The sequence below is a fragment of the Chryseobacterium sp. B21-037 genome, from assembly GCF_028570785.1.
GTDB classification, from domain to species: Bacteria; Bacteroidota; Bacteroidia; order Flavobacteriales; family Weeksellaceae; genus Chryseobacterium; species Chryseobacterium proteolyticum.
In genome coordinates, this window is the sequence record NZ_JALGCB010000001.1 from 807,402 (window position 1) to 865,072 (window position 57,671).

33 protein-coding genes (2 of these 33 cut by a window edge) are annotated in these 57,671 nt (G+C 38.3%); 18 read left to right on the top strand and 15 right to left on the bottom strand.

The window, feature by feature from the left end:
* The 6 genes from MTQ00_RS03450 to MTQ00_RS03475 all read left to right on the top strand — a co-directional run.
* Window positions 1-1,124, top strand: the 3' portion of a protein-coding gene (locus MTQ00_RS03450) for an SDR family NAD(P)-dependent oxidoreductase (RefSeq protein WP_273647755.1). The gene continues 3,394 nt to the left of window position 1, outside the view; the window shows 1,124 of its 4,518 coding nt (coding positions 3,395-4,518); its start codon lies beyond the left edge, outside the window; its stop codon occupies window positions 1,122-1,124.
* A 10-nt stretch (window positions 1,125-1,134) separates the two neighbouring features.
* On the top strand, window positions 1,135-21,669 hold the full coding sequence (locus tag MTQ00_RS03455; protein WP_273647756.1) for a non-ribosomal peptide synthetase: 20,535 nt from the start codon (window positions 1,135-1,137) through the stop codon (window positions 21,667-21,669).
* Between the two features lie 117 nt (window positions 21,670-21,786).
* Entirely contained in the window at window positions 21,787-24,075 is a 2,289-nt protein-coding gene (fabD, locus tag MTQ00_RS03460; protein ID WP_273647757.1) for an ACP S-malonyltransferase, read from the top strand.
* Window positions 24,076-25,047, top strand: coding sequence for an acyltransferase domain-containing protein (locus MTQ00_RS03465; RefSeq protein WP_273647758.1), 972 nt, complete (start codon window positions 24,076-24,078; stop codon window positions 25,045-25,047).
* An 82-nt stretch (window positions 25,048-25,129) separates the two neighbouring features.
* Window positions 25,130-25,783 carry an MBL fold metallo-hydrolase gene (locus MTQ00_RS03470; protein WP_273647759.1) on the top strand — a complete coding sequence of 218 codons (654 nt, stop codon included), beginning with the start codon at window positions 25,130-25,132 and terminating at the stop codon, window positions 25,781-25,783.
* Window positions 25,784-25,825: 42 nt separating this feature from the next.
* Window positions 25,826-26,569 (top strand): 4'-phosphopantetheinyl transferase family protein, encoded by a 744-nt coding sequence (locus MTQ00_RS03475; protein WP_273647760.1) that lies wholly within the window; start codon window positions 25,826-25,828, stop codon window positions 26,567-26,569.
* 5 nt (window positions 26,570-26,574) lie between these two features.
* On the opposite strand, the gene ppk1 is transcribed toward MTQ00_RS03475, so the two are convergent.
* Window positions 26,575-28,599, bottom strand: a complete 2,025-nt coding sequence (ppk1, locus tag MTQ00_RS03480) for a polyphosphate kinase 1 (RefSeq protein ID WP_273647761.1) — start codon at window positions 28,597-28,599, stop codon at window positions 26,575-26,577.
* Between the two features lie 382 nt (window positions 28,600-28,981).
* On the opposite strand from ppk1, the gene MTQ00_RS03485 reads away from it, so the two are divergent.
* Together MTQ00_RS03485 and MTQ00_RS03490 are read left to right on the top strand one after the other, a co-directional pair.
* Window positions 28,982-29,341, top strand: a complete 360-nt coding sequence (locus MTQ00_RS03485; RefSeq protein ID WP_273647762.1) for a VOC family protein — start codon at window positions 28,982-28,984, stop codon at window positions 29,339-29,341.
* Between the two features lie 141 nt (window positions 29,342-29,482).
* Entirely contained in the window at window positions 29,483-30,367 is an 885-nt protein-coding gene (locus tag MTQ00_RS03490; protein ID WP_273647763.1) for a serine hydrolase, read from the top strand.
* A gap of 64 nt (window positions 30,368-30,431) precedes the next feature.
* Here the strand turns inward: MTQ00_RS03490 and MTQ00_RS03495 are convergent, their stop codons facing one another.
* Window positions 30,432-31,271: an alpha/beta hydrolase family protein gene (locus MTQ00_RS03495; RefSeq protein ID WP_273647764.1), complete on the bottom strand. Its 840-nt coding sequence runs from the start codon at window positions 31,269-31,271 to the stop codon at window positions 30,432-30,434.
* Between the two features lie 228 nt (window positions 31,272-31,499).
* Between MTQ00_RS03495 and MTQ00_RS03500 the strand changes: the two genes are divergently transcribed.
* Window positions 31,500-33,083, top strand: coding sequence for a Na+/H+ antiporter (locus tag MTQ00_RS03500; RefSeq protein ID WP_172283436.1), 1,584 nt, complete (start codon window positions 31,500-31,502; stop codon window positions 33,081-33,083).
* A gap of 35 nt (window positions 33,084-33,118) precedes the next feature.
* Here the strand turns inward: MTQ00_RS03500 and MTQ00_RS03505 are convergent, their stop codons facing one another.
* Genes MTQ00_RS03505 through MTQ00_RS03515 form a run of 3 tightly spaced genes read right to left on the bottom strand, consistent with a single transcriptional unit; the run spans window position 33,119 to window position 36,650 of the window.
* Window positions 33,119-33,463, bottom strand: a complete 345-nt coding sequence (locus tag MTQ00_RS03505; protein WP_172283434.1) for a nuclear transport factor 2 family protein — start codon at window positions 33,461-33,463, stop codon at window positions 33,119-33,121.
* A 29-nt stretch (window positions 33,464-33,492) separates the two neighbouring features.
* Entirely contained in the window at window positions 33,493-35,817 is a 2,325-nt protein-coding gene (locus tag MTQ00_RS03510; protein ID WP_273647765.1) for a poly(ethylene terephthalate) hydrolase family protein, read from the bottom strand.
* A 50-nt stretch (window positions 35,818-35,867) separates the two neighbouring features.
* Entirely contained in the window at window positions 35,868-36,650 is a 783-nt protein-coding gene (locus MTQ00_RS03515) for a hypothetical protein (RefSeq protein WP_273647766.1), read from the bottom strand.
* 283 nt (window positions 36,651-36,933) lie between these two features.
* Between MTQ00_RS03515 and MTQ00_RS03520 the strand changes: the two genes are divergently transcribed.
* Window positions 36,934-37,908 (top strand): T9SS type A sorting domain-containing protein, encoded by a 975-nt coding sequence (locus MTQ00_RS03520; protein ID WP_273647767.1) that lies wholly within the window; start codon window positions 36,934-36,936, stop codon window positions 37,906-37,908.
* A gap of 81 nt (window positions 37,909-37,989) precedes the next feature.
* Here the strand turns inward: MTQ00_RS03520 and MTQ00_RS03525 are convergent, their stop codons facing one another.
* From MTQ00_RS03525 to MTQ00_RS03540, 4 genes are all read right to left on the bottom strand, one after another.
* Window positions 37,990-38,619 (bottom strand): response regulator transcription factor, encoded by a 630-nt coding sequence (locus tag MTQ00_RS03525; protein ID WP_273647768.1) that lies wholly within the window; start codon window positions 38,617-38,619, stop codon window positions 37,990-37,992.
* An 11-nt stretch (window positions 38,620-38,630) separates the two neighbouring features.
* Window positions 38,631-40,634 carry a sensor histidine kinase gene (locus MTQ00_RS03530; protein ID WP_273647769.1) on the bottom strand — a complete coding sequence of 668 codons (2,004 nt, stop codon included), beginning with the start codon at window positions 40,632-40,634 and terminating at the stop codon, window positions 38,631-38,633.
* A 155-nt stretch (window positions 40,635-40,789) separates the two neighbouring features.
* The gene (locus MTQ00_RS03535; protein ID WP_273647770.1) at window positions 40,790-41,401 is read right to left on the bottom strand and encodes a DUF2306 domain-containing protein; all 612 of its coding nucleotides are present in this window, start codon (window positions 41,399-41,401) and stop codon (window positions 40,790-40,792) included.
* Between the two features lie 198 nt (window positions 41,402-41,599).
* On the bottom strand, window positions 41,600-42,643 hold the full coding sequence (locus tag MTQ00_RS03540) for an AraC family transcriptional regulator (RefSeq protein ID WP_273647771.1): 1,044 nt from the start codon (window positions 42,641-42,643) through the stop codon (window positions 41,600-41,602).
* 375 nt (window positions 42,644-43,018) lie between these two features.
* Between MTQ00_RS03540 and MTQ00_RS03545 the strand changes: the two genes are divergently transcribed.
* The 5 genes from MTQ00_RS03545 to MTQ00_RS03565 are packed head-to-tail and all read left to right on the top strand — an operon-like array spanning window position 43,019 to window position 48,858.
* The gene (locus tag MTQ00_RS03545; RefSeq protein ID WP_273647772.1) at window positions 43,019-44,002 is read left to right on the top strand and encodes an L-histidine N(alpha)-methyltransferase; all 984 of its coding nucleotides are present in this window, start codon (window positions 43,019-43,021) and stop codon (window positions 44,000-44,002) included.
* A gap of 20 nt (window positions 44,003-44,022) precedes the next feature.
* A complete protein-coding gene (gene egtB, locus MTQ00_RS03550) occupies window positions 44,023-45,195 on the top strand; it encodes an ergothioneine biosynthesis protein EgtB (RefSeq protein WP_273647773.1) in 1,173 nt (390 codons plus the stop codon).
* A gap of 9 nt (window positions 45,196-45,204) precedes the next feature.
* Window positions 45,205-46,119 (top strand): ABC transporter ATP-binding protein, encoded by a 915-nt coding sequence (locus tag MTQ00_RS03555; protein ID WP_273647774.1) that lies wholly within the window; start codon window positions 45,205-45,207, stop codon window positions 46,117-46,119.
* On the top strand, window positions 46,119-47,684 hold the full coding sequence (locus MTQ00_RS03560; protein WP_273647775.1) for an ABC transporter permease/substrate-binding protein: 1,566 nt from the start codon (window positions 46,119-46,121) through the stop codon (window positions 47,682-47,684). Before MTQ00_RS03555 ends, MTQ00_RS03560 begins: the two co-directional genes overlap by 1 nt.
* Window positions 47,685-47,688: 4 nt before the next feature.
* The gene (locus MTQ00_RS03565) at window positions 47,689-48,858 is read left to right on the top strand and encodes a MalY/PatB family protein (protein WP_273647776.1); all 1,170 of its coding nucleotides are present in this window, start codon (window positions 47,689-47,691) and stop codon (window positions 48,856-48,858) included.
* A gap of 50 nt (window positions 48,859-48,908) precedes the next feature.
* Here MTQ00_RS03565 and MTQ00_RS03570 read toward each other — a convergent pair whose 3' ends face one another.
* The 4 genes from MTQ00_RS03570 to MTQ00_RS03585 form a co-directional block, all read right to left on the bottom strand.
* Entirely contained in the window at window positions 48,909-49,154 is a 246-nt protein-coding gene (locus MTQ00_RS03570; protein WP_200245706.1) for a redox-active disulfide protein 2, read from the bottom strand.
* A 61-nt stretch (window positions 49,155-49,215) separates the two neighbouring features.
* A complete protein-coding gene (locus tag MTQ00_RS03575) occupies window positions 49,216-49,902 on the bottom strand; it encodes an alpha/beta fold hydrolase (protein WP_273647777.1) in 687 nt (228 codons plus the stop codon).
* A 4-nt stretch (window positions 49,903-49,906) separates the two neighbouring features.
* Window positions 49,907-52,483: a phosphatidylglycerol lysyltransferase domain-containing protein gene (locus tag MTQ00_RS03580; protein WP_273647778.1), complete on the bottom strand. Its 2,577-nt coding sequence runs from the start codon at window positions 52,481-52,483 to the stop codon at window positions 49,907-49,909.
* 117 nt (window positions 52,484-52,600) lie between these two features.
* Complete coding sequence (locus MTQ00_RS03585) at window positions 52,601-52,987, bottom strand: Fur family transcriptional regulator (RefSeq protein ID WP_172283402.1); 387 nt, start codon at window positions 52,985-52,987, stop codon at window positions 52,601-52,603.
* A 90-nt stretch (window positions 52,988-53,077) separates the two neighbouring features.
* Here MTQ00_RS03585 and MTQ00_RS03590 point away from each other — a divergent pair, with 90 nt between their 5' ends.
* The 3 genes from MTQ00_RS03590 (at window position 53,078) to MTQ00_RS03600 (ending at window position 56,138) form a co-directional block, all read left to right on the top strand.
* A complete protein-coding gene (locus tag MTQ00_RS03590; RefSeq protein WP_273647779.1) occupies window positions 53,078-53,416 on the top strand; it encodes a MerC domain-containing protein in 339 nt (112 codons plus the stop codon).
* A gap of 6 nt (window positions 53,417-53,422) precedes the next feature.
* Complete coding sequence (locus MTQ00_RS03595; RefSeq protein WP_273647780.1) at window positions 53,423-54,625, top strand: GTP-binding protein; 1,203 nt, start codon at window positions 53,423-53,425, stop codon at window positions 54,623-54,625.
* A gap of 97 nt (window positions 54,626-54,722) precedes the next feature.
* A complete protein-coding gene (locus MTQ00_RS03600) occupies window positions 54,723-56,138 on the top strand; it encodes an alkaline phosphatase (protein WP_273647781.1) in 1,416 nt (471 codons plus the stop codon).
* A 173-nt stretch (window positions 56,139-56,311) separates the two neighbouring features.
* Here MTQ00_RS03600 and MTQ00_RS03605 read toward each other — a convergent pair whose 3' ends face one another.
* Window positions 56,312-57,307 carry a phytase gene (locus tag MTQ00_RS03605; RefSeq protein WP_306612903.1) on the bottom strand — a complete coding sequence of 332 codons (996 nt, stop codon included), beginning with the start codon at window positions 57,305-57,307 and terminating at the stop codon, window positions 56,312-56,314.
* Window positions 57,308-57,351: 44 nt separating this feature from the next.
* Window positions 57,352-57,671, bottom strand: the 3' end of a protein-coding gene (locus MTQ00_RS03610) for a TonB-dependent receptor (RefSeq protein ID WP_273647783.1). The gene runs 2,491 nt beyond the window's last position; only the last 320 of its 2,811 coding nucleotides appear in the window; its start codon lies beyond the right edge, outside the window; its stop codon occupies window positions 57,352-57,354.

Genomic DNA, 57,671 nt, shown 5'->3' on the forward strand with positions numbered 1-57,671 from the left:
GCCGTGCTGTTGCTGACGGTGATCGTATTTACGGAGTGATTAAAGGAACAGCTGTCAACCATGGCGGCAAAACCAATGGTTACACCGTCCCGAATCCAAAAGCTCAGACTGCGGTCATTAAAGCGGCCATGAAAAAAGCAGGAATTCAGCCGGAAGATTTCAGCTATATAGAAGCACACGGAACAGGAACAAGTTTAGGAGATCCTATAGAATTGACCGGATTAAAGAATGCATTCGAATCTGATGCTAAACAATTTTGCAGCGTAGGTTCCGTAAAATCGAACATTGGGCATTGTGAATCAGCAGCGGGAATATCAGGATTAACAAAGGTGTTGCTTCAAATGAAACATCGTCAATTGGTTCCTTCTCTGCATTCTGAAGTACTCAACCCGAACATAGATTTTGAAAACAGTCCATTCAGAGTACAACAGTCTCTGGAAGAATGGTCAACACAAGGTAATAAGGCACGGATCGCTGGAATCAGTAGTTTCGGTGCAGGAGGAAGTAATGCCCATATCATTATTCAGGAATATGTTAGCCCGCAGCCTGAGAATCGAAACGTTTCCGGACCAGCAATTATTGTATTGTCAGCTAAAAATATAAACAGACTCCGGGAGAAGGTTTCAGATCTGAAGGATTTTGTTGAAAAGAATGCAGAAATCAATCTTTATGATCTTGCATATACCTTACAGACAGGACGAGACGCACTGGAAGAGCGTTTAGCATTTTTAGCAGAAAGCAAAGCTGATCTGATCTTACAACTGAACAATTATCTGAAACATCATCTTGAAGAATTGCTTACAGGAAATGTCCGTAAGGATGATTCAGGATTCATGCTGGAAGGAAAAGCAGGAAAAGCTTATCTGGAAAGTGCTCTCCAGGAAAAGGAAAGCGAGTCTCTAATCAAATTATGGATCAAAGGAGCGGTTATCGATTGGGATCTGTTATATCAGGATGATAAACCATCCATCATCGGTTTGCCATCTTATCCTTTTGCAAAGGAAAGCTACTGGTTTGCCAAAAAGGAGGAAGATCCTGTAAAACATACGATTCAGGTACAGCCTATAAAACAAGTTCGGGATGAACAAAAACTACATCCTCTTTTACATGCTTATAAAAATTAATTGACCAATTATGACTAAACAACACCAATTCAACAGTATATATAACGGAAAAGAATTTTTTTTAACGGACCATAAAGTGCTTGGAACAAAGGTACTGCCTGGGGTCACTTATCTTGAGATGGCCCGCGCAGCAGGAGAATATGTTGCCGGAAAGGACGTTACTCAACTCAGGGACATTAGTTGGCTACAACCCGTTAAGATAAGTGACGCACCCGTTCAGCTTTATATGAACGTCGTGGAGCAGGGAGATGGATTAACCTATGAAATCTTTAGCGGTGAAGCCGATACTCAATTGCACACCAAAGGTATTTTAGGGACAGCTGACCAGCAGTCTCCGGAAATAAGAGATATCAACCATCTTCGTGATCTTTTTAAAGATTCCGGAAGCCATAAAGAAGGTGCAGATTATTATAAAATAATGAATTCCATTGGGCTTGAATATGGGAAAACCTTTCAGGGGATCCAGGAAATTTTTTACAATGGAAAAGCAGCTTTATCAAGAATAGCTTTATCAGCGGCAGAAGGCTTTGTATGGACTCCGGGAATGATGGATAGTGCGCTGCAAACCTGTATGGGAATTAGCCTTGCGGATCAGAATCAACAATTGATGCTGCCCTTCAGTGTCCGAGAAATGAATATTTACCAGGCGCTTCCGGAAGAGATCTGGTGTTATGTCACCAAAAACAGATCCGGTAAACTGGCTAATAGCTATGATATTGAATTATTGAACAATTTCGGAGAACTGGTAATTCGTTTTTCTGAATTTGTTGTAGTACCTATGGAAAAGAATGCTAAAACAAATGATAGCGTTAATGTAATTCCAGAACTCCACTTATACAATTATAATTGGAAAGCTGAAGCTTTAGATGAGGTCAATGCAGGATTATCAAAAACTGAAACAGGTGATGCTCCATTGGTACTATTGGCAGGTGGATCTGCTGTATTGGCTGAGAAATTAAGCGAAAGATTGGAATGTGAAGTAAAAACAATTAACGAAGGAACACCAGAGTCTGTTTTTATCCAGGTTTTAGAAGAAATACAAAATAAAAAGTCTGCTCAACTGCAGATTCATTTTGTTTATCCTGTTGCAGACGAGCTTGAATATGGTTTCATTTCAGCGATGTTGAAAACAGCCGTACAGGAAAATCAAATTTTACAAGGGAAAACAATCGGTGTAGAAGGCCTTTCGATCAATGAACTGGATGAATTGACAGAGATTTTACAGGAAGAACAAAGAAACCATGAACCGGAAGTACGTTATCAATCCGGGCAAAGAGAAGTTAGAAGCTTAACAGGAATTTCTGATAAAAATCCGGGATTAAAAACAGAGATCAAAGAAAATGGAGTGTACCTGATCACAGGTGGAGCTGGCGGACTGGGATTGATCTTCGCAGATTATTTGAATACAATACCGGGAACACAATTAATTCTGACAGGCAGAAGCGAATTAAACCCTACACAACAGGAAAAAATTAAAGGATTTAGAAATGCACAGTACGAGCGTTGTAATGTTACGGATTTAAAGTCTGTTACAGATTTAATTAAAAAGATAAAAAATAACTATGGTCATCTGGATGGAGTGATTCACAGTGCAGGAACTACCCGGGATAGCTTAATTACCAAAAAAACTACATCAGAAATTCATGATGTCTTCTCTGCTAAAATTACCGGAGCTCAGCATATAGATCAGGCAACAAAAGATGAGCAACTTGATTTTATGATGTTTTGTTCATCATTAGCAGGTGTATTTGGAAATACAGGACAGGCAGATTACGCCGCTGCTAATGCCTGGTTGGATTATTTTGCCAACCACAGACAGAAAGAATGTAACCAAGGAAAAAGAACAGGCAAAACCTTAAGTATCAACTGGCCTTTATGGAAAGGAGGCGGAATGCAGATCGATGCAGACCAGGAAAAATATATGGCCAGCCATTTTGGATTGTGGTCAATGCCTACTTCTGATGGGATTTCCGCTTTTGAAACTTTGTTGAACAACATTTCATCGCAAGGCGTTGTGGTATATGGTGAAGAAGATAAGTTGAACTCATGGATGAATGGGTCTTCAGCTTCTAAGACCAGCCAAAAGAAAACGGGTGGAAATGATAAAGCATTGTATGCCGCGTCCATGATCTATTTAGGAGATGTAATGACGAAAGAACTCAGAATGAAGAATCATAAGCTGGAACCGGATACATCTTTTGAACAGTACGGAATCGATTCTATCATGATCACAAAACTGACCAATCGTCTGGAAAGCATCTTCTACAATATCCCACGGACCTTATTTTTTGAATGCCAAACATTAGCTGAAGTCACCGAGTTTTTCGTTGATGCTTACCCTGAAAAACTGATCGAGCTTACTGGTGTAAAAACAGTATTGCCAGAAGAAACTACTGTTATTTCCAAATCTATCAATGAGGGCGTTAAAAGCGATATAAGATCTGCTTTTCACGTTGTGGAAAAATCTACAAGCAGAAATTCATCGGTTGTTAATGAGCCTATTGCCATTATCGGACTTTCAGGGAAATATCCTCAGGCTAAAAATCTTTCAGAATTTTGGGATAACCTGAAATCAGGAAAAGACAGTATTACAGAAATCCCTGCAAACCGCTGGGATCTTACAGATTTTTATGACGAAGAAAAAGGAAAGGCAGGAAAAAGCTATAGCAAATGGGGCGGATTTATTGATGAAATAGATCATTTTGATCCCTTGTTTTTTAATATCTCTGTTCGTGAAGCAGAATTAATGGATCCACAGGCACGTCTTTTTCTTCAAACAGCCTGGGAAACATTTGAAGATGCAGGATATCCTAAAAAGAAACTGGAAGGAAGAAGAGATAAAGATGCTACCCAGCCGCAGGTAGGTGTGTATGTAGGGGTGATGTATGAAGAATATCCTTTATTTGGAGCTGAAGAAAATGCGAAAGGTAATTTCGTAAATCCTGGTGGAAGCATCAGCAGCATTGCGAACCGGGTATCTTACTTTTTCAATCTGAATGGGCCCAGTATGGCAGTAGATACCATGTGTTCTTCTTCTTTAACAGCAATACATCTTGCTTGCGAAAGCATCCAGAATGGTAATTGTACAATGGCTTTAGCCGGAGGAGTAAATATCAGTGTACATCCGAATAAATATCTGATGCTGAGCCAAGGGATGTTTGTCTCCAGTAAAGGCAGATGTGAAAGCTTTGGAGAAGGAGGAGAAGGTTATGTTCCAGGTGAAGGAGTGGGTGCTGTATTGCTAAAATCTTACAGTCAGGCATTAGCAGATGGAGATCGTATTTATGGTTTAATTAAAGGGACGGCTCTTAATCACGGAGGTAAAACCAACGGATATACTGTACCGAACCCAAAAGCACAGGCTTCCGTAATCAAAGCTGCCATGAAAAAGGCGGGTGTAAAGGCTGAAGATTTCAGCTATATCGAGGCGCACGGTACCGGAACAAGTCTTGGAGATCCTATTGAAATAGCAGGATTAAATAAAGCTTTTGAATCTAAAAACAAACAATTCTGCAGCATTGGCTCCGTAAAATCCAATATTGGGCATTGCGAATCAGCAGCAGGAATATCGGGATTAACCAAGGTTCTGTTACAAATGCAGCACCGCCAACTGGTACCTTCTCTGCACTCTACGATATTAAATCCTAACATAAAATTTGAAAATACACCATTTAAAGTTCAACAAGAACTTGAAGAATGGCCTGTTGTAAATAATAAACCAAGGCTTGCCGGAATCAGTGGATTTGGTGCAGGAGGAAGCAACGCACATCTGATCGTAGAGGAATATGTAAGTGAAAATGTTGCTTACAGACAGCAAATGCCATTGGTAATTGTATTATCAGCCAAAGACGAAGAGAGATTAAAAGTAATTGTTGAGAACCTCAAAAAGCATATTGAAAATCATTCCGAAATCAATCTTGATGATCTTGCCTACACGCTTCAAACGGGAAGAGAAGCAATGGAAGAAAGACTGGCTTTTATTGCAGAAGGTAGAGAAGACGTGCTTTCTCAGCTGTCTTGTTATCTGGAAAAGAATACACAGAATTTATACATTGGGAATATCCACAATGATCAACTGGGAATTTCTCTGGAAGGAAAGTCTGGGATGGCTTATCTGGAAAGCATCATCAGAGAAAAAGAGAGTCATTCTTTAGCTCAGTTATGGGTAAAAGGTGTGAATATTGACTGGAATCTGATTTACAATGATGCCAAACCATCTGTTATTAGTTTACCATCTTATCCTTTCGCGAATGAACGTTACTGGTTTCCAAAAGGAGACGGAGAATTAGTATTAAAAGCAGGTTCAAAACTTCACCCTTTATTGCATACTAATACTTCTAACCTTAGAGAACAGCAGTTTACCAGCATTTTTACAGGGAAAGAATTGTTTTTAACGGATCATCTGGTACATGATGTTAAGACATTACCGGGAGTTGCTTATCTGGAGTTGGCAAGAGAAGCAGGCGAGCAATCTTTACAGGCAAAAATTACAAAATTAAAAGAGGTTAGCTGGTTACATCCAATTCAGATCAACGATAAGGAGCAAACTGTTTTTACCAGTGTGTTTACTTCAGAGAATGAAATAGAATTTGAAGTCTATACCCAGGACGATGCCGAAGAGGTACATTGCAGAGGGATTTTATCTACTGATGAATTGTTCATTCCTGAACAGAAAAATATAAAAACAATCAAAGCAGGATTAGCCCATACAATAAGTGGAAGTGACTGTTATACTTTATTCCAGAAATCTGGATTAGGTTATGGTAAAAGTTTCCGTGGCATCCGGGAGATGTATTATGATGAAGACGAAGTTTTATCAAGAGTTTCCTTACCAAAGGATCGAGCTTTGGTTTTAACTCCGGGAGTTCTGGACAGTGCATTACAATCATGCATAGGAATGCAGCTGGCAAAAAGCACCAAAGAGATTTTATTGCCCTTTAGCGTAGCTGAAATAGAGTTGTATCAGGATTTAACAGATGAATTGTGGTGTCACATTAAGAAAAATAAAGCAGGGAAGAGAATTAGCAGCTATGACATTGATCTTTTGAATAATCAAGGACAGGTTGTTCTTCGTTTCAAAGAATTGGTATTGTTACCTGTGAATGGTTTTGTAGCCAATGATAGTGTTAATGATACCGAAATGGCTCCGAAAGGACTTAGCTTATTAGCTGATCATTGGAAGTATCAGCCAGAACCTGTACAATCTCTTAGAGATACAATGCCGATCATCATATTGGCAGGAGGATCCGGGACCATGGCCGATGATCTTTACAATCATTTCTCATTAACGGTTACGGCCATTAATACAGTAAAAGAGGAAGATTTCTTTATGGATATGCTTTCTCTGGCAAAAACAGTAATGCCTCATAAAAAGGCAACTCATATTGTCGTTGCTTGTAGTCAGGATCAGTATTATCAGTATGGTTTTATTACTGGTTTACTAAAAACGTTAACCCAGGAAAATCCTAGAATTACGGGAAAACTGATCAGCATAGAAGATCAGGCATTTCAAAATCTTGAAGAATTGGGTGGTATTTTGATGAATGAAAAACAGAATCCAGACCATGAAGTGCGTTATTCAGCAGGAAAACGCGAGGTAAGATCAATGGAAAATAGGTTGATTGATTCATCCACAGCTCCCGTTCACATCAAGTCAGACGGAGTATATCTGATTACTGGCGGGGCTGGTGGATTAGGGTTGATCTTTGCGCAATATCTTAATAAAACAGAAGGAGCAACAATAATTTTAACGGGCAGAAGTCCACAGTTGAATCCTTCTCAACAAAAAGCTGTTGATCAATTAGATAATGCATTGTATTATCCTTGTGACATCAGTGATGAGTCAGCAGTCAATGATCTTATTCAAAATATCATTGAAAAACATACGAAACTTGACGGTGTTATTCATAGTGCGGGAGTGATCCGTGACAGTATGATCCTTCAGAAAACAAAAAAGGAAGTAAAAGAAGTCTTTGCGGCTAAAATAAAAGGAACCAGAAATCTGGATATGGCAACGAAAGACCTTCCGTTAGAGTTTATGATCACTTGCTCTTCCGTAGCGGGGGTCAATGGAAACGCCGGACAGTCTGATTATGCTTCAGCGAACACCTGGATGGATAATTATGCCCATTACAGGGAAAGCGAACGTATGAATGGCAGACGTTATGGAAAGACTTTAAGCATTAACTGGCCACTCTGGAAAGAAGGCGGAATGCAAATCAGTGCTGAAGCTGAAATCTATATGATGCAACACTTTGGTTTGGCACCGATGCCAACTGATGTGGGTATTAAGGCATTTGAAAGCTTAATGAATAGTGGAATTACCCAGGGAATGGTACTGTTTGGAGATACTAAAGAGGAGAAGGTTTTGGTGGAGAAACCAGAAGAAATATCCTATTCACCAACAGAAACTTCTGTCAATAATGATAGTCTTTACAATGCGTCCATAATCTATCTGCGTGGCCTTCTGGCAAAAGAGTTGAGAATGCCTGAAGAAAAATTAAAGGCTGAAGTTCCTTTTGAGCAGTACGGAATTGATTCCGTATTGGTGATCAGGCTTTCTAATTGCCTGCAGGACGTATTTGGTAAGTTACCCCGTACCTTATTCTTTGAATACCTGACCCTGAAAGAGCTTTGTGGCTACTTTATGGAAGCTCATCGTTCATTACTTTTAGAATTAACAGGATTGGCTGTAGTAAAAGCTTCGGCACCTTTGACAAAAGAAGTTATAAAAACTGAGAGACCTGTTGATGTTCAAAACAGACGCCAGCGTTTTTCAATGGTACAACAACAATCTGGGAATAAAAACATCAACGAAGATATTGCCATTATCGGTATCAGCGGACGTTATCCGGATGCCAATAACCTGGAAGAATTCTGGGAGAATCTTAAAATCGGAAAAGACTGTATCACACAGGTTCCGGCGGACCGTTGGAATGCAGATGAAATGTATCATGAAGAAAAAGGTCGCCCTGGAAAAAGCTACAGCAAATGGGGTGGGTTTATGAATGACATTGATAAGTTTGATCCCTTATTTTTCAGTATCTCACCAAGAGAAGCAGAATTGATGGATCCTCAGGAACGTCTTTTCCTGCAGACCGTATGGGAAACGATAGAAGATGCGGGATACACCCGTGACAGTATACGTTCAGAAGATGCCAAAACCGGAATTGCTAAGAAAATCGGAGTCTATGCCGGAGTAATGTATGAAGAATACCAGTTATTTGGTGCTGAGGAAAGAATGAAAGGGAATTTTGTAACGCCGGCCGGTATAGCAAGCAGTATTGCCAACAGAATTTCATACTTCTTTAATTTCAATGGTCCGAGTATGGCCGTTGATACGATGTGCTCTTCTTCCTTAACGGCTATTCATTTAGCATGTAATGATCTGATTGTTGGAAATACCGATGTGGCTGTTGCCGGAGGAGTAAACATTAGCGTACATCCAAATAAATATCTGATGCTGAGCCAGGGACGTTTTGTGTCTGGTGCAGGCCGTTGTGAAAGCTTTGGTATGGGTGGAGATGGATATGTACCTGGAGAAGGTGTTGGAGCGGTATTATTAAAGCGTGTAAGCGAAGCGATTAAAGATGGTGACCATATTTATGGTTTAATTAAAGGAACCGCATTAAATCACGGCGGTAAAACGAATGGATATACCGTTCCAAATCCAAAAGCTCAGGCTGCAGTAATTAAAGCTGCGATCGAGAAAAGTGGAGTTAAGGCAAGTGATTTAAGCTATGTAGAAGCCCATGGGACAGGAACTAGTCTTGGAGATCCGATCGAAATAGCAGGACTGAACAGAGCATTTGAAACTACAGAAAAACAGTTTTGCAGCATCGGTTCTGTCAAATCCAATATCGGACATTGTGAATCGGCAGCAGGAATTTCAGGATTAACCAAAGTGATCTTACAGCTTAAGCATCAGCAGTTGGTACCTTCATTACATTCCGCTGTTCTAAATCCGGATATTGATTTTGAAAACAGTCCTTTTAAAGTACAGCAACAACTTGAAGAATGGCCAACAAATGAAGGGAAACCTCGTATCGCCGGGATCAGTGGATTTGGCGCAGGAGGAAGCAATGCTCATATCATCATTGAAGAATATGCAGCTTTATCAGCCAGGAAATTGGACTATAAAATGCCTGTGATCATTGCATTGTCTGCAAAACATGCCAGCAGAATTGCCATCCAGGTGGAGAATCTGAAAAATTTCTTAGAAAAAAACAGTCAGGCAGATTTATATGATGTTGCCTATACCTTACAGATAGGTAGAGAGGAAATGGAGGAAAGGCTGGCATTCATTGCGACTGATAAAGAAGATCTGATGGTTCAGTTAAGCGATTATCTGGATCAAAAAACAATGAATCCAATCAGAGGAAATATTCGTAAAAAAGATGAAAACTACATCCAGCACACAAAAGATTTGCTTTCTATAGCAATGGCTTGGGTGAATGGAGTGGATACAGACTGGAATTCTCTTTATCCTAAAGGATTTCCTTCAAGAATCAGTTTGCCGGCTTATCCATTTATAAAAGATCGATACTGGATTCCTATCGTTAACGACGGAATTGTACAATATGGTCAGAATAATCTGCACCCATTATTGCACAGCAATGATTCTGACCTGAATGAGCAGAAATTTATCAGCACCTATACGGGAGAAGAAGATTTCTTAACACAGTGTGAGATCACCAATTATAAAGAACTGCCATCTTCTGCCTTATTAGAACTCGCAAGAGAAGCGGGAGAAAGAAGTTTACGTCAGCGTATTACCCAATTGAAGAATGTGTCATGGGTTGATCCGATAAGAGTAAACGGAGTTCCTGCCAATGTTCAGATCAACCTCTTTAACGCAGGAAATGAAATCGGGTATGAAATCTACACAAAACATAAAGAAAATAAGCCACAGCTTAATGGTCAGGGCTTACTGAATACGGAATTTCAACAGCCCCATGATCAAAAGAATATTGAAGATTTAATACAATACTATCAGTATTCTCTTGAAAAAGAGGCACTTTACAGCTTGTTTGCAAAAGCAGGTAAGACTTATGCAGCTGACTTTCAGGGAGTGGAAATATTGTATTTCGATAAACTTGATGCACTGGCAAAAATCGTATTACCGGTTACTGATGAATTTATTCTTTCTCCGGGAGTATTGGATAATATCGTACAAACCAGTACGGGTTGGCTGTTAAGTCAGGGAGAACAATCTCTTTATCAGCCTTCAGATGCTGCTGAAATAACCATTTTTGGAACATTACCTTCAGTGATCTGGTGCCATGCAACATTTGAGAAAAAGCAAAGTGGAACTTTCTGTTGCCAAATGGATATTATGGATGAAGAGGGAACTGTTTTACTGCATTTCAGGGATTTGGTATTGTCACCTCAGGTTACCTTTCAAAGCACTTCGGGTAAAGCTTCATCCATTGCTCACAAACCTATGTGGGACAGGATAATTACCCAGCCGGAAGCTTCAGTTTTAATTGAAGGAAAACAGATCCTTGTTACCGGAGGTTCAGATCCGGTATTTGGTGAAGAACTTGGAAAATGGCTAATGAATCAAGGTGCGGAGGTGACCACTACAGAAACTTTAGATGCAATTCCTGATGATGTAGCAGGTGTTTATCTTTTACAGGGATTAACTGAAATAGGTGATGATGCATTAATGGATGATCATTCTGCAAGAGAATTGGCCGTATTTACTAGCATAAAACAATTATTAGATGCGGGAATCAAAGACTTGAAACTTACCGTATTCACTTCTAATACACAGAAAGTTTTGCCGGATAGTAAGATAACTTCTGCAGGAAGTGGTATGATAGGAATGACAGGAGCCTTGATAAAAGAACAGCCTCAATGGTCAGTTAACCGGATTGATCTGGATGTATCTGCATTGAAAAATCCTGCGGAAATTAATTGGACAGATCTATTTACAATCAGTCTTGATAATAAAGAAAATGCAGTTACTGCTTTGAGAAACGGGCATTATTACAGACAACATTTGTATCCTATTGTATTACCTGAAGTAAATTCTTCAACGTTTAGAAACGGAGGAACTTATGTATTGCTAGGGGGTGCAGGAGGATTAGGAAAAGCAACTACAGAATACCTGGTAAAGAACTATCAGGCGAAGATCATCTGGTTGGGAAGAAGAGTCGCTGATGAAGCAATTATGATGGCTCAGGAAGAAATTGCCAAACTGGGACAAAAACCTGAATACTACTCATGTGATGCTACTGATCCAAAACAGGTTGAAAAAGCTTATAAATTAATTAAAGAAAATCACAGCGAGGTTCACGGTCTGTTTCACTCAGCAATTGTTTTGCATGATATGCTTTTGAAAAATATGACTGAAGATGATTTTAAAAAAGCGTTCATGCCTAAATCTCTGTCCAGCCAGAATTTAGTATATATATTCAAAAACGAACCTCTTGATTTTATCTGTTTCTATTCCTCAGCACAATCTTTGGTACATGCTCCGGGACAAGCTAATTATGCGTCAGGGTGTTCTTTTAAAGATAGTTATGCGCTTAATGTAAACCACCTGTTGAATATCCCTGTTAGGATCATCAATTGGGGATATTGGGGCGAGATCGGTATTGTAGCGGCAGATGGTTATAAAGAAAAAATGAAGCAGGCAGGTATTGAAAGCATAGAGACGGAAGAGGGAATGCACTTGCTTGAAACCGTGTTAAACAACAATGAACAACAGATCGTTGCTTTGAAACTCTCTGCTGCAACGGCTGCTGCTATGCCTACCATGCATCATGAGAAGGAGATTTCACAAGTCAGATCCAGTTCCGTATTACAAATGGAAGAAGCGGATGCTCTTATTTATCCAAAAGCAGATGAGCAGGATCAGATATTTGAAATGCTTTGCTGTAAAGGAATCTTGAAAGTATTACTTCAACTTGGACTGGAAGAAAAGCAGACTACGGGTCAAACAATCAGTAGTTTAAGATCTCAACTTTCCATTAATGATAAATATGAACAGTTATTTTTTGTTTTGATTCATTTATTGGAGACAAAAGGATATGTAACCGTAAAAGACACTCAGATTTTTGTGGCTGAAGAAACAAAAGACGCTCTTAATGATTTTGATTTCGAACAGCAGATGAGTGAGCTTGTGATGAAGGGACAGGAATACCGTCCTCATGGAACACTGCTTAAGATTTGTCTGGAGTCCTTCATAGAAATCATAACAGGAAAGATACAGGCTACTTCAGTGATGTTTCCCGGAGGAAGCATGGACTATGTAAGCGGTATTTATAAAGGAAATGCGCAATCCGATTATTTCAACGATTTGTTGACCGGGATCATCAAAAATAGTGTTGCTGCCAGTATTCCTTATTTGAAACCGGGTGAAAAGATCAGAATATTAGAAGTAGGAGCAGGAACAGGAGGAACAAGCCAATTTGTTTTCAGAGCATTGGAACCTTATAAAGACCATCTTTTCTACTTATACACGGACCTTTCACACAGTTTCCTTCATTATGCAGAGCAACAGTTTAAAACAATGGCACCGTATCTGGAAACAGCTATTTTGAATATAGAATCGGATCCTTCCGATCAGCAGATAGAACTAGGCAGTTATGATATCGTGATTGGTGCTAACGTAGTGCATGCCACTAAAAACATGGCCGTAACCCTGAATAATATCAAAGCTTTATTAAAACAGGATGGCCTACTGATCATGAATGAAATAGCACGCACAGAAATATTTACCACATTAACTTTCGGATTATTAGACGGATGGTGGCTGTATGAAGACCGCGGAATACGATTAAACGGAAGTCCTGGACTATCATCAGAAAGCTGGCAAAATGTGTTGAAAGAAACGGGTTATCTTCAAGCAATAAGCTATCCTCAGGGAGAAGTCCTTTCACAACAGATCATTTGTGCTACCAGCGATGGAAAGATCATTTCCGAAATAAAACAACCAGAAAAAAAACATGAAATCAAAATGGTGCCTCCTGTTATACAACAGACTACAGCAGCACCAAAACAGAAAATGCCTGTTATGAAAAAAACAATAGATAATAATAGCCTGATCCAACAGCTGACCAAAATAGCTGCCGATTTAATCAAACTTCCACCAGGCGATTTTGATATAGAATGCCAGTTTATGGATTATGGTTTTGATTCCATCCTGAGTATGGAACTCATCAAAAATATCAATGAAAAACTGAAGGTGGATCTGAAATCTACAGATATTTTCAGCTATGGAACCATCCAGCAGCTTGCTGAGCATTTAATGCAGAACTTTAGCGAAGCATTACAAGTTGAAGTGGCTGTTGAAACTTCAGTTCAAGCTTCAGTTCGTGAAGTGGAAACACCTTTGAAAACAAGATTTACTGCCCCTGTTAAAGCTCAGGAACCAGTATATCGCCATGAAAATGATATCGCCATCATTGGGATGAGCGGACAGTTTGGAGCTGCCAACGATCTGGATGCATTTTGGGAAGTTTTGAAAAATGGAAAAAGTCTGATCGGTGATGTACCTGCAGACAGATGGCAGGGATATACTCACAATGAAGGACCAAAATGGACAGGCAGTTTTTTACGGGATATTGATAAATTCGACCCTGTTTTCTTTAAGATTTCAGGAAATGAGGCCGAAATGATGGATCCGCAACAGCGTTTGTTCCTGGAGCATTGCTGGAAAGCCATTGAAGATGCAGCGATTAATCCGAAAAGTTTAAAAGGCAGCAAGTGTGGAGTATATGCAGGAGTGGCTCCAAGTGATTACAATATCCGGGAATGTGAGGAAGCTTCAGTAATGTGGGGGAATTCCAGCGCCGTATTAGCAGCAAGAATATCTTACTTCTTAGATCTGAAGGGACCTGCAATTTCTGTGGATACAGCGTGCTCAAGTTCTCTTTTGGCGATGGATATGGGGTGCAGCAGCTTACAAAAAGGAGAAACCGACCTGATTATTGCGGGTGGAATCAATATCATGACAACGCCTGGTTTTTATTCTCTGGCCAGCAGAGCCGGAATGATGTCTTCCACAGGACAATGCCATACTTTTGATAAAAAAGCGGATGGATTTGTTCCGGGTGAAGGGGTAGGAGTTGTGATCATGAAACGTCTTGCGGACGCAGAACGAGATGGAGACAGAATTTATGGAGTGATCAAAGCCAGCTTAACCAATCAGGATGGAGCTTCCAATGGAATTACAGCACCAAGTGTTCTGGCACAACAGGAACTTGAAAAGGAAGTCTATAAAAAGTTCAATATCAATCCTGAGACCATCAGCTATGTAGAAGCACATGGTACAGGAACCAGTCTGGGAGATCCTATTGAGTTGGATGCCTTGACGAATGCTTTCAGAAAGTATACAGAAAAAACACAGTATTGCAGAATCGGAAGCGTTAAAACCAATATTGGTCATACATTAGTTGCTGCAGGAGTAGCAGGTGTTCTGAAGATCATGCTTTCTTTAAAACATAAACAATTGGTACCCACCTTGAATTTTGAAGAATGCAATCCTTTAATTGATCTTGTCAATAGCCCTTTCCAGGTAGGAAGTGAATTAACTGATTGGAAAACAGAAAATCAGGCACCAAGAAGAGCGGCCATCAGCAGTTTTGGTTTTAGTGGAACGAACGTACATATGGTCATTGAAGAGTATCCGGAAAATAAAGTGTCATCAATTTCTACCGAACCGGCATTGATCATTATTTCTGCAAAAAATGCAGAAAGACTTAAAAATCAGGTTAGTAAATTGCTGTCTTGGTTAGAAAGAAATCCACGAACTAATATTCAGGATATAGCTTATACCCTGCAAGTCGGAAGAGAACCGATGGAAGAACGTTTTGCTCTACTTGCTGCAGACCAGGCCGATCTGATGCTTCAGTTGGATGGATTCCTGAAAGGGAATACTGAAAACCTGATGATCGGAAACATCAAAAAGGATAAAGCAGACTTTTTACTGGAAGGCGGAGCTGGTAAGGCATATATTGACTATGCTATTGCCCATGGTGAGATCAAATCGTTAGCAGTGTTATGGACAAAAGGAATAACCATCAACTGGGATTTATTGTACCAGGAACAACGTCCGAATAAAATCAGTCTTCCTACATATGCTTTTGCCCGTCAGAGTTACTGGATTCCGGAGGTTAAATCTACTGTCAACCGTCAGCAAACAAGTTATCTGCATCCACTGATCCACCGTAATACCTCAACAGTTAAATCTTTCCAGTTCTCCAGTACTTTTACAGGAAACGAAGAATTTTTAAGTGATCATAAAATACAGAATGAGATTATATTACCGGGTGTAGCTTACCTTGAAATGGCAAGAATTTCAGGAACCGAGCTTTTATCAGAAAAGATAACCGTTCTTAAAAATATCGCATGGATGAGTCCTGTACGTGTCAATGGAAAGGCAGAAGAGGTGCATATTCGTTTGAAAAGCATTAATGAAGAACTTAGTTATGAAATCTATTCATTGAATGGACAAGAGCAGCTTCATAGCCAGGGTCGTATTTCAACGCAATCTTTGCCAGTGAAGAGTTCATTTGATCTTACATCTATTCAAAACAGAATGTCAGAGAGTGTGGACCGAGCAACATGTTATGATATTTTCAGACAGATGGGACTTCAATACGGAAATAGTTTCATGGGAATTGAGCATATGTATTACTCATCCTCAGAAGCATTGTCGAAGATTACATTACCAAAATTACAAGGATTCAGTGTTTCTCCGGGTCTTTTGGATAGTGCATTGCAAACCTGTATGGGAATGGGCTTTATCGATAAAAAACCGGTTACTCAGCTTCCATTTAGTGTTAAAGAAGTTGTATTCTATGAAGAACTGCCTCTTAATATCTGGAGTTATGCCAGAAAAAGCAAAGCCAATCAGGGAAATGGAGCTGTAATTACCTATGATGTAGATATTCTGGATGATCATGGAAAAGTATTGATGAGTTTCCATGATTTTGTTACCCTTCCGGTAGATGGAACTGAGAAAACAGAATGGTCGGATGCTGCAACAGATGCCTGCATATTTACGATGAATTGGGAAGAATGTGCTGCAGAAAGCTTTGCCGGACATGATAACGAAGCGATTCCAATGGTCTTGTTGGTAGACAGCCCGGCACAACTTGCGGAAAATCTTAAAACAGAATTGGGAATTGAAACCACAACGATCGATGGGGCAGTTGCCGAAGATTACCTGATTGATGTGATGTCTGTAATTAAAAAAAGAGCATTAGAGAAAAATACGTCCCATTTACTGATCGTTTGCTGTATTGCAGATTATCTGGATTACGGCTTTATATCGGGGCTGCTTAAAACAGCAAGTCTTGAAAATCCGGGAATCACAGGGAAGATCATCAGTGTGGAGCGACTTTCTGTAAAAGATGCACCGGAACTGACCTCAATTTTACAGACAGAACTAGGTACTGCCGATGCAGAGATCCGTTATGAGTCCGGGCTTAGAAAAGTGAAAAAAATTAACGAAATTAATATTTCGGATAATGACGGATTAAAAATTAAAGAAAACGGAGTGTATCTGATCGTAGGGGGAGCAGGAGGAATAGGCAGATTATTCGCTACCCACATCAACAAAATACCAAAAACGAAAGTAATCTTAACAGGTAGAGGTCAGCTAGATGAAGAAAAAGAAGCTTTCATTGCGGGTCTTGCTCATGGAGATTACTTCAGTTGTGATGTGAATAATAAAGAAGAGGTTGTGAGTTTACTGGATCAGATTAAAGAAAAATACCACCGAATAGATGGAATCATCCACAGTGCAGGGGTAACCCAGGACAGTTTGATCGTCAATAAAATTCCTGATGAAGTTGAAAAAGTTTTTGCTGCTAAAGTAAATGGCGTTAAGAACATTGACGAAGCCACCAAAGATGAAGCTCTTGATTTTATGGTGCTGTTTTCCGGATTAGCCGCCATCACAGGAAATGCAGGCCAGGCAGATTATGCAGCCGCTAATGTCTATCTGGATAATTATGCCGTGTACAGGGAATCTGAGCGCAATAAAGGGAAACGACAAGGGAAAACGATCAGCATCAATTGGCCATTCTGGAAAGAAGGTGGAATGGTAATGGACGAGACCAATCAGGAATATTTAGACAAACAATATGGATTGTCTCCTTTACCTAAGTCGGTTGGAATTAACATTTTTGATCAATTATTAGGCAGTAATTACACCCAGGGAATCGTAACCTATGGAAAAGTTGATAAAATACGATCTCAATTACTGAACAGATTAGTAGTAAAACAGAAACAGGTACAAGCGCATGCTATGCCTAAAAGTGCTGAATTACAGGATAAGGTCGCATCAAAATTATTGGAGATCACGGCTCAGCTGTTGAAATTATCCGAAAGCGATATTGAAAGGGATGAAAAACTGAGTGATTACGGATTTGACTCCATTTTACTGATCAAGTATTCTAATGAACTCAATGATTTCTATGATACGGACCTGACTCCTGCTGTTTTCTATAATTATCCAACGATCAATGATCTGGCTGATTTCCTTCTCGAAGAATATCAGGAGAAAATAACAGCCGTTCATCAGCCTGAAGCATTATCGGATAGTACCATCAATGATGTAGAAGAAATTCAGGAGGAAGAATCACCAAGATATCCGCTTTCAGAAGGTCAGAAAGGACTTTGGTTTATACAGCAACTGGAACCTGAAAATACAAATTATAATGTTCCTGTATCGTTTATTATTCCGGGAACCATCGATTATAATGTCATGAAAAAAGCATTTCAGCTAACGCTTGATGAATATCCGGTTCTTAAGTCCCGTTTTCTTACTGATGAAACCGGAGAGATTTATAATCAAATTCAAAATGTATCAGAAGTTGAAGTGGATGATCAAGAGCTTGCTGAAGGTCAGAACATCAATGAAGTTTCATGGAATCTGGTAAGAAAACCATTCAATCTGGAGATAGAATTACCGGTAAGATTATATGTCAGAAGAGACCTTGCAGCCCATAATAATTATATTCTATTGGTATTTCATCATATCATTTTTGATGGAATGTCAAGCTCTGTGTTTATAGCTTCTCTTTTTGAAAAATGCCAAAAACTTTTAGACGGAGAAAAAATAGTGGCTAAAGAACCTGATTTTGCCTATTTCAGTTACGTAGAATGGGAAAAGAATTTCATTCTAAGTAAGAAAGGAGAGAAAAGTCTGGCGTATTGGAAAAAGAATTTATCTGGGACACTACCCATAATTAATTTGCCTTACGATTTGTACAAGCAGAACAGTACCAAAACAACTACGATTGGTATTGAAAGAATAAAGCTTGTGGAGGAGAAAGTAGATCAGCTCAAAGAATTAGGCAAAAAGCTGAAAGTCAATCTTTCTGTCTTATTCTCAGGGATCTATGCAATGTTACTTCATAAGTTGACCACAGAGGAAGACCTATTGATCTTGATGCCGACTGCAGGACGTCCTAAAAAGGAGTATGAAAACAGTATTGGTTATTATGTCAATATGATGATATTGCGTAACAGAGTGTCTGGAAACCAGACTTTTGCAGAGTTGGTGAAAAATATTCAAAAAGGAATGATAAATGGAATGTCTCATGCAGCTTATCCTTTGCCTAAATTATTATCAGATCTGAATTTAGACCGTTTCGGTAATAGAGAAACACCATTCAAAGTATCATTCATTTATCAGAACATCTTTGATGAAATATTAACGGGAGGTGGTTCAGGTATTGAAATTTATGATGAAGTATATCAGGAAACGGCTCACGTGTATTCTTTGGAAATACAGGATCTGAGAAAAGAAATCATTGTAAGCCTGAAATATGATCAGGATGTATTCAGTCCGGAGCTGATACAACAACATATGGGATATTTCATGGAGCTAATGAATGGTGTTCTGGAAAATACAGCAAGACAGATAAAAACGTATGAAGTTCTATCCAAAGAAGAAATCAATTACTTCCTTTACGAAAGAAATGACACAGCGGTTGAATATCCGAAACATAAAACATTATCTGATCTTTTCGAAGAGCAGGTCCTTAAAACCCCTGATCAAATTGCAGTAGTGCACGATGGGAGACGAATTACGTATGCTGAATTAAATGAAATGGCGAATCGTTTAGCGGGAGAACTTGTAAAATCAGGTCTTCCGGCTAATGCTCCTGTTGCGATGGTTTCCCATAAAAGCTTAGAGCAGGTTTGGGGCGTATTGGGAATTCTGAAAGCTGGTGGACATTATATTCCTGTTAAAGGCAGCCTGCCTGAAAACAGGATGAATGAATTGATTAAACAGACGGAATCCACTATCGTTTTGGTACAACCGGATTATATGGATAAGGTAAGCTTCTCTGAGGAAGTGAAAATAATCCTTCTGGAAGAAAGGACTTTCGCCGAAGAATCAGCGGATCATGAAACTGTAAAAGTTCCGGATACAGAACTGGCTTATATCATTTTTACTTCAGGATCTACCGGAAAACCGAAAGGGGTAATGATCGATCATCGTGGGGCTGTCAATACCTTGTATGATATGAATGCAAGATTTGGCATTACTTCAGATGATAAGGTATTTGGAATATCCGATCTCAACTTTGACCTTTCTGTTTACGATATATTCGGAACATTTGCCTGTGGAGCAACATTGATCCTACCTCTGGAAACAGAAGGATTGAATCCCGATATCTGGCTTCGTTATGTGAAAGAAGAACAGGTGACTGTTTGGAATTCAGTACCTCAGATCGTGAATTTGTTGATAGAAAGACAGGAAGATACTTCTGAAATGCATCTTTCCAGCTTAAGAATGTACTGGATGAGTGGAGACTGGATTCCTTTGGATGTACCGGGCAGAATAAAAAAGATCAATCCGGACAGTGCTGTGATCAGCCTTGGTGGAGCAACAGAAGGTTCTATATGGTCTATTCATTATCCGATCGGTGAAATCAATCCGTCATGGAAGAGTATTCCTTACGGGTATCCTTTAGGTAATCAGGAAATGTATGTTTTAGATATCAACCTTTCTCCTTGCCCAGTGAATGTTCCCGGAGATATTTATATCGGCGGAATTGGGGTAGCTAAAGGCTATCACCAGGATCCAGAAAAAACAGCTGCCAGTTTTATTGAACATCCCGGAATGCAGAAACAATTATATCGTACCGGAGACATTGGCTGTCAGCATCCTGACGGATTTATTGTATTCCTTGGAAGACAGGACGGACAGGTTAAGATCAATGGATTCAGAGTTGAGTTAGGAGAGGTGGAAACCATTTTGCAGTTATCTCCGCTCGTAAAACAAGGCTTGGTTCTAACGGTAGAAGATGATAACAGAAATAAAAGACTGGTTGCATATGTCGTAGCAAATGATGTTTTTGACAAAGAAGAAATGCAAAAGCATTTAAGAGCTCATCTGCCTGAATATATGGTTCCTTCCATATTCATTGAAATAGATAAAATTCCGTTGTCTTCTAATGGTAAGGTTGATCGGAAAGCTTTGCCAAGCGTTGATCCAAATGATATTAATCAAAGTGAGTTTACAGCACCATCGGATGAAACAGAACATAAGCTGGCGGAGATATGGATCAGGCTATTAAAATTAAATAGGGTAGGTATTCATGATGATTTTTTCGATGTGGGTGGAAACTCATTAACGATGATTCAGTTAGCCCATAAGATCAATACTGCATTTGATAAAGACATTCAGCTGATCCACATCATGAAGAATCCAACGATTGCAGGAATTAAAATACTGATCAATGGTAATGAAGAGTCCTGTGAAGAATCTGTTTTAACATTAAGAGAAGGAAATATGGAAGAAGTAACTTTTGTTATTCCAGGTGCGCTTGGGTCAACAGAAGGTTACTTTACCCTGGCAGGTAATTTACCTGGGGAAGGAGCTGTTTATGGACTGCAGATGAAGGGGATCACAGCGGATGAAGCTCCTAATACAAGTATTGAAACAATGGCATCTTATAACCTGGAACAGATTAAACAGACGGGAGTCATTGGAGGTATCAATTTATTGGCACACAGTTATGGTGGTATTGTAATCTATGAGATGATCAGACAGGCGAAGGAATTGGCCATCGAAATCGACAAGGTTATCTTCCTGGATTGCTTCACAGATCCGCTTTCTTCTTTCAATTCCTTAGAGGAAGCTCAAAAATTGGGAACTTATTTCAGATCACTGATCCAATTCAGTCAGCCATGGTTGAGTGACGATGCCGTAGAAGAGCTTGTGAAACAACTGCCGCAAGAGGATTATATGCCATTTATCTGTGATACAGTCCATACACTTCCAGCTAAAACAGTAGCCAGAATGTGGGAGGTATTCCGGGCCTCTATTTCAGCGGTTTACAAGATGGAAGAAAAGCTGGATCAAACTTTAATTTTCGTAGAGGCAGATAATACGAAACTTTCAGGCGAAGATTGGGGAGATCAGGGAGCTGCTGCAGGCTGGGATCAATATTTCAGCGATGTGCAGATCATCCCTACAGAGGCCAATCACTTTACCATTGTGAATACACCATATTGTACAGAATGGTTAACTAAAATAAATACCGAAGAAAATATAAAACAGACACTTTAATAATCACAATAAACACACAATAAGACATATGAAACACCCATGCCAAAAATTATTTTAACACACAAGAAAATGATTATGGGTGTTCCATATGACCATAAAAACAATAAATATTAGCATATGAAAGCAGTAATGTTTCCGGGGCAGGGATCCCAATACAAAGGAATGGGAAAAGACCTGTTCAATCAGTTCAGAAAAGAAACAATTTTAGCATCAGAAATATTAGGGTACGACCTTGAAGAATTATGCATCAAAGATCCTGAACGTCAGTTGGGGAAAACACAATTCACACAACCTGCATTATATACGGTAAATGCATTTACACATTATGTCAACTCATCAGGAAGTAAACCCGACTTTTTCATTGGACACAGTCTGGGAGAATATAATGCCCTGTTAGCAGCAGAAGCATTCAGCTTTGAAACCGGATTAAAGCTGGTTCAGAAAAGAGGAGCTTTGATGGCTGCGGCATCCGGAGGTGGAATGGCAGCGGTATTGGGACTTAAAGTGGATGCCGTACAAAAACTTTTAGCAGAAGGAGGATACAGCGATATAGATATCGCCAATATCAATACTCCGACTCAGATTGTAATAGCGGGACCTCAGGATTCCATTGACAGGATCGTGCAGGAATTTGAAGAACGTAAGATTAAAATATTTCCTCTTTTTGTAAGCGCTCCTTTCCATTCAAGATATATGAAACCTGCGGCTACAGAATTTAAAGATTATCTTCAAAACTTTAGTTTTTCAGCCTTAAAGACTCCTGTGATTGCAAATGTTACAGCAAAACCTTATCCTGATGGACAGATCATTGAGCTTTTGGCTCAGCAGATTGAAAGCTCTGTACAGTGGACAGATACCATCCGGACTTTAATGGGGAAGGGAGTTACCGAATATGAAGAAACAGGAAGTGTTATTTTAACTAAAATGGTCAATGAAATTACAGAAAACTGTACGCCATTGATCCATGAAGAGGAAATTGTAATCGAAACAGCAAAACCTCATGTTAACGGATCAGTGAATGGTAAGGTAAATGGGGAAGCTTCAAAAAAAGAATGCCTTTCCACCCGCTTGGGAAGCCATGAATTCCGTAAAGATTATGGTCTTAAATACGCATACGTTGCAGGATCTATGTACCGAGGAATTGCTTCACCTCAATTAGTAGTACGCTTGGGAAAAAACGGATTCATGGGATTTTTGGGAACAGGAGGAATGCCATTGACAGAAATAGAAAAGAATATTATTAAAATTCAGGAAGAACTGACCCATGGAGAACCGTATGGCGTTAACTTCCTGCATAATTTAAATGATCCGGCTTCTGAAATGAAAGCTATCGAGCTTTTACTTCTTTATGGAGTAACGAATATTGAAGCTTCGGCCTATATGCAGATGATGCCTGCTTTGGTGTATTACAGATTAAAAGGTTTACAGAAAGGACCAAACGGTGAAGTAATATGTAAGCATAACATTATTGCCAAAGTTTCCAGACCAGAGGTTGCAGAAGTGTTTATGCGTCCCGCCCCTGAAAAAATTGTGAGACATCTTCTGGAAGAAGAGTTGATCACTCCCGAACAGGCAGCACTTTCCAAAAAGGTACCGATGAGTTATGATATTTGTGTGGAAGCAGATTCAGGTGGGCATACCGATCGTGGAATTGCTATGGTTTTGTTACCGTCTATCCAACGTTTAAGAGCAGATATTATGGCGGAATATGCTTATGATAAAGGAATACGAGTTGGATTGGCAGGAGGAATAGGTACCCCTCAGGCAGCAACATGTGCGTACATCATGGGAGCCGACTTTATAGTAACAGGCTCTGTGAATCAATGTACGGTAGAAGCAGGAACCAGCGATGCTGTAAAAGACCTTTTACAGGACATCAATGTACAGGATACCGATTATGCGCCGGCAGGAGATATGTTTGAAATTGGTGCTAAAGTACAAGTGCTTAGAAGGGGAGTGTTGTTTGCTGCAAGGGCAAATAAACTATACGCATTATACAATCAGTACAACAGTTTAGACGAGATCCCTGAAAAGACCTTAACACAATTGGAAAAAACGTATTTTGAAAAAAACATTAGTGAAATATGGAACGAAGTACGCGAATATTGTAGAAATGTGGGAGCTGAGGCAGAGATTACCAAAGCGGAACAGAATCCTAAAAATAAAATGGCTTTGGTCTTCCGTTGGTATTTTGGGTATACCAATAGACTGGCTTTTGAAGGAAATATTGAGAATAAAGCCAATTTCCAGATCCATACAGGTTCTGCACTTGGAGCATTTAATCAGTGGGTCAAAGGTACTCCGATGGAAAGCTGGAAAAAACGCCATGTTGACGAGATTGGAGTCAATATTATGGTAGGAGCAGCAAAATTATTAGAAAACACAGCATTAATGGTAAATAATTAGATGACAGAAAACGAGTTTAAAAAACATATTGTATTCTTATTTTCCGGACAAGGAAGCCATTATCGCGGGATGGGACGGGAATTGTACGAACAGCACCCGAAATTTAAAAGCTGTCTTGAAAGACTGGATCAAATGGTACAAAAGCAGCTCAACTACTCATTGATTGATGAACTGTATACCAACACAGAAGAATCGTTCGATGAGTTGTTGATCACCCATCCTGCAATTGTTGCTGTTGAGATTGCTTTGTATGAAGTTCTATTGGAAATGGGAATTAAACCGGATTTTATATCGGGTAACAGTTTGGGTGAATTTGCGGCAGGTGTTGCTAATGGAGTATGGGATGCTGCCAGTGCTGTTGAAGCTGCAATAGAACAGGCTAAATCCATCTGCCGTGCTGATATTGAAGGTGGTATGCTGGTAGTTTTTGCCGAAGAAATAAAATTGAGAAGTCTCTATAAACAACATCAGCTATTTCTTGCATCAGATAATTTTAAAGGACATTTTACTTTATCAGGTAAAACGTCTCACTTAGAAGTATTTGAAAGTAAATTGTCTGAAGAAGGAATGAGTACTTTTCGGCTTCCTGTCAATGTTCCTTTTCATTCTCCATTAATGAAAACTGCAAAAGCAGATTTCGATCAGTACAGCAGTTCAGCCAGTGCTTTTAAAGCTCCATCCAAAGGATTTATATCGGGTTTTGAAGCGAAAGAAATCAATGAGCTGACAGCTGATTATTTCTGGCAGGCGATAAGTCAGTATTCTAATTTTACAAAAATAATTGATCTTCTGGAAGCCAAAGGTCCCTGTCTGTATATAGACATGGGACCTTCGGGAACCAGTGCTGCATTTGTTAAATACAATCTGCAACCTGAAACTTCTTCTGAGGTACTAACCATTATGAGCCCTTACAGAAGAGAAATTGAGCAGCTGGAAAAATTACAGCAAAAAATAAAAGATACAGTAGTATGAACACCCATGTCAAAAATTTTTTGACACCCTGGGAAGTGATGATGGGCATTCCATCTGATCTTAAAAAAATAAATATAAACAGATGAAAGTAGAAGTTTTCCTCGTATCTGGTCAAGGTATTAAAAATCAATGTTACCTCATTCATGATAACCATTCCGGAATATTGATCGATCCGGCATGGGACTATGAGTTGATCAGCAGTTTTTTGAAAGACAACCATATTACATTGAGAGGGGTTTTATTGACTCACTCTCATTACGATCATACAGATCTGGCCTCCATTTTTGCAGTATATTATGGGGTACCGGTATATATGTCAGCCATTGAAATCAGACAATATGAATTTACATGCCCTAATCTCATCGCTATCCAGCATTTGCAGGATGTCATGGTAGGTCAGTTTAGTGTAACGGCCTTACTGACTCCGGGACATACGAAAGGAAGTGTTTGCTATCTCATTGATAAGCATTGTTTTACAGGAGATACTATTTTTATTGAAGGAGTGGGCATCTGTGACAATAGTGGAATCAATTCCCTTTATGATTCCGTACAGTTTATAAAACAATATTTACCCCAGCAGGCCTTAATCTGGCCGGGACATTCGTTTGGTGAACAGCCGGGAAAAGAACTAAGTTTTCTACTGCAGAACAACATCTATTTCCTTTTGAACAGAAGAGATGCTTTTACAGATTTCAGGATGCGGAAGAATCAGCCAGACCCTTTTTCTTTCAAATAATAATGCTAATTTTATGCGTTTATTGACGATGAACTTATTGCTATGAATGTATCCATACAAAATAATAGTGCAGTTGAAAAATTAGCTTTACAGAGAGCAGATGGTTTGTATCCTGCTGCTATTGCAGTAACTCAGCACTCGCTGGCTCACTTGAAAGAAATACGACATTCTTTTTTGCATCAGGAAGAACTGGACTTTTTTGGTACATTAAAGTTACCTAAAGTTCAGCACAGTTATTTGCTGGGTAGATACGCTGCCAAAACTGCATTAAGTGCATTTATGAATGAAGTTGTTTTACCAGATACAAAAATAGTTTCCGGAATATTCCAGCAGCCCGTTCTTCATTTATCCGGAGCGGGAAATATCCAATTAAGTATTTCTCATACTACAGAAATGGGGATAGCTGTGGTATTTCCGGAAGGACATCCGATGGGGGTAGACGTAGAAGCTGTTAGTGCAGAGCAGTCAGATACCATTAAAGGAGTTATTACTCCTCATGAGAAAGATAAGCTTTTGGATATTGATGGTGATGAAAACAAAAGTCTTACTGTTTTATGGACGATAAAAGAAGCCCTGTCCAAAGTCCTGAAAACCGGTCTTATGACTCCTTTTCATTTATATGAAATTGAGGATATTGAGCATAAAGGAAATGTTATCGTTTGCAGCTTTATCAATTTTCCTCAATATCAATCCATATCCTGGGTGTCAAAAGGACATGCATGGTCCATTGTATTACCTAAAAAAAGTAGTTTGGATACAGCAGTGATTTCACGATTGTGTTTGTAGAACAGTTATTTTTTCTTTGACTTTTTCTCTTTCTTTTTGTACCAAAGATAAGTAGCCTGTTGAGATGAGCTATCCGGTTGCCCGGCCTGGTCTTCGGAAATACTCTGGCCTTTACTGTTAATGATCCTCTTTTTGGTATGGTCATTCAGCTCCATATTGATAATAGCGTTAATCTCCTGCATGATTTTTTTATCCTTTATAGGAAAGGCAACTTCTATTCTGCGGTTGAGATTCCTGCTAAGCATATCTGCCGAAGAAAGGTAAATTTTTTCTGCTCCATCATTGTGAAATCGATAGATACGGGAGTGTTCAAGATAACGGTCTACAATCCTGTAAATCTTGATGTTTTCCGTATAACCTTTAATTCCCGGCAGCAGAGTGCAGATCCCCCTCACAATAAGGGTAATTTCAACTTTTGCATTATTGGCTTCAATTAGTTTACTGATGATTTCCTTGTCATTAAGACCGTTGATCTTCATGAATACTGCTCCTTTCTTGCCATTCTCAACATTTTGTATTTCAATATCAATATGCTGTAAGATATTTTCTTTAAGATTAAATCCTGCGACCCATAAATTAGAAATAGGGTAATTTTTTTCTTTGGTTTTAAAAAACCTGAATACCTGCTTCAGATCATCCGTATATTCTTTTTGAGAGGTGAAAAAGCCAAAATCGGTGTATGTTTCTGCTGTATTTTCATTGAAATTTCCTGTTGATAGGTAAGCATAATTCTTTGTCTTTCCTGCATTTTTTAAGGTTAATAGAGCCACCTTGGCATGTACTTTAAGATTAGGCATACTGTAAATGATCCTGATTCCGGCCCTTTGCATCTCGTTGGCCCAGAAGAGGTTGTTGTTTTCGTCGAATCTGGCTTTTACCTCAACAAAAACAGTTACTTTTTTTCCATTTTTTGCAGCGCTGATCAGAGCATTAGCAATGAGGGACTGTGAAGATATGCGGTACAGGGTTACTTTTATTTCCGTTACATCTTTATGAATAGCAGCCTCGTTAAAAAACTGTAGGACATAATGATAAGATTGATATGGGAAATGGAGCAGCTGGTTTTCTTCACCAATGACTTCAAATATTGATTTCTTGGTCTCAAACGGGAAATATTTCAGCGGTGGGAAATTTTCGTTCTGAAGATCCGGAAAATTGGGATTAGGAAACTTAAACAGATCAAAAAAATTATGATGAGTACCACCTTCAATCATTTCGTAGTCCTTCAGATGGAATGCATTTTTACATAGCTTTCTCATTTCTTCGGGCATATTAAAATCATACAGGAATCTTGTAGATGAACCCGATTTTCTTTCCTGCAGTTTCTTTTTGATCTTGGAAACCAGATTTCCGCTAGCTTCGTCCTCAATCAGGTAATTTTCATCCCGGTTAAGTTTAATAGCAAATGCTGTAGAGGTTTTCTGGTCAGGGAATATATAATGCAGACATTTTTTAATTATTGTGTCTATGGATATGATGTAATTTTTTCCTTTTACAGGGCTCAGTAATTTATACCGGTTCAGCTTATCAGCTGGTATATTGATGTAACAATAGGTGATTTCGCCATTTGTATTTTTTAGCCGGATCAATAAGTAAAGCTGCCTGTTATTTAAAAAATACTCCTGATTTTCGTCTTCTGACAAATAAACAATTTGGATATAAGAAAGGATGGTTGTTTTAAAGTGACTGTCGATCTCCTCTGTATGCAGGGGGAGCAAAGACTGATTTTCGTAATAGATGATCTTATTTTCGTGAAGTTCCGGGATAATCTGCTTTTTCCATATCGAGCCGAATGTATTCTGCTGGCGGTTAATTTCCTTACTAACCTTCTCAAACAAACTGCTTTTTTCAGGAATAGAATGCAGATCGCTGATCTTTACCCGGTAAAATTCATCAAGATTGGAAGAATGAATGGCAAGGAATTTTATTCTTTCATACAGAGGATTGGTTTTATCAGCCGCTTCCTGTAAAACACAGTCATTAAAAGATAACCAGGACAATTCGGATGGAAATATATATTTTTTAGACATTTTATAATTGTTGAAGTCAAATATAGATAAGGATGGAATTCAAATTTCATTTAGAAAATCCTCTTTCAAAATTTCATTAAGCGATATTGAATGTGAAATTAATACAATTTTTAATATCAAAACCATAATTCATGGTTAGTTTGCGAAATATTAATACTGGAAATTAGATAAGACCCGGTTATTGTGATAAAGCAAAATATAGGTGATCTTAAATATTGATTCCTGATCAAAATAGACATGAAATGAGGCTGAACATGTACAAATACAGGGATAAGCAATAGAGAAAAAGCGTAATCGTTAGCGCTTGATTATTAAATAATCTATTGAATCTATATTTTAAATTAAAAAATAATAGCTAAATTCACTTTTTAACAAAAAGAAGATGAAGCTTAATCATATCAATTTAGTTGTTGCCAATGTTGAAAAGACAACAAAATTCTTTCAGACCTATTTCGGTTTTAAATGTGTAGATGTAAAAGGAGATTATATCGTTAGTGTATTAAAGGGAGAAGGTAATTTTACACTGGTATTGATGAAAAACCGAGAAGGAACTCCTGCTTACCCCGAAGCCTTTCACATAGGATTTATGCTGGACACCATAGAACAGGTTAATGATATATACCAACGTTTAAAAACGGGAGGTATCGTAGGAGAACAGGAACCCCGCAAAATAAGGGATAGCTTTGGTTTTTATTTCAGCTATGAAAACCTGATGATAGAGGTGGGGCATTATTATGAATAGTTTTTGGTTTGATTAAGGTAGAGGATTTTAAGATTTTGATTTTGTAAATCTTATACGAATGTTTTAGATAATAGGTTGAATGGAATCAGGAAAAACTAAAAATTTAAAATAGAAAAACAATAATAAAACAAACACATTCAGATGAAAAAAGGGTTTATGTATTTTTTGCTGGTCATTTTTATGACGTCGTGCAGGAGTACTTCTGTGGAAACAAATTTAACAAATGACATCAATAAATTGATAGATGGCAAAAAAATGGACATAGGAGTTTCTGTCAGAAATAATGAAGGAAATGAATTAGTTAAGATTAATAATGATAAGAAATACAGGCTATACAGTGGATCAAAATACTTTTTAGGTCTTTATATTTTACATCTTGTAGATCAGGGAAAGATGAATCTGAATCAACAGATTGTATTTTCTAAAGAAGATTTAAGACCAGATACCTATAGCCCTCTGAGAGATAGTATTCCCCAGGGAACAACAATGTCTCTTAAACAGTCCGTCTCTTTTATGCTTAAACGTAGTGATAATAATATATTCGATAAGCTTGCGAATCATGTTCCCGGAAGCTTTGGCGGCCTCAATACTTTTATCCATGAAATTCACATGGGAAATCCGGGAGATTTCAGTATTATGTATGATTATACCAGTCCTTTAAAAGACTTTGAATCAAATAGGATTACCCCTGGTTTTGCTACAAAAATCCTTTATCAGGTTGAAAAGAAGAAAATATTATCTCACGAAAGTTTTGATCTGCTAAAAAACGGAATGGAACATTCGGTAACAAATACCAGAATACAGGGATTGATACAAAATAAAACAAAATCATTTCATAAATCAGGAACATCAGGCAGGGACAATGGTGTGCTCCGGGCATGTAATGATATTGGAATTGTAAATCTTCAAGATGGTAAATCTTTCAGTATTGCCGTATTTATATCCGACTCCCATGAAGACAATAAGACCAATGATGATGTAATAGCAAAAATAACGGACTTAGTGTATAGTAAGTTGAACAAATAAATGCTCATGTACTTTATGTGTCTGATTTGTATGTTTATGGACGGACTTTAACACTGTACTTTTCTTAAATTATTTCCCGTAAAAATAACGGCCATATATTGTCTTTGAATTGTTCACGGAAAATGCCAAAATGCCCGATAGTATCAGTATTAAAATCTTTTGGAACCAGATGAATTCTGGTCAGATCTGCCCTTTCATATTTTTTACTGAGCCAGTCAACGGCTTTTCTGGGGGCAAAATGATCATCTTCAATGCTAACAGAAATTAAAGGGGTTGTGATGTTTTTGAAAAATAGATCCTGCTTCGGAATATGATCAAAAAGATAATTAGGTGACAAACACCATTTTCCCCATTGTTTAGCAACATTTTTAGGTAAATTTTCCATACCGCTGATTCTTTTGGAAGGAAGGTAATTAAAAAAGCTGATCAGTAGAGGAAACATCGCTTTCCAATAAGTCCATAACTTATATTTTTGAAACCCTTTCCAGAATTTCCAGTATCCGCTCTGGGCTGCGACAAGAATAATTTTACCAGCCTCTGTAGAAGATGATGATAACCCGATAAGCTGACCTCCGATACTGTGCCCCAATAAAATGATATTCTGGTCCGGATAATTCTTTTTAGTGTATTCTGTTACAGCATGCAAATCGGTTTTTCCCCAGTCTGAAGCACCATTATTCAGTTTTTGAATAGGCTTTTTAAGAGATTCTCCTATACCAAGGTAGTCAAAAGTAATGACTGAAACTCCATGATCAGAAAGGAATTGTGCAAACTTTTTATAATAAGATTGTTTTACTCCGGTAGCTGATGATATGATCAGAATATTTTTACTGTCAGGAACTTCGTAAATATGGGCAGAAACAGGATACCCTTCATTGGTTTTGATTTCTACTGTTTTCATCATATTTGGTTATGTAGTTTGAATAAATAATGATTTCTCATTATTAAGAGGTTTTTGATAAAATAGTGAATAAAAATTTTTAATAAATGTAAGCCATAATTTTTTTAATAAGAGAAGAATTGCCTTGATTTTAAGTGTTATACATAATTTTTATTGAAAGTAATCTCCGAAAATACTATTTTTAAAATCCGTATCATTTCAAATAATTATTTCAAACAACGAGTAACGAATATGCACGAACTATTACCTTTCATGTTAGCCTTGATTATAGCAATTGTATTGATCGAAATGTTGGCTGAAAAACTGAGAATTGCATATCCCATACTTCTTGTTGTTGCCGGGCTGCTGATCAGTTTTATTCCCGGGCTGCCAGGCATACAGATTGATCCGGACCTTATATTCTTTATTTTCCTGCCGCCTATTCTCTTTGAAGCTGCATGGAGTATTTCATTTAAAGAAATGAAAAAGTGGTGGCGGATCATTGGAAGTTTTGCGTTTCTGGTTGTATTTTTTTCCGCGCTCACAGTTGCATTGATATCTAATTATTTTATTCCGGGTTTTACCCTTGCATTAGGTTTTCTGTTAGGAGGAATTGTATCGCCTCCCGACGCGGTTAGTACGGGAGCAATTATGAAGTTTGTGAGAATTCCAAAATCCACCTCCGCAGTTCTGGAAGGTGAAAGCTTACTGAACGATGCCTCATCGCTTATTATTGTCCGCTTTGCTTTAGTAGCTATAGGAACGGGACAATTTATTTTCCAGACGGCGATTACGGATTTCTTCTGGATGGTTATAGGAGGAATAGGAATCGGACTTTTAGGAGGATGGCTCTTTATCCAGGCTCATAAAAGACTGCCTACGGATGCACCTTCAGATATTGTGTTTACACTGGTGGAATCCTATCTGCTGTATTGGGTGGCTGAACAGGCACATAGTTCAGGTGTGCTGGCCGTAGTCGCCGGTGGATTGTTTTTATCCACCCGGAGGCTTACTTTTCTCAGTAGTGCCAGCAGGATCAAAGGGCTCAGTTTTTGGGAAGCGCTGATCTTTATTTTAAATGGTATCGTATTTATGATCATCGGATTAGCTCTTCCGGAAATTGTGAAGGGGCTTAGGGCAGATGGGATTCCTTTAAGAACAGCAATTTTTTATGGAGCCCTTGTTACGGTAATTTTAATTGCTACCCGGATGATCTCTTCTTATGCCGCACTGATTGCAACTGTTATGTTCAGGCCCAGTGTTGCTCCCGGAAGAGGTTTAAGCCGCCGGAGAATACTTGGCTTACCGCTGTTATTAGGTTGGACAGGAATGCGGGGTGTGGTGTCATTAGCCGCTGCTTTATCTATTCCGTTGACCTTACCGACCGGAGAAGCTTTTCCACATAGAAATCTGATATTGTTCGTCACCTTTACAGTGATACTTTTTACACTTCTTATCCAGGGGCTTACTCTTCCTCTTATCATTGAACGCTCAAAATTGTTTGATTACGGCAGGGAATTACCGGAGGATGAAGCAAAAATGAAAGTAAAAAACCATCTTGTGGTAGAAACAATACGTTTGTTAAAAGAAAAACAAAAAATGGGGGAGTATGAAGATCCTCATTTACAAAAGATGATTGACCAGTGGGAATATAAAATAAGCCAGCCGGAACATTTGAGAATGACCGAACGGACCAAACAGAATTACCTCGAATTGCTGGAAAATCAGCGTAAGTTCTTATCGGGACTTAACAAAGATCCTGAATTGCATGAAGAATACATCAATTGGCAAATATATCAGATCGATCTGGAAGAAGAGAGAATCAGACTTTTATAAATCAATAAAACGGGCTTTGGCCCGTTTATTTTTTATTAATCAGTATAAAATGCATGCATCCTTTTCACCTTGCCCTCATCATTAAAGAACATCACCTCAATTGCTTTTTTGTTCATAATGGATTGGTAATACAATGCAACGGAATTGATACCGTAAGTGACATCATACAGTTCAAAATGCAAATCGGGTACCTTCTCAAGAGCACGCCCCCAATATTCTCTAACAGCTTCTTTTCCTTTAAGGGTATCTTCACCTGATGTGAATGTTTTGATCATCGGAGTAGTGATCTCGATATCATCTGCATAATGGCTCAGGATGTCTTCCAAATTATGAGAATTCCAGGAGTTGATCCAAAGGTTGGCAAAATTTTTAATGTCCATAGAATATTTAGTTTTTTAGGGTCAATAGATTAATGGGTAGAAGTAGGAAGTTTAACAAAGCTGATGTCATCCAGAATAACTACACCTTCCGGAGTTTTATCAAAGATCAATGAGATCGATTTCAGCTTATCCAGATCCAGTTCCGGATACTTTTTTCTGACGGTATCAAGGTCAAAATAAAAATAGTCTGGAATAGATTCTGCATCAGGATTATCATTGAAAAAACTGAATTTGGTTAAGTTCTTTTTCAGTTGAGGTTGTAAAGGTGCACAGTCACTCAAAAGGAAATGTGCTTTTTTTCCGTTTTGATCCGTCAGCTCAATACTGAAATCGATGGCCTTTTTTTGCAGATCTTTTTTTACGGACTCCTCCTTTTTAGTTTCTTTTTTTCCTTTCCGGGCTGCTACCGAAGATTCATCGCTCTCTGCAAGATTAAATGCCAATGCTTTTCCCTTTAAATCCTGGCGGAGGCTGTCAGGGAAAGTAAAAGTATATTTTCCTGGTTTATTACCGTTTTCACTGTGATTCCACCCGATATAAGGAGCTCTTGAAATTTGACTGTTCCAGATCAGCTTCTGCTGGGCTTCCCGCCATAAGCTAAGGTTTTCACCCGTGATCTGTACGCCTTTTAAAGTGGCAGTAGATAGGTTGAGATCTTCTTCATAACGGGCAACAAATGTCGTTTCACTATCCTCAAACTGATTGAAATAAATATGGTTCGGAAGCCATTTTCGTCCATACCGATAATCTGTAAAAAGAGGTTTGTAGACGTTTTCTCCTTTCAGGTTAACATCTAAAAAAGCGGATATGTATACTTTTGCGATCTGTTGTTGTTCCTTTTCAGGCATCAGGTTTTTCATATTGAACTGATTAATATACGGACTGCTGGAATCATAGCTTCCCCATGAAGTATTGAACTGTCCGTGGTTTGCCTGATGAACATACAATCCAGCTTTGAATCCCTTATAATGCCGTGAATACTGAATCCGTTTATATGTGGCAAGTCCGCCGTAAGACTGCATGTCCATATCATGAACTCCCTGGATGACAAAATAATTGATGTCTTCCAGGGGTGCTAAAATAGATGCCGGCTGATACTGTCCGTCCACCGGTGCAATAGCTATGTAAGCTTTTATATTAAAATTAAAATCGAATCTTTCATTGGCATTGTCAGGAAAATAAGGCAGCTTATTGAACAGCGCAGCGTGCGACATGGCTTCCCCACCTCTGGAATGTCCTATGAGCGCAATCTGATCCATATTGATCCTGTTAAAAAACGGATTACGAGGATCCTGATTCCATTTTCTCCAAAGCTGCAGATGTTTAAGCATCAGCCAGCCTCTTGCTCCGTTTTCGTCTTTGAATCCTTTTTGGTCGATATCCGTAAAACTTGTATTCAGGAAATTTTCATCAACGGATGCTACAATATATCCTTTGCTTGCCAGAAGCTTACCCAGATAATCATATCCTTTTTCAGACCAGTCCTGGGCCAGATGATTGCCATGAACGATCAATACCAAAGGAGCCTTTCCATTGAGATTTTCAGGATACCAAACCATTGCATTCAGGGGAAGTTGCGTTTTATCAAATCCAAAATAGCGTGTACGGAGTTTACCGGACATTCCATCCCATGAGTTAAGAAGTATGGAGCCGTCTACAGAAGCTGTTTTAATATTTACATCCCGGCCATAGATCGTACGGTGTTTGTCTTTTCCCGATCCGTAAGTAAGGAAAGCTACTTTGTATTTTCCCGGAAGGGAAGGGTCAGGAGCATTGATCGGGAGGGGAAGTTTCCCGGACATTTTATAATTTTTAACTGCTGAAGGAGTATTCCCCGAATCCAAATAAATATAACCGCCAATCACGATTCCAAGAATTCCAATAAAAAGTGAAGTTGCGGTAAGTATTTTCTGACGCAATGACCAGCTTGTTTTAGATTTGGATCTCCAATAGAACAAAGCTCCAAAGGTAAGAGAAGGAAAAAGAACAAGAAATACAATCAATACCCAGCGAAATGTAGATGTAATTAAAATAAGATAGAAGAAAAAAAACAGGGTAAAACCGATTGCATGTCTGAAATTAGAAGGTGTTCTGCCTATTAAGCCGGCCAACCAGCCTATTAATCCGCCAATAAGGTAACTTACCAGAAGTGAAATCAGCAGAAATAAAATGAAATTTCCCCATCCTATGGCAGGAAGGAATTTATCCGCGGATACCAGAATGAAAAAAATACAGGAACTCAAAAGAATGCCATACCCGCTTGCTTTTAATGTCTGACGGCTTGGAGCAATCGAGTTTTCTAAACGTTGAAACCAACCTGTTATTTTTTTCCATAGTGAAGTTTTTTCGTTCATAATATATTGCTTGGTGTTTGTTTTTATAAAATGGAAGTCTACTCTAGAAGCTACAAATCAACTGCTGAAAAAGGAGGGTGGAAGTACTTGGGATCAGCATATTCAAATTCGAAATTCAGTTCAGCGATCAGTCTGGCTGAAGAGATTTTCTTTCCTTCCGGTTTTGTGGTATCTGTGTTCAATATGTTTTTCTGAATACTGATGACTTCTGATTTGGTGGGATGAAGTGGGGCAACCACATTATAGATTCTGGAAGAACATTGCTTTTCAATCATTTTCTCAATAACCGAACAAATGTCGTTGTAGTGAATATGATTGACAAAAAAATTGAGATTTGAGACATTATATTTGCTTAGAAAACGATCATCTCCCATGAGACCAGCCAACCTTAAAATATTAGTTTGGGGATATCTGGTTCTGATCATTCTTTCTCCGGAAATCTGATCAGGAGATACATCTTCCTCGATAAATTCTTTACTGAGATCAGGATATACCCCTGTTGTACTCATAAGAAAAATCTGTCCGTCATAATCTTCTATAAATGAAAAAAGATTCTGGATCCTGTTGTATAAAGAACTTGCACAGCAGCTTTTTCCCGAAATGGGAATAGTAATGATCAGGACATCCAGTTCATTGATAATCTGCCATTGATCCATTTTTTCAGTCAGCAGATAATCGGGAAAATTGACAAGGTAAGGATGAAATCCTTGTTTTTCCAAGTGCTTAGCCTTGTCCGGACTTGTTATTGTTGTATAGACCTCAAAGGTTTCGGACAATTTTGTTGCAATCCTTGATCCCAGCCAGCCACAACCGATTATTCCTGCTTTTTTCATATTAACTTTTTTTATCTCCTTCCTAATTATAATGATGTGAATTCGAACTTGTGTACTATTATTTTTTTAAGTAGGTGAAATTAATCAATTTATTTAGTATATACCTGCTGTCAGGTAGAAAAAAATACGCTCCGGCAGGTATTGGAGGGGCCTCTTTATGCAGGTAAATTTGCTTTTATAATTGATGAAAGGAAGGGTAAGAGCTTGTAACCATATTTTCGCTGGATCTGGAATTCATTTCATGGATTTAACAGTATATATTTTAACACCAAACAATAATAAAATGAAAAAATTAATCTGTACTTTTTTATTTTTAACAGGGTTGAGCATTGCGGCACAACCCACAGTGACGAGAGCGGCACTTGATAAAATTAACATTACCACTGATGTTTATCATGCCAATGTTTCGGCATCTTTGAATCCGGGACCTTCCGGAGCCGGACAAACCTGGGATTTCTCATCTTATGTAGGCACACCCGTAATCAGTACTAAACTATATCCGTGTCCGGGGCATGCTAATTGTTCTAAATTTCCAACGGCCAACAGAATAAGCGAATTGGTAGGAGGAAGTACTTACGATTATCTTCTCAATAGTGATACGGAAGCCACAACTATTGGTAATTACAGTACACCGGGAGATGTAATGATGACCTATACTGATCCCTTGATCAATTACAAATTTCCTGTTAATTACCTTCAGGAATTTACAGATACTTATCAGATCAATATTCCTGGTACGGTAGAGAACGGACAGGAAAACTTTAAAGTAGACGGATATGGCACTGTGATAACACCTAACGGAACTTTTCAGAATGCTTTGAGGATTAAGAGAGTAAGAACGGCAACCCAAACCAGCGGCGGAGTATCTCAGGACTATCATAATGAATCGTATCAATGGGTCACTGAATCCAACGGACCAGTTCTGGTAATTGCATTTAATACATTTACAACTAACGGACAAACCACGACCCAGCCTTCATTGGCATATTTTTCACCGTCGTCTACATTATCTACGATAGATATGGATAACAAAAAAGATGAGATTGTGATTTATCCTAATCCGACATCAAAATTCATCACAATAAAATCTAAAGATGACATTAAGAATATCAGTATTATCAGCCTAGATGGTAAAGTTGTTCAGAAAACACAGAATTCCGGAATGATCGATGTTTCAGAGCTGCCTAATGGAATATATGTGGTTCAGGGAGAATTAAAAAGTGGGAAAATTATTTCGAAAAAAATCAGTAAACAGTAATTTTTTTCATTTTTTATGATGGAAAGGTACTATCCGCTTTGGATAGTACTTTTTATTTTATGTGGAGATCATTTCCTTTTGTCAAAGTCCGTTTTCTTTTGCAAATTTTAAAAGTTCAACCACATTACGGACCTCACATTTGTTCAATAAATTTCTCCGGTGAGTTTGTACTGTAAGATAGCTTAGGAAAAGGATATCTGAGATCTCCTGTGTCGATTTACCTTCCGATACCAGCTTTAGAATTTCTTTCTCCCTTTGGGTTAACCTGGGAACCGATTTAAGATCATAAATACTGGTCTTTTCAACAATTGTTTCAATTTCTGAGCTAAAAGCCATTTCTCCGGATACAGCCTTATTAATGCAGGATTTGAATTCTTCGAGTGACGCATTTTTTAGCAAATATCCATGTGCTCCGTTTTTGATCATTTGTAAAATAATGCTTCTTTCGGACTGGCTGCTCATTGCCAATACGATGATTTTAGGATGTTTTTTTTTTATTTTCAGGCACAGATCGATGCCATTGATGTCCGGAAGAAATACATCCAGCAGAACAACATCTGCTTTACCAAGATGCTCATAATTGAGGAGCGCTTCACCGGTATTAAAGCTCTGGACAATTTCCACATCATCTGATTTCGAAAAAAGCATTTGCAGTCCCTCAGCGATAATAGGATGATCATCAACAATAATTGTTTTGTAGGGTTTTGTCATGATGGGTGCAGTTAAATGGATAATTCAATATTAAAAGTAGTAGGATGATTTGCAGAAGATTGGATGTCTATTTTTCCATTAAAAAGTTCCACTCTGCTTTTTAGATTTTTCAATCCCTGCCCTGTAAAGTTCTTGATTTGACTGGTATCGAAACCTTTACCATTATCTTCTACCGTAATGAAAAAACGGGATTGATTCTGGCTGCAGTCCACCAGGATTTCTGTACAGGATGAATGTTTCAAAGCATTGTTCAGTAATTCCTGAATAATTCTGTAAATCATAATCTGAATATTTTCCGGAATATCAGACCGGATCTGATTGGCCTGGAAATAAATACGGATGTCATCGGTTTCCAACATATGGCAGAGGTCATTTAATGCATGTTCCAGACCTAATTTGAGAAGCGTTTCCGGAATAAGGTTAAAAGAAATCTGCCGTAATTCAGTAATTGAATTGTTCAGGATTCCATTCATATTTTCAATTTCATCCTTCGATGCAGGTCCCGAAGAACTGCTTATCTTTAAAAATCTGGTTCTAAGGGAAGATAGCATACTTCCCACGCCGTCATGGAGGTCCCGGGCTATTCTCTTACGTTCATCTTCTTCTCCTCTGATCACCGCCTGCATGACTTCTATTTCCTTCTGATTTTTTAAGCTTTCCAGGTTTTGTACATAATTAAGGGACTGTTGGGTGGCTATTTTCTTCTGATTTTTTGAATTGATCCAAAGGAAGATAACAAGTAATAACAGAATAACCGAAACCGCAACCAGCAAACCATAGTAAAGTTTATTGTTCTGTGCAACCAAACGATCACGTTCGCGTTGAGCTTCAAGCTGGCTGATCTTCTTCTCATTTTCCGCCCGGTTAAACTTGGCTTCAAGAGCTGCTATTTTTTCCTGATACTCACTCAGGTTGAGGCTGTCATTGATCGTATTGTATCTGGACAGGTATTTATAAGCATTTTTGGTATCCCCCAGACTTTCAAAGGTCTGCGCCAGTTCCTTGGTATAGTTTCTCTGGTCAAGGGCAAAATGGGTCGTGCTTCCTATAAGATCCAGCAGCAGGTTTTTAGCATCTTCGAGCCGGTTCAGAGCTTTCAGGGGTTCATATTTGGAAAACTTCAGTCGATTGGTTAAAAGGATATCATGATGGAGGGTACTGTTTACAATCCCTTTATCATAACTTTTTAAAGCATTATTAAACTGTCCGAGTCTGTAAAAATAAAAGCCCTCAGCTGTATAATAGCTACCGTTGAGATTAGAATCCGGATATTTTCTAATGATATTGTATGCGATATCAAGAGATTTTTTAGCCTCCGCCAACATATGAAGGCGGCTTTTGTTTTCAGCATCTATAATATAGATGTCGGCCTTTGTTTCCTGGTAAGTATATGTAGATCTGGAGGCCTGTTCAATATATTCCTTAGCGGTTTTCAGGTAGCTGTCTGCCTTAATCCTTTCATCATAGTTCATGAAAATGGTTGCAACGGATTTGTAAAGAATACTCAGAGTTTCCAGATCGTTTCCTTTTTTACCCGTAGGGATGGCTTCATTGATGAGAATTTTCATCCCTTCCAGCTCATTGTTCTGTAAAACTTTGATAAGAGATATGTTTTTCAGGATAAAAGCCTGTAATGAATATGAGTCCTTGGTTTTATATTTCCTGAGCTCAGTAAGAGCAAGGTTGAGCTGCTTACCATAATTGTCAAAATCTCCCTTGCTTACTAATCCTGCCGCATTATAATAAATAGCCGCAGCTTTTAAGAAAGGATATTTGAGTGCTATCTTATTGGCAGTAAGGAGATATCTGTCAGATAGCTCGTTCTTTTTACTTCTTCTGAATAGATCGGCCAGCTTAAAACTGTTTATTCCTCGTATGCTGTCTGACTTGGTTGTCTGTATAACATGAGTAAGGCTGTCGATATAAGGACCATCATCATCAAGGGTGTAAAACCTTTGAGAATAAGAAAAACTGAAAGTGAAAGATACCAGTAACAGGAGTAATTTTCTTTTCATACGTATAAATTGTGATCTTTGGTGCAGCAAAAATAAAATTCTTACTTATACAAATATACATTTATCACCATTTAAATGGTAGATACTTAAGTGCAGTTCGTGGATTTTTATCTGGTTAAACAACTCAAGCCTTCATGAGACATCTTTTCAAAACATTATTGATTCTGCAATGAGTGAGTTTTATTAATATAATATGCTACTAAGAGATTTGGAACCCAGCATAGCCAGGCAACAATAAGGTAGGATATATCTGGTGTCCCTATAGCTATTTTTAATAAAGGCATCCACAGTCTTAGTGTTACTGCTGCAAAAGTACAGGCATAGCTATAGGTCATCAGTTTCTGATGCTGTAAAACATCACCTCTTTTTATCTTTAAAAATGCGGCAACGGTTGTAGAAAACCAAATCATTCCCAGGCTTATAAAACCTAATGAAGAAATAATTCCTCCATTAGCAAAGAAGCCAATATATATACCCGATACTGAGCTGATAATTACTGAGAATATATATGTTTTACCTATTATTCTGTGTAAAACTTTATGCTTATTCCTAAATGTTGCCCCAAACTGTCTCCATCCAATAAAAAGAGAGATACCCCCGAAGATTATATGGCTAAAGAAAAGAGCTCTCCAGACTGTATCATGAACAACTTCAGGAAGCTTGGTTTGTAAAAAAGTATGTTTGTGATCAACAAAAAGATAAATTAAAGGATATAGTCCGATTAATAATGCAAAAATAACCAGGATAACGAACAAAAATATTTTCATAGTAAAAGAGCTTGAGTTAAATGGCTTAACAATAGGGTGTTAAATGTTGTTTTTTTAGCAAAAGTGCGGATTGTTAAAAAAATAAATGCCCCAGAATGTAAGGTGGAACTAATTTCATACACATAAAATAACTGATTGAGCGGATTGTTTTGTGGAAGTCGAATAATTATTTTCTTTCTAACCTCTAACCTCTAACCTCTAACCTCCAATCTCAAGATTCTGCTCCTTTAAAAAGTCTCTCGGGGAACAATTCATATATTTTTTAAAATTGCGGTTAAAAGCAGTTTTGGAATTAAACCCACATTCAAATGCCAGTGAAAGAATAGTGAATTTTTGATTTTCCGGAAGGATAGCGATTCTTTTAAATTCTTCAATCCTTTGTATATTGATGTAATCGTAGAAGTTTTTGTCTTCAATGGTATTGATAACCTGAGAAAGAGTATTGGGATGTACTTCGATACTGCCGGCCAGTGTAGCCAGGTTTATTTCGGGATCTTTGAAAAGTTGTTCAGATTGCATTTTGGAAGTCAGCCTGGTGTAGATTTCCTGGATTGAGGCTTCGTTTAAAATCGATTTCTGATATTTAATCTGTTGATTTTCATTAGGCGGTGTGGTATCATCTTTTTCAGTATCTTTTATTTTTGGCTCTGGTAAATTTAAAATTCCTGCTTTGGTAATTCCGAAATAAGCCGCCAGTAATATAAAAATTACAACTGAGGTAAATGTGATTCTGTCATCTTTAAGGATAACTAAGATCCAGATTACAGCGATTCCAAAAATAAGGTAATATACCCAGTTCAAGTTGATCCTTTCAATGTTAGAATACTGTTTTGCAATACTGTCTTTGTATTTTTTTAATGATCTGATACTAAGTATGATATATGTAATTCCGGAAATATAAATAAGTATATTGATATTTTCTCTTATGTTTTGATACCTCATTCCGCCATTATGATAAATTAAAATCTTATCTTTTGTCGAAAGTAAATAGAAATCCCACAAAATAAGATACACGACCAAAGGAGGAATGAAATGCAGAATCCTCAGATATCTGCGATTGTTTTGCTGAGTAAGCGTAAGGACATATACATAAAGCATAGGTCCATGTATCAAAGGAAGAGGAATCTCTAATCCCAATAAATAGGGAGTAGTAATATTGTTTTCGGAAAAATTTAAATAAAATAATGTCAAATGAATCCCAATGATAAAGAACCATAATGCCAAAAGGTAATCTGCCATCATTTTCCTTTTCTTACCTAAAATGAGAAAAGAAGAAAAATAAGCAATAAAGATTCCTGATAAATAGAACATGTTACAATACCAAACCGAGTAATGACCAAAAATAAAATATTAAAATCATATTTCTGAGGTATATTTTATTTAACGGACATTTTTCAGGGTTGGGAGTGAATAACCTGCTATTAATAAGAACTTTTTAATATGAATTTTGACTTTTAAATTTTCATAATTTTATTAAAAAGATGGAAAATAGAATAGCTAAATCAAAATTTAAGTGTACATTTAATTATATTGAATGCGCCAAGCAACTACTTTTATGAAGAGTAATGAGGAGGACGGTAATTTGTAGTGCTTACCGAACTATAATGAAAACGTAAAATGAACTCAAACACCAATTCACAAATAAAAAACAATCACAATAAGACCGGAAATTTTTTCCTCGATGTAAAAAAAGGACTGGATAGCAATCCCAAAAGATTATCTTCAAAATATTTTTATGATGAAGTAGGAGACCGGCTTTTCCAGAAGATAATGGCAATGCCTGAATACTATCTTACCCAATGTGAGCTTGATATATTTCAAAATAAAACAGCCGATATCGCTAATCTGATAGGTTTTGACAATACTCCTTTCGATCTGATCGAACTGGGGGCAGGTGATGCTATGAAATCGACCTATCTTCTTAAATATATGATAGATAAGGGGTTGGATTTTACTTATATGCCCATTGATATTTCAGGTAATATTTTATCTGTCCTGGATCAGAAATTAAAAAAGGAGATACCTGATTTAAAAGTTACCCAGCTCGAGGGAGAATATTTTCAAATGCTCAATAAAGCGGCCTCGCTTTCCTCAAGAAGAAAAGTCATTTTGTTTTTGGGAGGGAACATCGGTAATATGGAACTCGAAGAGGCTAATGCATTTTGTATAGGATTGAAAGATCACTTGAATCCCGGAGACAGGATTCTGATAGGGTTTGATCTTAAAAAAAATCCTCACACCATCTTAAATGCCTATAACGACGCCACCGGTATAACAGCAGCTTTTAACCTTAATCTTCTTACGCGTATCAATAAGGAACTTAATGCTGATTTTAATATTGAGCAATTTCAGCATTATCAGACGTATGATCCTGTAAGCGGAGCATGCAGGAGTTATCTCGTGAGTCTGGCCGATCAGGTGGTAAATATAGATCATACGGAGATTATATTTAAGGAAAATGAACTGATAGATATGGAGGTTTCACAGAAATTTTCTGAGGCCGATATAAAAGAATTGGCAAAGAAAACGGGCTTTGAGATTGACGGAGAAATTAAAGACTCGAAGAAATGGTTTATTGACTCCGTCTGGAAGTTTAAATAAATAATAAAAAATCTAAAAAGATGATAGCAAATCCTAAGATTATTGATGCCGTAACGACTTACAGGAATATTCGCAGCCATTCGTTGGCTATTTGTGCTCCTCTTGAGACTGAAGATTTTGTCGTACAGCCTATCGTGGATGTAAGCCCGCCAAAATGGCATTTAGGACATACCACATGGTTTTTTGAAACCTTTATTCTCGTTCCGAATTTTCCGGGGTACACTGTTTTTGATCCTCAATATAATTTTGTATTCAACAGCTATTACGAAACCATAGGAGCAAGAGTCATCCGTACAGACCGGGGTAATTTGAGCCGCCCTTCAGTGGCAGATGTGTATCGCTACAGGGAATATGTGGACCGCCAGATGACTGCTTTTCTTCAGAGTGAATTTATGAACCCTTCCATTGAGCCGCTTTTGGAGCTGGGACTCAATCATGAACAACAACACCAGGAGTTGTTGCTTACGGACATCAAATATATTTTAGGTCACAATCCTCTTTTCCCGGCGTACCGGAAAGATAAGGAAGAGAGCAAGGAAATAGTTCTGACCGGTGAAATGATCAGATTAAGTGAAGGGGTGTATGAAATTGGTTTTAATGGTAATGGCTTTTGCTTTGATAACGAACTGGGAAGACATAAAGTATACCTCAACAATTTTGAAATAAGTGACCGTCTGGTTACCAATGGCGAATATCTGGAATTTATAAATGACAACGGATATAGGGATTTCAGACATTGGCATGCAGAGGGTTGGGACTGGGTGAAACAAAATGAGGTGAAATCACCGCTATATTGGCATTGGATCGATGAAAAATGGATGTATTATACCTTAGACGGTTTACAGGAAGTAGATCCTGACGAAGCGGTTTGTCACATCAATTTCTATGAAGCTTCAGCTTTTGCAGCATGGAAAGGAATGCGTCTTCCAACCGAAGCGGAGTGGGAGGTTGCTTCCGTACATTTTCAGTGGGGAGAAAGGTGGGAATGGACGGGAAGTGCTTATTTACCATATCCCGGATTTAAAAAAGAAGCGGGTGCCGTAGGCGAGTATAACGGAAAGTTTATGGTCAATCAAATGGTTTTAAGAGGGGCTTCCGAAGCTACACCGAAAGGGCATAGCAGAAATACATACAGGAATTTCTTTCATGCAAGTCTTCAGTGGCAGTTTACAGGAATAAGATTAGCGAGATAAGTCCTGCCTATGATTAAAGTAGAATCACTCACCAAAAAATTTGATGACCGGATTGCCGTTGATCATATCTCTTTCGAAGCACAGGATAAAGAAATTCTGGTGCTTCTCGGAACAAGCGGTTGTGGAAAAACCACAACCCTGAAAATGATCAACCGTCTGATAGAAGCTGATTCTGGTGATATCTGGATTGACGGACAAAATATTCTTGAAAAGAAACCGGAAGAACTCCGCATGCATATTGGCTTTGTTATGCAGCATGCCGGGCTTTTTCCTCATTATAACATCCGCCGGAATATTGCTGTGGTTCCCGAGCTGCTCAAATGGGAGAAAAAGAAGATCAGAAGCAGAACGGAAGAACTTATGGAAAAGCTTCACCTGCCGGAAGAACTGCTTTCCCGTTTTCCCCAGGAATTAAGCGGCGGACAGCAGCAACGGGTCGGGATCGCAAGAGCTTTAATAGCAGATACCCCAATATTATTAATGGATGAGCCTTTTGGAGCATTAGATAATATTACTAAAGCGGATATTCATTCTGAATTTAAATCATTAGAGGAACTTAAAAATAAAACCATTATTCTTGTTACACATGATGTACAGGAAGCCTTCGAGCTGGGGCAAAGGATCTGCCTTATGAATGAAGGAAAGATTGTCCAGATCGGAACTCCCAAGGAAATGCTCTATCATCCTGCCGGGGATTTTGTGAAAAATTTCTTTGCAGAAAACAGGCTTTTGCTTGAATATAAAGTTGCCACGCTGGATAATATAAGTCCTTTTCTTGAACAGAACGAAAGTTTGAGGGAAGAATTTGATAGAAAGGAAAATGTGTGGAATATTTTACAGAAACTCAGTGCAGATAAAAGCTATTCGGATCAGTACGAAAAACTGAGCGAGGCATTTAACCTTTACAGAAAAGCACAGGCATAATGACACAGCAGAACCTCTGGCAATTTATTGCCGAACAGCAGGATAAACTTCTTCTCCAGATTATACAGCATCTTGGGCTTACTTTTGTATCATTACTCCTGGCAATAATTGTGGGTGTTCCGTTAGGAATATTCATCGCCAGAAAGAAATTATTTGCCAACCCTGTCCTGGGAACTGCCGGTATACTGCAAACCATTCCGAGTATAGCTTTACTTGGATTTATGATTCCTGCCTTTGGCATCGGGGCTACTCCAGCCATTGTAGCATTACTGATATATGCCCTTCTACCAATTATACGGAATACCTATACTGGAATTACGGGAGTAGATCCTTCGGTTGTAGAAGCTGCCCAGGCAATGGGAATGAACAAAAAACAGCTCTTGTTCAAAGTAGAGCTTCCATTGGCAATGCCTGTAATCATTGCAGGAATAAGGACAGCCGCAGTAATCAATGTAGGTGTGGCAACTTTAGCCTCATTTGTTGCGGCAGGAGGATTAGGAGAATTTATATTTGGAGGAATCTCCCTTAATAATACCAATATGATTTTAGCAGGAGCCATCCCGGCTGCGTTACTGGCTATTATCCTGGATCAGCTGATTGCTGTTTTACAGAAATCCGGCTATAGGAGGCTTCGTAAGATGCTGTTCATTATTCCCATAGTTTTGGTTATTATTGGAGGTGTATATGTGTTTAATTCCTACTCCGGAACCAAGCTTAAAGCAGGTTTTACGCCTGAATTTATGGGAAGGCAGGATGGAGATATTGGCTTGAGATCAGTATACGGGCTTAATGCCAAACCACTTATTGTAAGTGATGCCATTATGTATAAAGCAGCTTACGATAAGGAACTGGATCTCATAAGTGGATATTCTACAGACGGAAGGATTAAAGCCTATGATCTGTATGTACTGGAGGACGATAAAAAAATATTTCCACCGTATTTTGCCGCACCCATTATAAAGACAAAAACATTACAAAAGTTTCCGCAGCTGCAAGAAACGCTCAATTTGCTGGCAGGAAAATTCAATGACTCTGTCATGACGGATCTTAATTATCGGTCTGATTACCTCCACCAAACCCCGGAAAAAATTGCAAAGGACTTCCTGAAGCAGCATGATCTTTTCAAAAATTCCCGAAAAGGGAATGGAGGGACGGTGCGGATCGGCTCCAAAATTTTTGGAGAGCAATATATTCTTTCAGAAATGTATAAGATGCTTATTGAAGGCAATACGGATTATAAAGTAGAAACCAAAACAGGCTTGGGAGGAACGAAAATTTGTTTCGATGCATTAGTTAATGATGCCATTGATTTCTATCCTGAATATACGGGAACAGGCGTTTTGGTCCTTTTAAAACCTTCGGAAACAATTTTAAAAGAGGTGAGCCCAAGTCCTGAAAAAACCTACAACTATGTAAACGCGGAATTTAAAAAACAATATGGTATAGAATGGCTTCAGCCTTTAGGGTTTAATAATTCCTACGCCCTGATGATGCGACGGGAACAGGCCCGGCAATTAAACATAAAAAATATTTCAGATCTCAAAAACTATCTAGATACTCCTTAATTCAATGACTTATAATTTCGACGAAATAATCTCCAGACGAGGCACCAATTCCATCAAATGGGATTCTGTGGCAGATGATAATGTACTCCCCATGTGGGTGGCTGATATGGACTTTAAAACCCCTCCTGAAATCATAAATGCTCTTTCACGGAAAGCTGAACAGGGAATGTTTGGATATAGCTTTACTCCCCATGCACTTTATGATGCAATTATCAGTTGGTGGGAAACAAGTCATGAGGTCAGTTTAAAAAAAGAATGGCTGCTTCCTGTTCCGGGAATGATTCCGGTAATTTCTGCTATTGTAAGAACATACCTTCAGCCGGGAGATCATATTATAGTACAATCACCTGTATACAACCATTTTTTTTTACTGATTGAAAATTGCGGATGCCATGCGGTTGAAAATCATCTGATCTACGAAAACGGAAACTATCAGATTGATTTTGAAGACCTCGAAATGAAGGCTTCAGACCCTCAGAATAAAATGCTGCTGCTTTGTAGTCCCCACAACCCTGTAGGAAGAGTATGGACAAGACAGGAACTGGAAAAAATAGCTTCAATATGTTCGAGACATAATGTGATGGTTATCTCTGATGAAATTCACGCCGATATCGTGTATAAAGAAAACAAGCATGTGCCATTTCTTTCTGTAGCGGAAGATTATGATCTACTTTCTGTAACCTGCGGTTCTCCCTGTAAAACATTTAATTTGTCCAGCCTGCCTGTGTCATATGTTATTACTAAAGATCAGGAGTTTAAAAAACAAATTTCAAAAATATTATCCGTACAGGAGACTTATGGTATCAATCCATTTGCGGCTGAAGCTTTAATTGCTGCCTATACACATGGAAGGGACTGGATGGAGGAATTAAAAGAATATTTGTATAATAATTATCTGTTTTTAAAAGATTTCTGCAAAGATCATTTACCCAATATAACCATTGGCCTATTACAGGCGACCTACCTTGTATGGCTGGATTGCCGGATTTTGGGTAAAGGATCTGAAGAACTTTCAAAACTCCTGTTTAAGGAAGAAAAATTGTGGCTGAATCCGGGAACAATGTATGGCAGTTCCGGGGAAGGTTTTTTGCGAATGAACATTGCCTGTCCCAGAGAAGTTTTGGAAGAAGGTTTAAAACGGTTTGAAAAATATATCAATAAGAAACGGGATTAACTTATATTCCTATTTTAAAAGCCTTTCAATAATTCTGGAAGGCTTTTATTTTATAGATTTCTATCGGCCTTTTCTTTTTTAAGTTGCTTCCATTTATTAATATTTACAATTAAAATAGGAACCAGAGCGATAGGAATCACGGCCAAAGCACTGAATTTGTGTTTGAATGTTAGAAAAAGATTACTAAAGAATAAAAGTGGAATAGCAACCATAAGCAAAATGGTTATTGCTTTTGAATTTTTTTCCTGATTAATGAGTTCCTCATTGGTGTATTCTGTTATTGGTTTATTTTTCATATTATTTTTTGTTGATGACTTCAAGGTTATTAATTTTTCCAACCGGTGCGGTCGCTGTATTTTATAAATTAAGATTGATAAAGTTGGCCAGCATCTTCGTATTATTTCCGTAATGATGGTTTCCCGGAATATGTTTCATCTTATAATTACTACCCAGCTTTATTTCATAATACGGAAAATGGGCAAATTCAAAATCACTTACAATAAGCAGTACAGGAACTGTTCCCATTTTGTTGATCTCCGGGATGACCTGTACACTTCCTTTGGGCTCAACTCCAAAATATTCATCCAGGTGAATCTGAAAGTCATTGCTTTTGGAAGGCCCCATAATAAATACTTTTTGGATCTTGCTTTTCAGATCAGGAGTAAAACGGTTATATACAAATGGAGTTACATCAGCACCAAATGAAAACCCAAGAAGAACTACTTTTTGATTTTTCCGTCCCTGCAATTGCTGGTTGATGTAATTCTCTATATCTCCGGAAGTTTGTTCCGGTGTTTTTTTATTCCAGAAGTAAGCCTTCGTGTCCAAAGCAAACACATCATACCCTAATTTGTGGAGATCTGTACCCAGGCCTTTTGTAAAAGTATTAAAGCCGGCGTCGCCACTGATGTAAAAGATAACAGGTTTGTCGGTGTTTGAATTCCATTCCGTTATTTTGAAGTCATTATCTTTTTGACAGCCTGAAAAAATGATCAGTAGGGATAATGATAGGAGATTGCCGAATTTTCGTAGTCTATTCATCATTTTTCTATGGTTTCATCACTTTATTTAATGCCGTTGGTATCTGGAGCAGTTCAAAATCACTGTTATAAACAAGATACTGATCTTCCCAGAGACTGGCATATTTCTCTTTAAAGTTTCGCAGTGTTTGATAATGTTTAAAGCTACCGACCCTCTGATATGCAAACTTCATGATATCCTCAGCCGTATTATGGGTCTGTTGTATCCCTGCCATTGGAGTCATTCCCATGTTTATGTATTTCAGGTTTTTGCTTTTGGCATATTCTACAAGTTTTACGATCAGTACATCAGTACTGCCGTTGGGAGCATCTTCAGTTTTTCTGATCATATCATAGCTGCACTCGTCAGGAGCACAATGGGGAATTATATTCAGAAATGCAACGCATCGTCCGTTATTATCAGAAATGGTAATAAGATCCTGGTTTCTTACCGTATCGCGATCAAACATTCCCTCTGCAAAAACAATTTCCTTTTTATCAAATTCCCTGAGCCATTCATCAGAAACACTTTGGATCTGGTCTATAGTTTTATCATCCTGAGGCGCATATCGTATTTCCGTAATATAACCGGACTTTTCAACCGCATTGATGCCATTCCTGATCGTCTTTTTATCTTTTCCTGTAAGCGTAAAACCTTCAGCATCCAGGATGGCATCCTGACCGATAAACAATTTTTGTTTTTTTAAGGGATTAAAATAAATAATACCACTTTCACTCACTCTGTAATAGCAGGTTTTTAAATTGTTTTTCTTACAGAACAGATCGAATTCCCTGATCAGGTCTGTTTTGTGATGTTCAGCGCATACGGGCTCTTCGAGAACAACTGCAAATCCATTCGCCGTACGAAAAGACACAACCCCATTAATTTCTTCAGAAAAATAAAACTCCTTTTCTTTGGCCAACTTAAAATAATCCAATGAAGATGTTCCGAATTCTTCTATCAGCTGTTTAGCGTTAATGGCATTTTCTTTCTCATCTTTCACGACCCAGGAATGAGTTCTGTAAAACGAAAGAATGAGCACCAACCAGGAAATTACCCCAAGAATATAGTTAAGGTTCTGGAAATCCCGTGCAAATCCGGTAAGAGGGGTAAGTCCCGAATCTTTGAACAGCAGGAATGTGTACAATGTATAATAAAGGGCTTCTTTCTTTGTAAAATCAATGCCGAAATGGGATTTACTGATAAAGTAAAAGCTGAAATAGTTGAAAATAAGGATAATGGTGAATATTCCTAAAAACCAGCTGAAACCTCTTTGTAAAGAAACGATTTTAGTCGTAAAGATATACTCCTTTCTGCTGTACCAGAGAAGTCCCAAAGTAAATGCAGAAAATAAGGCCTCCTCATAGTCAAGTGCTTTAGACAAATTAAAAATAATGGATACTATGGTGAGTACTACTGCAAAATACCAGGCTCTTTTATATCCCCGGAAAAGATTAGCGGAGGTTACAAGCAGCAAGACCCCGGAAATGAGCGTGATCATTTTGGAAATATGGATCAGCTCCCAGGGCAGATACCCTTTCAGGATGTGTAAACGATCCGTAAGGGCTGGAGTAATTACCGAAAGGATATTGATGATGCCCAATAAAAAAATCATAACTACAGGTAAAATACGGGCCAATAGTTTCCGTCCGCTCCATAGGTAAGCAAAAATCCCAAGAACCAATGGAATCCAGAATTCAAAAAAACGGTAGAGCAGAGTAATGCCTAAACCGTCAGCGTGGCTGTATCCGAAGTTCGTAAGAATATAGGTAAGCGAAAACTCCACGGCTCCCAAGCCACGGAGGAAAGGGGAGACGATCATCAGTAGAATCGAAACAACATACGATATCGCTGCAGCAGAAAATGATGCCGGAACTCCGAAAGCATACATGGCAATCAGGAGATGGAAAACACCACAGAATTCAATAAGTACTGAAACTAAAATAGTGATCCAGAAATACTTTCTGTCGATTTCATTATTGAATATCTCATCTATGGAAGCAATGAATTTAGGAAATTTCCGATCCAGAAACTGGTAGAAGGAATTTTTCTTACGGAACGAAACGAATACTGAATAACTGCCTAAAAGAATAGCAGCCAAGACAATAATCCCCACCCAGCTGTCATTGAAGCTTTTATTGATCAGGACTGCGTAAGCAATTAACGGGATTCCTACGATCATTACCGTTAGTAATCCTACAAATCCATAAATTGCACTTGCCTGATGGATCTTGGAGGATTTATATCCTTTTGTTCTGATATTCCTGGGAAGGTATGCCAGCGAGCTTACACCTCCGGCAGGAAGAAATACACTGAGAAAGTTTCGTTTTAAAAATAAAACGGTGGCATCAGATATCCCTACATTCAGTTGGGTTGCACGAAAGCTCGTTACATACATTAAACCTTGGAGCAGGACATAAATCAATGTTAAAAGTATACCTGTCAGAACCCAGCTTAATTTTGAGTTTTGCAATTGAGGGCCTATGGTTGCGAGTTCGTGTCTTTCACTGCGGAAAAATACGAAGGCCAGTAATAAAATAATAACTGCCAGAAATTCTTTCCAACGAACCAGCCTGAAGATTTTTGAAAATTTTATGTTTTTCATATTCGTGATATAGAACCCTTTCATGTATTTTTTACGCTGAAATGTCCTGAAATCAAAAATAAATAAAAAACGTGTAGCAATTCACAGATATTTTACTTTATTTAAAGTAACCTGTTGTTAGTTCTGATAGCATTTCGGACAGATTCCACTTACCACAAAATTGTAGCTTTTGGCAACAAAGTGTTTAGGGAGTGTTATTTCAGGAACCACATTTTCTATGCATGTTACAGACAAGCATTTTTCACAATTAAAGTGAATATGATTATGAGAGTGATCATTTTCTGTGCAATGATGGCATTTTGCGTAATTTACAACACCATCCACATTAACGATCTTATGGATTTTTCCTTCCTCTTCAAGACGGTCGAGCACGCGGTAAGTGGTAACACGGTTGCACAGATCCCCGATTTTTTCCTGGATAGCAGTGTGAGATAATGCGCTGTCAGAGCTATTAATAATGTTTAATATTTCTGTTTTGGCCTGGGTGTTTCTGACTTGTTTCATGATTTTATTGCAACTTTGTTGCATTAATTAAAATTAATATCTACATTTGCAACAAAGTTACGATAAGTATTTTAAACTTAAATATCATTTATGAAATCAAAAATTTTAGATGCAGTAGGTATTTCCGCAGCGGTTTTATGCCTGATTCATTGTATTGTCTTTCCTTTACTGATGATCGTTCCCCTTGGAATATCCCACAATCCCTATATCGATCTGGCGTTTCTGCTCATCGGAGCCATCGTAGTTTATAGAGTCACGAAGAAAATCTCAAAAACATGGCTGAAATGGTGGTTTTGGATCTCCATTCTTTTAATCTCCGTGTCTGTATTGGTAGACCTGATTTTTGAAATCCATATTCCTTTAATATATGTTGGAGCTGCAGGTTTAATTGCAGGCCATATTTTCAATTTTAATAATCATCAACATTAACCTATTATGGAGAATAAACTTCCCGTAACCGTGCTCAGCGGATTTCTTGGTGCCGGAAAAACGACATTACTGAATCACGTTTTACACAATAAAGAAGGTTTAAAAGTAGCGGTAATCGTTAATGATATGAGTGAAATCAATATCGATGCACGCCTTGTAGAAAATCAGGGTACATTATCCCGTACAGAAGAGAAGCTGGTGGAAATGAGTAATGGCTGTATCTGCTGTACTCTTCGCGAAGATCTGATGATTGAAGTAGAACGGCTGGCAAAAGAGAAAAGATTTGATTATCTCTTAATTGAAAGCACCGGTATCAGTGAGCCTGTTCCAGTAGCACAAACTTTTACCTATGCAGATGAGGAAAACGGGATTGATCTTTCCGCATTCAGCTATGTAGATACAATGGTTACTGTAGTGGATTGCTTTAATTTTTTTAAAGATTTTGGCTCCAACGAGTTATTAATGGACCGCGATCTTACTGATATGGAAGGTGATTTCCGTACGATCGTAAATCTGCTGACGGATCAGATAGAGTTTGCCAATGTAATCATATTGAATAAGACGGATATGGTAAACTCAGAAACTATTGGCTTTTTAAAAGCAACCATCGGAAAGTTGAATCCTGCTGCAAGGATTATCACTTCTGAATTTGGGAAAGTAGCTCCCGGGGAAATACTGAATACTCATTTATTTGATTTTGAAGAAGCCCAACAATCTGCCGGATGGCAGAAAGAGCTGGAAGCAGAACATCATACTCCGGAAACTGAAGAATATGGAATAGGATCATTTGTTTTCAGAAACAAAAAGCCATTCCATCCGATGAGGTTATGGACCTATCTGAACGAACAATATCCGGAAGGTGCTTTACGGGCAAAAGGTTTATTCTGGCTTGCTTCACGTCCTGATGACGCATTGAACTTTTCGCAGGCAGGCGGTTCTTTCCGTCTTGAAAAAGCAGGAGTATGGTGGTCCAGTATGCCTATGAGCAATAGAGTGCAGTATTCTTCATTTCTGCAAAATCAGGAATTTATAGAAAGCCGGTGGGATAAAAACTGGGGGGACCGCATCAATGAATTGGTCTTTATCGGGCAGAATTTAGATCAGGAAAAGATGATGGCAGATCTGGAGTATTGTCTCTTAACCGGAGATGAAAAGAAAATGTTTGATGAATCTGTAATTTTTCAGGATCCTTTTCCGCAGAATATATGATCAATTCTGTTAAAATTAAATTTACAATTAATTAATGCAACATTGTTTCATTATTAAATTTTAATTATCTATATTGCATCGTGAAATGTTAATGAAAATGAACAGACGAAAGTTTCTAAAAGGTTCGGCATTGCTTTCCGGATTGTTTGCAATTAATCCGGTTAATGTTCTGGCCACCGAACCTGCTGTAAAACCCAAATCCTACAAAAAAGCTAAGAATATCATTTTTATGGTAAGCGATGGAATGAGTTCCGGAACACTGGCGTTAGCGAACCTGTATTCCCAGAATATCCTTGGGAAAAGTGGAAACTGGATCAATTTATATAAAGAAAATAAAGTATCCAGAGCATTGATGGATACTGCCTCTGCGAGTTCAATTGTTACCGATTCTGCTGCTGCAAGCTCATCTTTCGGTGGTGGGTTCAGGGTAAAGAATGGCGTACTAAATATCGGCGCTAATGGTGAAAAATATGTTCCCATCTGGCAGAAATTTAAAAAAGCGGGTAAAAAAACAGGATGTGTCACTACTGTAACCATTACCCATGCCACACCTGCCGGCTTTTGTATCAATTCAGCCAGCAGGAATGCCGAGCCTGAAATTGCGGAAATGTATGCTGAAATAGGATTTGACGTGATGATGGGGGGAGGAGATGAATTTTTTAATCCCGCGAAAAGAGAAGACAAAAAAGATGTATACGGTTTGTATAAACAAAAAGGATATCAGATTCTAAAAAACCGTTCGGATCTGCAGAATATCGATAAAAGCAAACCGGTATTAGGAGTATTCAATACAGGAGCACTACCTTATTCAATTGATAGGGCTAATATAGCAGCTTTACAATCTACACCAACAATTGCTGAGATGGCAAAGACGGCAATAGACCAGATGAAAGATCATAAAGAAGGTTTTGTGCTTCAGATTGAAGGAGGTAAGGTGGACTGGTCTGCACATGCAAATGATGTTGCGGCACTTATCCATGATCAGATTGCTTTCGAAGAAGCTGTAAAAGTAGCTGTTGATTTTGCTGAAAAAGATAAGAACACATTGGTTATTATCACCACAGATCACGGCAATGCCAATCCGGGAACAATTTATGGCGCGGATGCTACCCGAAACTTCAATACTATTGCCCATTATAAATTCACCAATGAATATGTCCTGAATGCAATCCATCCCGATTTTAACCTGCAGCAAACGAAAGACTGGATCTATGAGACCAACGCCATAAGCCTGGCTGATGATGAAGCTAAAAGTCTTTTAAGTTTCTACACCAGTCTTGATAAAGAAGGTGGGTTATATAATTATAAAAAGCTTCCCTTTAAACTGTATTCGGAAATTCAGAAAAAGCATAATTCTGTTGGCTGGATCAGCATGGATCACTCGGGTGATTATGTGGAACTTGCCATGTTCGGGCCGGGAAGTGAACTGCTAAAACCTTTCGTAAAAAACACAGATTTACATTATATCATGCTTGAAGCCACAGAGCTTTCAGCACATACCGGTAAGCTTTGATCTTGCGGTATCCGGATTTCAGAATAAATATTTTTTTTTCATATTTATATCTTTTGGTGGAAAGAAGCCTTTACGTAATAGTAAAGGCTTCTTGTTTTTCTATATTAAAAATAGATTTCAACCGTGGTATTTCAATGATGAATATATTTTACATCAGTTATCCATACTGAAAATCAGTTCTTTATCTGGCTTTTAATTCTATCTTCAATCGTTCTCCAGTCATACAGATGAAAAACCTTTCCGTTGCTCATTGCTACAAACATCCCTTTTGGAAACTTTGGACCAAGGTTTACGTTTGTAACCTCCGAACCATCGCTTTCACTGGTTGAAACCGGAATTTCTGCAATCTTTCCTTTTGACGGATTTTCCCTCATATAGACGTTGAAAGTATCTTTTTGCTGGTTGGAAACAAGGATATATCCATTCTTTGAAGAAGTAGGGTAGATGGAAATTCCTTCCACATCAGATGTGAAATCACCCTTTCCGAAAACCAGAAGTTCCTCATTTCCTTTAGATGGATCTGCATAATACTGATGCACCCCGAATTGTTCATCAGAATAATAAATATATCCTGCTTCATCATCCACCGCAATGCTTTCTATTTCTTTCAAGCCACTGTATTTTCCAAACTTCCGTACAACCTCGCCCGTAATTTTCCCTTCTTTTTCGGTTAATTTATATTGCCACAAATAGCCATCTGCCGGTCCGGATTTTCTTCCGACAACAGCAAAAAAATCGCCTGTTTCAGGGTTTTTATAAAGAGAAATTCCCATGGGAGATCGCTCTTTTTCACCATCAAAAACAGGGAATGCACCAACTTCCTTTAATTCAGGAAGAGAATAAAGTCTAACTGTATTCGTTTCCCTTTCTGTAACGGCAGCAAAATCTATTGTATTTCCGTGTAAATAAAATCCATATTCGAGATCTACATTATTCGGACGTTTTAAGCCCGTAACTTTGTTAATGATCTTTCCATTCAGGTCGAAAGCATACAGCCCGCCATTGGTATCCTTATCGGTACCTATGATAATGCTTTTTGAAGCATCTTCCGGATTGATCCAGATAGCCGGGTCATCGGTATCATAACCGACCTGTTCTGTAATAACAGTTGGTTCTATTTTTTTTCCCAATTCATTTTGTCCTGCACAATTAATGAGCAAAGGTAACATGATGAGAGCAACACGTGTATTTATCTTTATCATTCTGTATAACATTAAAAATCAAACTTTACACCCATCGTAAACCGGGGCCTGTAATATTCTACCTGAGCTGTTCTGCTTTGAATTCCCTGATAGTACCTTAACGGCTGATTCGTTAAATTATTGGCTTCAGCAAATACTCTCAGCTGGCTGGTAATTTTGAATGAGGCATTTGCGTCAAGGAACAACTGCTTGTCATAATAGCGGTCATCGAACGAATTTCCACCCAGTTCATCAATATAAGAAGATGCATAATTCATAGAAACCCTTGCTGAAAAACGTTTATTTTCCCACGACAGAGATCCGTTGAACATGTGGGGAGCTGCTCCCGGTA

Excerpts from the sequence above, each read along its gene's own strand:
- MTQ00_RS03455 (WP_273647756.1), top strand. The coding sequence starts at position 1,135 with ATGACTAAACAACACCAATTCAACAGTATATATAACGGAAAAGAATTT.
- fabD (WP_273647757.1), top strand. The coding sequence starts at position 21,787 with ATGAAAGCAGTAATGTTTCCGGGGCAGGGATCCCAATACAAAGGAATG.
- MTQ00_RS03465 (WP_273647758.1), top strand. The coding sequence starts at position 24,076 with ATGACAGAAAACGAGTTTAAAAAACATATTGTATTCTTATTTTCCGGA.
- MTQ00_RS03470 (WP_273647759.1), top strand. The coding sequence starts at position 25,130 with ATGAAAGTAGAAGTTTTCCTCGTATCTGGTCAAGGTATTAAAAATCAA.
- MTQ00_RS03475 (WP_273647760.1), top strand. The coding sequence starts at position 25,826 with ATGAATGTATCCATACAAAATAATAGTGCAGTTGAAAAATTAGCTTTA.
- ppk1 (WP_273647761.1), bottom strand. The coding sequence starts at position 28,599 with ATGTCTAAAAAATATATATTTCCATCCGAATTGTCCTGGTTATCTTTT.
- MTQ00_RS03485 (WP_273647762.1), top strand. The coding sequence starts at position 28,982 with ATGAAGCTTAATCATATCAATTTAGTTGTTGCCAATGTTGAAAAGACA.
- MTQ00_RS03490 (WP_273647763.1), top strand. The coding sequence starts at position 29,483 with ATGAAAAAAGGGTTTATGTATTTTTTGCTGGTCATTTTTATGACGTCG.
- MTQ00_RS03495 (WP_273647764.1), bottom strand. The coding sequence starts at position 31,271 with ATGATGAAAACAGTAGAAATCAAAACCAATGAAGGGTATCCTGTTTCT.
- MTQ00_RS03500 (WP_172283436.1), top strand. The coding sequence starts at position 31,500 with ATGCACGAACTATTACCTTTCATGTTAGCCTTGATTATAGCAATTGTA.
- MTQ00_RS03505 (WP_172283434.1), bottom strand. The coding sequence starts at position 33,463 with ATGGACATTAAAAATTTTGCCAACCTTTGGATCAACTCCTGGAATTCT.
- MTQ00_RS03510 (WP_273647765.1), bottom strand. The coding sequence starts at position 35,817 with ATGAACGAAAAAACTTCACTATGGAAAAAAATAACAGGTTGGTTTCAA.
- MTQ00_RS03515 (WP_273647766.1), bottom strand. The coding sequence starts at position 36,650 with ATGAAAAAAGCAGGAATAATCGGTTGTGGCTGGCTGGGATCAAGGATT.
- MTQ00_RS03520 (WP_273647767.1), top strand. The coding sequence starts at position 36,934 with ATGAAAAAATTAATCTGTACTTTTTTATTTTTAACAGGGTTGAGCATT.
- MTQ00_RS03525 (WP_273647768.1), bottom strand. The coding sequence starts at position 38,619 with ATGACAAAACCCTACAAAACAATTATTGTTGATGATCATCCTATTATC.
- MTQ00_RS03530 (WP_273647769.1), bottom strand. The coding sequence starts at position 40,634 with ATGAAAAGAAAATTACTCCTGTTACTGGTATCTTTCACTTTCAGTTTT.
- MTQ00_RS03535 (WP_273647770.1), bottom strand. The coding sequence starts at position 41,401 with ATGAAAATATTTTTGTTCGTTATCCTGGTTATTTTTGCATTATTAATC.
- MTQ00_RS03540 (WP_273647771.1), bottom strand. The coding sequence starts at position 42,643 with ATGATGGCAGATTACCTTTTGGCATTATGGTTCTTTATCATTGGGATT.
- MTQ00_RS03545 (WP_273647772.1), top strand. The coding sequence starts at position 43,019 with ATGAACTCAAACACCAATTCACAAATAAAAAACAATCACAATAAGACC.
- egtB (WP_273647773.1), top strand. The coding sequence starts at position 44,023 with ATGATAGCAAATCCTAAGATTATTGATGCCGTAACGACTTACAGGAAT.
- MTQ00_RS03555 (WP_273647774.1), top strand. The coding sequence starts at position 45,205 with ATGATTAAAGTAGAATCACTCACCAAAAAATTTGATGACCGGATTGCC.
- MTQ00_RS03560 (WP_273647775.1), top strand. The coding sequence starts at position 46,119 with ATGACACAGCAGAACCTCTGGCAATTTATTGCCGAACAGCAGGATAAA.
- MTQ00_RS03565 (WP_273647776.1), top strand. The coding sequence starts at position 47,689 with ATGACTTATAATTTCGACGAAATAATCTCCAGACGAGGCACCAATTCC.
- MTQ00_RS03570 (WP_200245706.1), bottom strand. The coding sequence starts at position 49,154 with ATGAAAAATAAACCAATAACAGAATACACCAATGAGGAACTCATTAAT.
- MTQ00_RS03575 (WP_273647777.1), bottom strand. The coding sequence starts at position 49,902 with ATGATGAATAGACTACGAAAATTCGGCAATCTCCTATCATTATCCCTA.
- MTQ00_RS03580 (WP_273647778.1), bottom strand. The coding sequence starts at position 52,483 with ATGAAAAACATAAAATTTTCAAAAATCTTCAGGCTGGTTCGTTGGAAA.
- MTQ00_RS03585 (WP_172283402.1), bottom strand. The coding sequence starts at position 52,987 with ATGAAACAAGTCAGAAACACCCAGGCCAAAACAGAAATATTAAACATT.
- MTQ00_RS03590 (WP_273647779.1), top strand. The coding sequence starts at position 53,078 with ATGAAATCAAAAATTTTAGATGCAGTAGGTATTTCCGCAGCGGTTTTA.
- MTQ00_RS03595 (WP_273647780.1), top strand. The coding sequence starts at position 53,423 with ATGGAGAATAAACTTCCCGTAACCGTGCTCAGCGGATTTCTTGGTGCC.
- MTQ00_RS03600 (WP_273647781.1), top strand. The coding sequence starts at position 54,723 with ATGAACAGACGAAAGTTTCTAAAAGGTTCGGCATTGCTTTCCGGATTG.
- MTQ00_RS03605 (WP_306612903.1), bottom strand. The coding sequence starts at position 57,307 with ATGTTACCTTTGCTCATTAATTGTGCAGGACAAAATGAATTGGGAAAA.